53 protein-coding genes and 2 tRNA genes (1 of these 55 running past the window's edge) are annotated in these 57,671 nt (G+C 53.3%); 28 read left to right on the top strand and 27 right to left on the bottom strand.

Features of this window, described 5'->3' with window-relative positions:
- The coding region (locus RDY34_RS07795; protein WP_308184528.1) for a hypothetical protein at positions 1–190 on the top strand (190 nt) is incomplete at its 5' end.
- A gap of 76 nt (positions 191–266) precedes the next feature.
- Here RDY34_RS07795 and RDY34_RS07800 read toward each other — a convergent pair.
- On the bottom strand, positions 267–896 hold the full coding sequence (locus tag RDY34_RS07800) for a biliverdin-producing heme oxygenase (RefSeq protein ID WP_002257975.1): 630 nt from the start codon (positions 894–896) through the stop codon (positions 267–269).
- A 299-nt stretch (positions 897–1,195) separates the two neighbouring features.
- Here RDY34_RS07800 and RDY34_RS07805 point away from each other — a divergent pair, with 299 nt between their 5' ends.
- From RDY34_RS07805 to gcvP, 6 genes are all read left to right on the top strand, one after another.
- Positions 1,196–2,530, top strand: coding sequence for a paraquat-inducible protein A (locus tag RDY34_RS07805; protein WP_308184516.1), 1,335 nt, complete (start codon positions 1,196–1,198; stop codon positions 2,528–2,530).
- The gene (gene pqiB, locus RDY34_RS07810; RefSeq protein WP_002240694.1) at positions 2,523–4,184 is read left to right on the top strand and encodes an intermembrane transport protein PqiB; all 1,662 of its coding nucleotides are present in this window, start codon (positions 2,523–2,525) and stop codon (positions 4,182–4,184) included. The genes RDY34_RS07805 and pqiB overlap by 8 nt, the downstream gene beginning before the upstream one ends.
- The gene (locus RDY34_RS07815; protein ID WP_002212651.1) at positions 4,184–4,702 is read left to right on the top strand and encodes a PqiC family protein; all 519 of its coding nucleotides are present in this window, start codon (positions 4,184–4,186) and stop codon (positions 4,700–4,702) included. Before pqiB ends, RDY34_RS07815 begins: the two co-directional genes overlap by 1 nt.
- Before the next feature lie 3 nt (positions 4,703–4,705).
- On the top strand, positions 4,706–5,257 hold the full coding sequence (locus RDY34_RS07820; protein WP_003714345.1) for a DNA-3-methyladenine glycosylase I: 552 nt from the start codon (positions 4,706–4,708) through the stop codon (positions 5,255–5,257).
- The gene (locus RDY34_RS07825) at positions 5,247–5,888 is read left to right on the top strand and encodes an arylesterase (RefSeq protein WP_118784539.1); all 642 of its coding nucleotides are present in this window, start codon (positions 5,247–5,249) and stop codon (positions 5,886–5,888) included. The genes RDY34_RS07820 and RDY34_RS07825 overlap by 11 nt, the downstream gene beginning before the upstream one ends.
- A gap of 192 nt (positions 5,889–6,080) precedes the next feature.
- Entirely contained in the window at positions 6,081–8,933 is a 2,853-nt protein-coding gene (gene gcvP / locus RDY34_RS07830) for an aminomethyl-transferring glycine dehydrogenase (RefSeq protein WP_308184517.1), read from the top strand.
- Positions 8,934–9,346: 413 nt separating this feature from the next.
- Here gcvP and RDY34_RS07840 read toward each other — a convergent pair whose 3' ends face one another.
- Complete coding sequence (locus RDY34_RS07840; RefSeq protein ID WP_101135048.1) at positions 9,347–10,186, bottom strand: c-type cytochrome; 840 nt, start codon at positions 10,184–10,186, stop codon at positions 9,347–9,349.
- 284 nt (positions 10,187–10,470) lie between these two features.
- Here RDY34_RS07840 and RDY34_RS07845 point away from each other — a divergent pair.
- A tRNA-Arg gene (locus RDY34_RS07845) sits at positions 10,471–10,546 on the top strand.
- Positions 10,547–10,610: 64 nt separating this feature from the next.
- On the opposite strand, the gene RDY34_RS07850 is transcribed toward RDY34_RS07845, so the two are convergent.
- Positions 10,611–11,804, bottom strand: a complete 1,194-nt coding sequence (locus RDY34_RS07850) for an amino acid aminotransferase (RefSeq protein WP_308074056.1) — start codon at positions 11,802–11,804, stop codon at positions 10,611–10,613.
- Between the two features lie 5 nt (positions 11,805–11,809).
- Complete coding sequence (gene trmA / locus RDY34_RS07855) at positions 11,810–12,913, bottom strand: tRNA (uridine(54)-C5)-methyltransferase TrmA (RefSeq protein ID WP_308074058.1); 1,104 nt, start codon at positions 12,911–12,913, stop codon at positions 11,810–11,812.
- A 142-nt stretch (positions 12,914–13,055) separates the two neighbouring features.
- On the opposite strand from trmA, the gene aroC reads away from it, so the two are divergent.
- On the top strand, positions 13,056–14,156 hold the full coding sequence (aroC, locus tag RDY34_RS07860) for a chorismate synthase (RefSeq protein ID WP_308074059.1): 1,101 nt from the start codon (positions 13,056–13,058) through the stop codon (positions 14,154–14,156).
- A gap of 91 nt (positions 14,157–14,247) precedes the next feature.
- Entirely contained in the window at positions 14,248–14,673 is a 426-nt protein-coding gene (locus tag RDY34_RS07865; protein WP_308074061.1) for a ProQ/FINO family protein, read from the top strand.
- 73 nt (positions 14,674–14,746) lie between these two features.
- Here the strand turns inward: RDY34_RS07865 and RDY34_RS07870 are convergent, their stop codons facing one another.
- The 4 genes from RDY34_RS07870 to RDY34_RS07885 form a co-directional block, all read right to left on the bottom strand.
- Complete coding sequence (locus RDY34_RS07870; RefSeq protein ID WP_308074062.1) at positions 14,747–16,732, bottom strand: DNA topoisomerase IV subunit B; 1,986 nt, start codon at positions 16,730–16,732, stop codon at positions 14,747–14,749.
- Between the two features lie 125 nt (positions 16,733–16,857).
- A complete protein-coding gene (locus tag RDY34_RS07875) occupies positions 16,858–17,478 on the bottom strand; it encodes a retron system putative HNH endonuclease (RefSeq protein ID WP_025456615.1) in 621 nt (206 codons plus the stop codon).
- Positions 17,456–19,000 (bottom strand): AAA family ATPase, encoded by a 1,545-nt coding sequence (locus RDY34_RS07880; RefSeq protein ID WP_115437539.1) that lies wholly within the window; start codon positions 18,998–19,000, stop codon positions 17,456–17,458. The genes RDY34_RS07875 and RDY34_RS07880 overlap by 23 nt, the downstream gene beginning before the upstream one ends.
- A gap of 133 nt (positions 19,001–19,133) precedes the next feature.
- The gene (locus RDY34_RS07885; protein ID WP_188210613.1) at positions 19,134–19,682 is read right to left on the bottom strand and encodes an RNA pyrophosphohydrolase; all 549 of its coding nucleotides are present in this window, start codon (positions 19,680–19,682) and stop codon (positions 19,134–19,136) included.
- A gap of 141 nt (positions 19,683–19,823) precedes the next feature.
- Between RDY34_RS07885 and serS the strand changes: the two genes are divergently transcribed.
- Positions 19,824–21,119, top strand: coding sequence for a serine--tRNA ligase (serS, locus tag RDY34_RS07890; protein ID WP_308074063.1), 1,296 nt, complete (start codon positions 19,824–19,826; stop codon positions 21,117–21,119).
- Between the two features lie 73 nt (positions 21,120–21,192).
- On the opposite strand, the gene RDY34_RS07895 is transcribed toward serS, so the two are convergent.
- The 7 genes from RDY34_RS07895 to folP form a co-directional block, all read right to left on the bottom strand.
- Entirely contained in the window at positions 21,193–22,191 is a 999-nt protein-coding gene (locus tag RDY34_RS07895) for a 2-hydroxyacid dehydrogenase (protein WP_308074065.1), read from the bottom strand.
- A gap of 163 nt (positions 22,192–22,354) precedes the next feature.
- A complete protein-coding gene (prfA, locus tag RDY34_RS07900; RefSeq protein ID WP_308074134.1) occupies positions 22,355–23,431 on the bottom strand; it encodes a peptide chain release factor 1 in 1,077 nt (358 codons plus the stop codon).
- 90 nt (positions 23,432–23,521) lie between these two features.
- Entirely contained in the window at positions 23,522–24,301 is a 780-nt protein-coding gene (locus tag RDY34_RS07905) for a TatD family hydrolase (RefSeq protein ID WP_308074066.1), read from the bottom strand.
- Positions 24,302–24,308: 7 nt separating this feature from the next.
- A complete protein-coding gene (locus RDY34_RS07910) occupies positions 24,309–25,301 on the bottom strand; it encodes an asparaginase (protein ID WP_308074067.1) in 993 nt (330 codons plus the stop codon).
- A 447-nt stretch (positions 25,302–25,748) separates the two neighbouring features.
- The gene (locus tag RDY34_RS07915) at positions 25,749–26,432 is read right to left on the bottom strand and encodes a DedA family protein (RefSeq protein WP_002257267.1); all 684 of its coding nucleotides are present in this window, start codon (positions 26,430–26,432) and stop codon (positions 25,749–25,751) included.
- Between the two features lie 188 nt (positions 26,433–26,620).
- Complete coding sequence (glmM, locus tag RDY34_RS07920; protein WP_308184518.1) at positions 26,621–27,955, bottom strand: phosphoglucosamine mutase; 1,335 nt, start codon at positions 27,953–27,955, stop codon at positions 26,621–26,623.
- A 129-nt stretch (positions 27,956–28,084) separates the two neighbouring features.
- Entirely contained in the window at positions 28,085–28,942 is an 858-nt protein-coding gene (folP, locus tag RDY34_RS07925; RefSeq protein WP_308184519.1) for a dihydropteroate synthase, read from the bottom strand.
- Between the two features lie 274 nt (positions 28,943–29,216).
- On the opposite strand from folP, the gene RDY34_RS07930 reads away from it, so the two are divergent.
- Positions 29,217–31,337: an AsmA family protein gene (locus tag RDY34_RS07930; RefSeq protein ID WP_308184520.1), complete on the top strand. Its 2,121-nt coding sequence runs from the start codon at positions 29,217–29,219 to the stop codon at positions 31,335–31,337.
- A gap of 64 nt (positions 31,338–31,401) precedes the next feature.
- On the opposite strand, the gene ubiD is transcribed toward RDY34_RS07930, so the two are convergent.
- The 7 genes from ubiD to RDY34_RS07965 form a co-directional block, all read right to left on the bottom strand.
- Positions 31,402–32,880 carry a 4-hydroxy-3-polyprenylbenzoate decarboxylase gene (gene ubiD / locus RDY34_RS07935; protein ID WP_308074069.1) on the bottom strand — a complete coding sequence of 493 codons (1,479 nt, stop codon included), beginning with the start codon at positions 32,878–32,880 and terminating at the stop codon, positions 31,402–31,404.
- A gap of 19 nt (positions 32,881–32,899) precedes the next feature.
- On the bottom strand, positions 32,900–33,415 hold the full coding sequence (locus RDY34_RS07940; protein WP_308184521.1) for a DUF2199 domain-containing protein: 516 nt from the start codon (positions 33,413–33,415) through the stop codon (positions 32,900–32,902).
- 6 nt (positions 33,416–33,421) lie between these two features.
- Positions 33,422–33,967, bottom strand: coding sequence for a COG4648 family protein (locus tag RDY34_RS07945; protein ID WP_308184522.1), 546 nt, complete (start codon positions 33,965–33,967; stop codon positions 33,422–33,424).
- 74 nt (positions 33,968–34,041) lie between these two features.
- The gene (locus RDY34_RS07950; protein ID WP_308184523.1) at positions 34,042–34,287 is read right to left on the bottom strand and encodes an acyl carrier protein; all 246 of its coding nucleotides are present in this window, start codon (positions 34,285–34,287) and stop codon (positions 34,042–34,044) included.
- 11 nt (positions 34,288–34,298) lie between these two features.
- Positions 34,299–34,559, bottom strand: coding sequence for a phosphopantetheine-binding protein (locus tag RDY34_RS07955; protein WP_002222118.1), 261 nt, complete (start codon positions 34,557–34,559; stop codon positions 34,299–34,301).
- Positions 34,556–35,314 carry a lysophospholipid acyltransferase family protein gene (locus RDY34_RS07960; protein ID WP_308184524.1) on the bottom strand — a complete coding sequence of 253 codons (759 nt, stop codon included), beginning with the start codon at positions 35,312–35,314 and terminating at the stop codon, positions 34,556–34,558. Before RDY34_RS07960 ends, RDY34_RS07955 begins: the two co-directional genes overlap by 4 nt.
- Positions 35,307–36,062: a beta-ketoacyl synthase chain length factor gene (locus RDY34_RS07965; RefSeq protein WP_308184525.1), complete on the bottom strand. Its 756-nt coding sequence runs from the start codon at positions 36,060–36,062 to the stop codon at positions 35,307–35,309. Before RDY34_RS07965 ends, RDY34_RS07960 begins: the two co-directional genes overlap by 8 nt.
- A 154-nt stretch (positions 36,063–36,216) precedes the next feature.
- On the opposite strand from RDY34_RS07965, the gene RDY34_RS07970 reads away from it, so the two are divergent.
- Genes RDY34_RS07970 through RDY34_RS07980 form a run of 3 tightly spaced genes read left to right on the top strand, consistent with a single transcriptional unit; the run spans position 36,217 to position 38,739 of the window.
- Positions 36,217–36,741, top strand: a complete 525-nt coding sequence (locus RDY34_RS07970) for a hotdog family protein (protein ID WP_003706924.1) — start codon at positions 36,217–36,219, stop codon at positions 36,739–36,741.
- A gap of 37 nt (positions 36,742–36,778) precedes the next feature.
- On the top strand, positions 36,779–37,507 hold the full coding sequence (fabG, locus tag RDY34_RS07975) for a 3-oxoacyl-ACP reductase FabG (protein WP_107819535.1): 729 nt from the start codon (positions 36,779–36,781) through the stop codon (positions 37,505–37,507).
- Positions 37,501–38,739, top strand: a complete 1,239-nt coding sequence (locus tag RDY34_RS07980; protein WP_308074072.1) for a beta-ketoacyl-ACP synthase — start codon at positions 37,501–37,503, stop codon at positions 38,737–38,739. The genes fabG and RDY34_RS07980 overlap by 7 nt, the downstream gene beginning before the upstream one ends.
- Before the next feature lie 61 nt (positions 38,740–38,800).
- Here RDY34_RS07980 and RDY34_RS07985 read toward each other — a convergent pair whose 3' ends face one another.
- Positions 38,801–39,433 carry a 4'-phosphopantetheinyl transferase family protein gene (locus tag RDY34_RS07985; RefSeq protein ID WP_308073010.1) on the bottom strand — a complete coding sequence of 211 codons (633 nt, stop codon included), beginning with the start codon at positions 39,431–39,433 and terminating at the stop codon, positions 38,801–38,803.
- Between the two features lie 29 nt (positions 39,434–39,462).
- Here RDY34_RS07985 and RDY34_RS07990 point away from each other — a divergent pair, with 29 nt between their 5' ends.
- From RDY34_RS07990 to RDY34_RS08040, 11 genes are all read left to right on the top strand, one after another.
- Positions 39,463–41,178, top strand: coding sequence for an ApeI family dehydratase (locus tag RDY34_RS07990; RefSeq protein WP_308074073.1), 1,716 nt, complete (start codon positions 39,463–39,465; stop codon positions 41,176–41,178).
- 45 nt (positions 41,179–41,223) lie between these two features.
- The gene (locus tag RDY34_RS07995) at positions 41,224–41,949 is read left to right on the top strand and encodes a glycosyltransferase family 2 protein (RefSeq protein ID WP_308074074.1); all 726 of its coding nucleotides are present in this window, start codon (positions 41,224–41,226) and stop codon (positions 41,947–41,949) included.
- On the top strand, positions 41,946–42,878 hold the full coding sequence (locus RDY34_RS08000) for a lysophospholipid acyltransferase family protein (RefSeq protein ID WP_308074075.1): 933 nt from the start codon (positions 41,946–41,948) through the stop codon (positions 42,876–42,878). The genes RDY34_RS07995 and RDY34_RS08000 overlap by 4 nt, the downstream gene beginning before the upstream one ends.
- Positions 42,875–43,315 carry an acyl-CoA thioesterase gene (locus RDY34_RS08005; RefSeq protein WP_308074076.1) on the top strand — a complete coding sequence of 147 codons (441 nt, stop codon included), beginning with the start codon at positions 42,875–42,877 and terminating at the stop codon, positions 43,313–43,315. The genes RDY34_RS08000 and RDY34_RS08005 overlap by 4 nt, the downstream gene beginning before the upstream one ends.
- Positions 43,316–43,377: 62 nt before the next feature.
- Positions 43,378–43,971, top strand: a complete 594-nt coding sequence (locus RDY34_RS08010) for an outer membrane lipoprotein carrier protein LolA (RefSeq protein ID WP_308074078.1) — start codon at positions 43,378–43,380, stop codon at positions 43,969–43,971.
- A 16-nt stretch (positions 43,972–43,987) separates the two neighbouring features.
- Positions 43,988–46,333, top strand: coding sequence for an MMPL family transporter (locus RDY34_RS08015; RefSeq protein WP_308074079.1), 2,346 nt, complete (start codon positions 43,988–43,990; stop codon positions 46,331–46,333).
- 9 nt (positions 46,334–46,342) lie between these two features.
- Positions 46,343–46,867: a hypothetical protein gene (locus RDY34_RS08020; protein ID WP_308074080.1), complete on the top strand. Its 525-nt coding sequence runs from the start codon at positions 46,343–46,345 to the stop codon at positions 46,865–46,867.
- Positions 46,864–48,066, top strand: coding sequence for a beta-ketoacyl-ACP synthase (locus RDY34_RS08025; RefSeq protein WP_308074081.1), 1,203 nt, complete (start codon positions 46,864–46,866; stop codon positions 48,064–48,066). Before RDY34_RS08020 ends, RDY34_RS08025 begins: the two co-directional genes overlap by 4 nt.
- A 53-nt stretch (positions 48,067–48,119) precedes the next feature.
- Positions 48,120–48,195, top strand: a tRNA-Ile gene (locus RDY34_RS08030).
- Positions 48,196–48,305: 110 nt separating this feature from the next.
- On the top strand, positions 48,306–49,859 hold the full coding sequence (locus tag RDY34_RS08035) for a glycosyltransferase family 2 protein (RefSeq protein ID WP_304670011.1): 1,554 nt from the start codon (positions 48,306–48,308) through the stop codon (positions 49,857–49,859).
- Positions 49,860–50,416: 557 nt separating this feature from the next.
- Positions 50,417–51,754 (top strand): sodium-dependent transporter, encoded by a 1,338-nt coding sequence (locus RDY34_RS08040; protein ID WP_304670010.1) that lies wholly within the window; start codon positions 50,417–50,419, stop codon positions 51,752–51,754.
- Between the two features lie 81 nt (positions 51,755–51,835).
- Here RDY34_RS08040 and RDY34_RS08045 read toward each other — a convergent pair whose 3' ends face one another.
- Genes RDY34_RS08045 through RDY34_RS08055 form a run of 3 tightly spaced genes read right to left on the bottom strand, consistent with a single transcriptional unit; the run spans position 51,836 to position 53,922 of the window.
- On the bottom strand, positions 51,836–52,078 hold the full coding sequence (locus RDY34_RS08045; RefSeq protein WP_304670009.1) for a peptide ABC transporter permease: 243 nt from the start codon (positions 52,076–52,078) through the stop codon (positions 51,836–51,838).
- A gap of 15 nt (positions 52,079–52,093) precedes the next feature.
- Positions 52,094–53,119: an FAD:protein FMN transferase gene (locus RDY34_RS08050; protein ID WP_308072999.1), complete on the bottom strand. Its 1,026-nt coding sequence runs from the start codon at positions 53,117–53,119 to the stop codon at positions 52,094–52,096.
- Positions 53,120–53,127: 8 nt separating this feature from the next.
- The gene (locus tag RDY34_RS08055) at positions 53,128–53,922 is read right to left on the bottom strand and encodes a thymidylate synthase (RefSeq protein ID WP_036469060.1); all 795 of its coding nucleotides are present in this window, start codon (positions 53,920–53,922) and stop codon (positions 53,128–53,130) included.
- A 382-nt stretch (positions 53,923–54,304) separates the two neighbouring features.
- Between RDY34_RS08055 and gdhA the strand changes: the two genes are divergently transcribed.
- A complete protein-coding gene (gene gdhA, locus RDY34_RS08060) occupies positions 54,305–55,639 on the top strand; it encodes an NADP-specific glutamate dehydrogenase (RefSeq protein ID WP_003752328.1) in 1,335 nt (444 codons plus the stop codon).
- Positions 55,640–55,773: 134 nt separating this feature from the next.
- Here gdhA and RDY34_RS08065 read toward each other — a convergent pair whose 3' ends face one another.
- Positions 55,774–56,553, bottom strand: coding sequence for a FadR/GntR family transcriptional regulator (locus tag RDY34_RS08065; protein ID WP_115119474.1), 780 nt, complete (start codon positions 56,551–56,553; stop codon positions 55,774–55,776).
- Between the two features lie 350 nt (positions 56,554–56,903).
- Between RDY34_RS08065 and RDY34_RS08070 the strand changes: the two genes are divergently transcribed.
- Positions 56,904–57,671 carry the beginning of a lactate permease LctP family transporter gene (locus RDY34_RS08070; RefSeq protein WP_308075209.1) on the top strand. Its footprint extends 876 nt past the window's final position, so only the first 768 of its 1,644 coding nucleotides appear in the window; its start codon is at positions 56,904–56,906; its stop codon lies off the right edge, out of view.

Here is a 57,671-nt window from a genome sequence, read left to right on the forward strand (position 1 = left end):
GGGGGGGGTGGCAACTTTATTTGACGGTGTTTCCGAGGATTTGACCGCAGGCGCATCCCCTCCTCCTGAAATACAGGCGGAAAGGGCAAGGACGGATGCCATTGCAAGCAGGCTTGGTTTGAAAGGAATCGTCATAATTATCTCCTATGGCATATTTTTAATAAAAAATATGATAATTATTTATATCTGATGGTTTGAAAAATGCCGTCATACGCGGCAGAAAATACGGTTCCGCTTCACGAGCCGAGGCGAAACCGTAAAATATATCAATGCCTGTGCGGCATCATACCCTCGGGGGCTTCGGCATCGGCTGCCAAGCCGAAGGTTTCGCGCAACACGACTTTGTAGAATGCAAAGGCTTCACGTGCGCCTTGGATGGCTTCCGCTTCGGCTTCGGGAGTCAGGTTCAAAGCGTTCAGATGCTCGACAAAGGCGCGCCAGTGTTTGCCGCGCCCGTCGGGATGCGGTGCGAGGTGGCGTGCGCCGTGTTCGCCGTTGTAATCGAGTTTTTGCGCGTGCTTGAACAAAAACGCCGCGCCCAAATTAGAACCTTCGGCGCAATAAAGCCAGCCGATTGCTTTGTTGCCGGTTTCGTGTGGCAATTCTTTGTCGAATTTGTAAGGCTCTTCGCCCAAGTCTTTCAAGTCTTGCGTTACGGCATCGTATCGCGCCATATATTCCAGCTCGGGAATGGCTTTGTTTAATTCGGCATCTTTATAAATATGATCGACGGCCTTGTGGAAAACGGATTGGAGTTTCAAAAATTTAATATAGTTTTCTTTGCTGACAAACGGTTGGACAGACATAACGAGATTGTCCACGCTGTCGTGAACCGCCGTGGTATCCGCCTTCAGGCGTTTGGCAAACGTCAGGGCTTGATTTTCGGTTTCGCTCATAGCTTTTCCTTTGTCGGTAAGGGGTAAGGATGCGGGGCGGGCAAAATCCGTACCTGACCGCATACAAAAATAATAAACGAGATTTATTATCACATATTTTTGGAAAAAATATCATTTGCGTGATGTTTTTAAGCAGGTATTTTACTATTCTTTACAGAATCGGGATTTTATCAAATGGGTTCGGCAGTCGGCGGACAGACGCTCAAAAAATATTTTTGCCGGACGACAAGGGTTTGTTCATACTGCCGAACCTGCCGGTTTTGCATCCTGATTGGGTGTATCGCCTTTTTTCCTTTATAATGCCGCCACTTATATTTGCCACTTTCCCGATGAAGCCGTTTGCCGAAAATATCCCCCACAGCCTTCGCGGCAACTGCTGCGACGAAGCCCTGCCGCCGCATACGGTAGATTGTCCGGAATGCGGCTGCCGCGCAGATGTGCCGCAATTGGACAGGGGAGAGGCGGCGTTCTGTCCCCGTTGCGGACACAAACTCTTCAGGGTGGGCAGGCATCCTTTTTCCGCCCCGCCCGCCTATGCGGCGGCTTCGCTGATTTTAATGGCGTTTGCTTACGGTATGACGTATATCGAGGTCGGGATACCGGGTGCGGCATCCGTCCTTTCGCTGCCCGAGATGATGCGCCTGATGGTGTTTCAGGATTATGGTTTTTTAGCCGAAGTGATGTTTGTGCTGACCTTCGGCGCGCCGGTTCTGTTTCTGCTGCTGTGCCTGTATGTCTATGCCGCGCTGATACGGAAACAGGCGTATCCTGCGCTGCGTTTGGCAACGCGTGTGATGGTGCGCTTGAGGCAGGCGATGATGGTGGATGTGTTTTTTGTTTCCACTCTGGTGGCGTATATCAAGCTCTCGTCTGTGGCAGAGGTTCGCTTCGGGTCGGCGTTTTATCTGATGTTCGCGCTGTCGGTTATGCTGATTCGGACTTCGGTATCCGTTCCCCAGCATTGGGTGTATTTTCAAATCGGGCAGCTGACGGGGGATAATGCGGTTCAGACGGCATCAGAAGGCAAAACCTGTTGCAGCCGCTGCCTGTATTTCCGCGACGGTGCCGAATCCCCCTGCGGGGTGTGCGGCGCGGAACTGTACCGCCGACGGCCGAAAAGTCTGAGTATTTCGTCGGCGTTTCTGACGGCGGCGGTTATTTTGTATTTCCCTGCCAATATCCTGCCGATTATGATTTCATCCAATCCTGCCGCCACGGAGGCCAACACCATCCTTAGCGGCATCGCTTATATGTGGGACGAGGGCGACAGGCTGATTGCGGCGGTTATTTTCAGTGCGAGTATTTTGGTGCCGGTACTGAAGATTGCGGCAATGTCGGTTTTGATTGCGTCCGCCCGCTTCGCTTTGCCGACAGGCGCAAAGAAATTGTCGCACCTCTACCGCATTACCGAAGCGGTCGGCCGCTGGTCGATGATTGATATTTTTGTGATTATTATTTTGATGTGTTCGTTCCACACTTATGCCGCGCGCGTCATTCCGGGCAGTGCGGCAGTCTATTTCTGCCTGGTCGTGATTCTGACGATGCTGTCCGCCTATTATTTCGACCCGCGCCTGCTTTGGGACAAACGCGCTTCAGACGGCATTGCTTTCAACGAAACGGAAAAATATGACTGACAACAGCCCTCCTCCAAACGGACACGCCCAAGCACGCGTCCGCAAAAACAACACCTTGCTCTCCGCCGTCTGGCTGGTTCCGCTGATCGCGCTGATTGCCGGCGGCTGGCTTTGGGTTAAGGAAATCCGCAACAGGGGGCCTGTGGTTACGCTCTTGATGGACAGCGCGGAAGGCATTGAGGTCAACAATACGGTCATCAAAGTATTGAGCATCGATGTCGGACGCGTTACCCGAATCAAACTGCGCGACGACCAAAAAGGCGTGGAAGTAACCGCCCAACTCAATGCGGACGTATCCGGCCTCATCCGCAGCGATACCCAGTTTTGGGTGGTCAAGCCGCGTATCGACCAAAGCGGCGTAACCGGTTTGGGTACGCTGCTTTCGGGTTCGTACATCGCCTTTACACCCGGCAAAAGCGACGAGGCAAAAGACGTGTTCCAAGTGCAGGACATTCCGCCCGTTACCGCCATCGGGCAAAGCGGGCTGCGCTTGAATTTGATTGGTAAAAACGACCGCATCCTCAACGTCAACAGCCCTGTTTTGTATGAAAACTTTATGGTCGGGCAAGTCGAAAGCGCGCATTTCGACCCGTCCGACCAAAGCGTGCATTACACCATCTTCATCCAAAGCCCCAACGACAAACTGATTCATTCCGCCAGCCGTTTTTGGCTGGAAAGCGGCATCAATATCGAAACCACAGGCAGCGGCATCAAACTCAATTCCGCCCCTCTGCCTGCCCTGCTGTCGGGCGCGATTTCATTTGATTCGCCGAAAACCAAAAACAGTAAAAACGTCAAAAGCGAAGACAGCTTCACGCTTTACGACAGCCGCAGCGAAGTCGCCAACCTGCCTGACGACCGCTCGCTGTATTACACCGCGTTTTTCAAACAATCCGTGCGCGGACTGACCGTCGGTTCGCCCGTCGAGTACAAAGGGCTGAATGTCGGCGTGGTTTCCGATGTCCCTTATTTCGACCGCAACGACAGCCTGCATCTGTTTGAAAACGGTTGGATTCCCGTACGCATCCGCATCGAGCCTTCCCGTTTGGAAATCAATGCCGACGAGCAAAGCAAAGAACATTGGAAACAACAATTTCAGACGGCCTTAAACAAAGGCCTGACCGCCACCATCTCCAGCAACAACCTGCTGACCGGCAGCAAAATGATTGAGTTGAACGATCAGCCTTCGTCTTCGCCCAAGCTGCGACCGCATACCGTTTATGCAGGCGATACCGTTATCGCGACCCAGGGCGGCGGTTTGGACGATTTGCAGGTCAAATTGGCGGATTTGCTGGACAAGTTCGACAAACTGCCTTTAGATAAGACGGTTGCCGAATTGAACGGTTCGCTTGCCGAGCTCAAATCCACACTCAAATCTGCCAATGCCGCCCTAAGCTCCATCGACAAACTGGTCGGCAAACCGCAGACACAAAACATTCCGAACGAACTGAACCAAACCCTGAAAGAGTTGCGCACAACCCTGCAAGGCGTATCGCCTCAATCGCCTATCTACGGCGACGTACAAAATACGCTGCAAAGTTTGGACAAAACCTTAAAAGACGTTCAACCCGTCATTAACACTTTGAAAGAAAAACCCAACGCGCTGATTTTCAACAGCAGCAGCAAAGACCCTATCCCGAAAGGAAGCCGATAATGCGCCTCTTCCCCATCGCCGCCGCCCTGACGCTTGCCGCCTGCGGTACTGTGCAAAGCACACAATATTTCGTGTTGCCCGACAGCCGCTACATCCGCCCTGCAACACAAGGCGGCGAAACCGCCGTCGAAGTCCGTCTTGCCGAACCGCTCAAACGCGGCGGACTGGTCTATCAAACCGACCCCTACCGCCTCAACACCGCACAAAACCACGTTTGGGCAGACACCTTGGACGATATGCTCGAAGCGGCGTTGAGCAATGCATTCAACCGTTTGGACAACACACGCATCTTTGTTCCTGCCTCACGCAGCGGCAGTACCGAAAAATGGACGGTCTATATCGACGCATTCCAAGGCAGCTACACGGGCAAAACCCTCATCAGCGGCTACGCCGTCCTACCCGACGGTACGAACAGACCCTTCCATATCGAAACCGAACAGCAGGGTGACGGCTACGCCGCCATGACCGCCGCACTCGAACAGGGACTGAAACAGGCGGCGCAACAGATGGTCGAGTAAAACGTGAACTATTGCGAATTTGCCGCCTCACTTCCCGAAAACACCGACAACCCGAACAAACATTACCACGACACGCAATACGGTTTTCCGATTGAGGACGACAATGAATTGTTTGAGCGGCTGGTGTTGGAAATCAATCAGGCAGGATTAAGCTGGACACTGATGCTGAAGAAGCGGCAGGCATTTCAGACGGCATTTAAAGGTTTCGACATCGATACGGTCGCCGCATTTGGCGAAGCCGATATTGAACGGCTGCTTACCGATGCGGGCATCGTCCGCAACCGTCTGAAAATCGATGCCGCCATTTTCAATGCACGGCAAATCCAAGCATTGCAACAAGAATACGGCTCGTTCAAGAACTGGCTCGACGCGCACCATCCGCGAAGCAAAGACGAATGGGTCAAACTCTTTAAAAAACATTTCAAATTTGTCGGCGGCGAAATCGTCGGCGAATTTCTGATGAGTACCGGCTACCTCAAAGGCGCGCACGCCGAAAGCTGTCCGGTTTACCGCGAAACCCTGAAATACCACCCGAAATGGCTCGATGCCGTCTGAAAAACCAATGAACAGAAGAACCTTCCTCCTCGGCGCAGGCGCGTTGATTCTTACAGCCTGCGGCAGAAAATCCGCCCGAACCCACGCCAAAATTCCCGAAGGAAGCACCGTGCTTGCCTTGGGCGATTCGCTCACCTTCGGCTATGGCGCAAACCCCGGCGAATCTTATCCCGAGCAGTTGCACAAGCTGACAGGGTGGAATATTGTCAACGGCGGCGTATCGGGCGATACGTCCGCCCAAGCCCTCGCGCGGCTGCCCGAACTCCTGCAAAACCGCCCCAAACTCGTGATTATCGGCATAGGCGGCAACGACTTTCTGCGCAAAGTTCCCGAGGAGCAGACCCGCGCCAATATCGCGAAAATCATCGAAACCGTGCAAAAGGAAAACATCCCCGCCGTCCTCGTCGGCGTGCCGCACATCACACTGGGCGCGTTGTTCGGGCATTTGAGCGACCATCCGCTGTATGAGGATTTGTCCGAGGAATACGGCACTCCGCTGTTCGGTGGCGCGTGGGCGGAAATTTTGGGCGACAACGATTTAAAGTCCGACCAAATCCACGCCAACGGCAAAGGCTACCGCCGGTTTGCCGAAAAATTATCCGATTTCCTGCACACGCAGGGATTCCGATAAACGCGCGCCACTTCCGTTGAAACACATTATGATGAAACAAGGCAAACGCACAGACACTTCCCCGACAACCCGTCTGAAATGCACCGACTACGCCATACGCCCTCGGGAAATATCGGCCCTCCGGCTTTGGATACGCAAGTCGTTCCGCCGCTTCAGACGGCATATCCACGCAACACTATCTAAGGAGTAGGAATGAAACTATCTGAATTGTTCAACCCCAACGAATTTGCCGCGCGGCATTTGAGTTTCGGCGACGAAGCGGCGTTGCTTGCCGCTGTCGACGAGAAGAGCATGGACGAATTTGTCGGCAATACCGTGCCGCAAAGCATCCGTATGCCGTCCGAACTCGATTTGCCCGAGGCCTTGACCGAGGCGGACGCATTGGCGAAATTGAAAGGCATTGCGTCGAAAAACGTGATCAACAAGTCCTATATCGGCTTGGGTTATTATCCGACCCGCGTGCCGAACGTGATTTTGCGCAACGTATTGGAAAACCCGGGTTGGTACACCGCCTACACCCCGTATCAGGCGGAAATCGCACAGGGGCGTTTGGAAGCGTTGTTGAACTTCCAACAAGTGTGTATCGATTTGACCGGTTTCCCTGTGGCGGGCGCGTCTTTGTTGGACGAAGCGACCGCCGCCGCCGAAGCAATGGCGATGGCACACCGCGTAGGCAAGGTGAAATCCGAGCGTTTCTTTGTGGACGAGCGCGTGTATCCGCAAACTTTGGACGTAATGAAAACCCGCGCCAAATATTTCGGCTTTGAACTGGTGGTCGGCGATTTTGCCAAAGCGGATGAAGGCGAATACTTCGGCGCGCTGTTCCAATACGTCGGCAAAGACGGCGACGTGCAAGACTTGCAAAGCGTCATAGGTCGTCTGAAAGCCAAAGGCACGATTGTCGCCGTTGCCGCCGACATTATGAGCTTGGTTTTGCTGAAGTCTCCGGCTGAATTGGGTGCAGATATTGCTTTGGGCAACACCCAACGCTTCGGTGTACCGATGGGCTTCGGCGGGCCGCACGCCGCTTATTTCGCGTTTAAAGACGAGTTCAAACGTTCCGCTCCAGGCCGCATCATCGGCGTATCCAAAGACGCATCGGGCAAACCTGCCTTGCGCATGGCGTTGTCCACCCGCGAGCAACACATCCGCCGCGAAAAAGCGACATCCAATATTTGTACGGCACAAGCATTGCTGGCGAACTTGGCCGGTATGTATGCCGTTTACCACGGCCCTGAAGGCGTGAAACGCATCGCCAACCGCATTCACGCGCTGGCTTCTGCCTTTGCCGATGCGCTGGTTTCAGACGGCCTGAATGTGGTTCATAAGGTCTTCTTCGATACCGTTACCGTCGATTTCGGCAACAAAGAGAAAGCAGACCAAATGTTTGCCGCTGCTTTGGAGTCGGGTTACAACCTGCGCCGCGTCAACGATACTCAAGTCGCAGCAGCCTTCCATGAAACTTCGACACGCGAAGATTTGGTCGATTTGTACCGCGCGTTTACCGGCAAGGATGCGTTCGCATTTGCCGATGATGTCAAAGGCCGTCTGAACGCCGAATTGCTGCGTCAGGACGACATTCTGCAACATCCTGTGTTCAACCGTTACCACACCGAACACGAAATGCTGCGCTACCTGAAAAAACTCGAAGACCGCGATTTGGCGATGAACCACAGCATGATTTCATTGGGCAGCTGCACCATGAAACTCAACGCGACTGCGGAAATGTTGCCGATTACTTGGGCTGAGTTCTCCGACATCCATCCCTACGCTCCCGAAGCGCAAACCGCGGGCTACCGCGAATTGCTCGCCGATATGGAAAACAGCTTGAAAGCCATCACCGGCTTTGACGCGATTTCCTTCCAGCCCAACTCAGGCGCGCAGGGCGAATACAGCGGCATGCTCTCCATCCGCCGCTACCAAGAAGCCAACGGCGAGGGACACCGCAACATCTGCCTGATTCCCAAATCCGCCCACGGCACCAACCCTGCGACTGCGGCCATGCTGGGCTTGAAAGTCGTCGTTGTCGACACCGACGAACACGGCAACGTCAACATCGACGATTTGAAAGTCAAAGCCGAGCAACACCGCGACGCTTTGTCTGCCATCATGATTACCTATCCGTCCACCCACGGCGTGTACGAGGAAGGCATCCGCGACATCTGCCGCATCATCCATGAAAACGGCGGACAGGTTTATATGGACGGCGCCAACCTCAACGCCCAAATCGGCATCATGCAGCCCGCCGAAGTCGGCGCGGACGTGTTGCACATGAACCTGCACAAAACCTTCTGCATCCCGCACGGAGGCGGCGGCCCGGGTGTCGGCCCTATCGGTTTGAAAGCCCACCTTGCCCCGTTTGCACCGGGACACGCTTTAACCGACACCCACAGCGCAAGTGCCGGACAAACCGCCGTTGCTGCTGCGGCCTTCGGTTCTGCGTCCATCCTGCCGATTACTTGGATGTATATCGCCATGATGGGCAAACAAGGTATGGAACAGGCAACGCGCCGCGCATTGCTCAACGCCAACTACATCGCCAAAGCCTTGGGCGAGGATTATCCGATTCTCTACACAGGTAAAAACGGCCGCGTCGCGCACGAATGCATCGTCGATTTGCGTCCGCTCAAAGCCGAAAGCGGCATCACCGAAACCGACATCGCCAAACGCCTGATGGACTACGGCTTCCACGCCCCGACCGTCTCCTTCCCTGTTGCCGGTACGCTGATGATCGAGCCGACCGAGAGCGAAAGCAAAGCCGAACTCGACCGCTTCATCGCCGCCCTGAAATCCATTCGCCGCGAAGTGCAGAAAGTCATCGACGGCGAATGGCCGAAAGACGACAACCCACTGGTCAACGCGCCGCACACCGCCGCAGATATAACCGGCGAATGGGCGCATCCGTACTCTCGCGAAGAAGCCGTCTTTCCGTTGCCCTTCGTGCGCGAACACAAATTCTGGCCGAGCGTCAAACGGGTAGATGAAGTGTATGGCGACCGCAATCTGGTTTGCTCCTGCCTGCCGACAGAAAATTATGAAGACTGACTGTTGATATCTTAAAAAATGCCGTCTGAAACATTTTCAGACGGCATTTTCATCAACGGCAAACCGGTTGCACCAATACACGTATCTCGACTATAACTTTATAGTGGATTAAATTTAAATCAGGACAAGGCGACGAAGCCGCAGACAGTACAGATAGTACGGAAAGGCGAGGCAACGCTGTACTGGTTTAAATTTAATCCACTATAAAACAAATGGGTTAAACCAGTATCCATACACCAGCTTTTTTATCATCCTACTTTTTATTCATCCGATCGGGCAGACAGATTTTGAAGATAAAAAATCTATTCACACCCTTTAATGTCATTCCCACACGGGCAAACAAATAAATTCCCATAAAAAAACGGAGCAGATACCTGCCCCGTTTTTATTTAATCCGAAATTTTAATCCGAATCTAGAATTTCGCACCGGATTGGTTGGCCATATAGTCAACAGCCGCTTTGACTTCGTCATCACTCAAGCCAGCGTTGCCGCCTTTTGCAGGCATCGCGTTAAAGCCTTCAAGGGCATGTTTATGCAAGGTTTCTTTGCCTTTTTTAATGCGGGGAGCCCAATCATCTTTTTTACCTATGCCGGGGATACCTGGAATCGCTCCGCCATGGCATGCCTGACAGGTTGCTTCGAAAACTTTCTTGCCGTCTGCACCGGCTGCAGGTGCGGCAGCACCTTTGTCTTCTGCCTTCGCTTCTGCTGGGGCTGCATTATCGGCAGGAGCAGAAGCTGTTCCTGAAGCGGCACTGTCGACGGGCGCAGCTTCATCCGGATTCGGGAAAGAACCCCCGCTTTTATTTGCCATGTAGGTAATCGCCCGTTTGAGTTCCTGATCGGTCAGGTCTGCCGCACCGCCTTTGGCAGGCATGGCGTTAAAGCCGTTCAGCGCGTGTTGGAACAAAGTATCGAAGCCTTGCGCGATACGCGGTGCCCAGTCGCCGTTGTGTTCCAGTTTCGGAGCGTTCGGCACATTGCTGTCCGCCGCGTGGCATTGGATACAGATTTTATTGAAAATCTGTTCGCCCTGGCGTTCGCCAACAGGAATACCGTCGCCCATCGTCAATTGTCCGACGGGCTGGATACGGGTCTGCGTCGCCGCCTCCGTAGTGGCATCGACATCGCCGAACGAGCCGCTGCCCGCCAGCTTAATCAGGAAATAAAGAACTGCAATAACAATAACGATACCGCTCACAAGGGTAAACAGTGCAGAGCCTTGGGCTTTATTGTCGCGGAGTTGTTTCATTTGGTAGGCCTCGCCGTCAGGTTAGGTTGTGCTGTAAATTATAGTTTGGTATGTTAAACGCAATTAACAATATTTTGCTGGATTATACTGAATTCACAGGGTCTTTCCAATCACTATCATTGAAAATATGTAAAAAATCACAGGCAGCGTCTCTTTTAAGCAAATAATCCATTGAAAATACTTGCTTATCCCCAAACAAATATCCCTCATACCCCGCGCATCAGCCTGACGTCTCAAGATAAACTTTGCCAATTTGCAGAATTTACGTTAATCTTACGTTTTCCGCACCCATAGCTCAGTTGGAAGAGTGTCAGTTTCCGAAGCTGGAGGTCACAGGTTCGATCCCTGTTGGGTGCGCCAATTATAAAGAGGCCGTCTGAAAGATAAATATTTTTCAGACGGCCTTTTGATTTACTTCAAATTCTTATTTCAATACTTCGGCAAACGCATCGGCAACATAGGCGATATTCGAAGCATTCAGTCCGGCAACGCACATCCTGCCCGAATCCAGCAGGTAAACGGCAAATTCGTCGCGCAACCTGCGGACTTGTTCCACGCTCAACCCCGTGTAGCTGAACATGCCGCGCTGTTTGATGAAATAAGTGAAATCGCGATCGGGGATTTGCGCAGTTAAGACATCGTAAAGTTTCTGTCGCATGGCGCGGATGCGGTTGCGCATGACATAGACTTCGTTTTGCCACAAAGCGTAAAGTTCGGAGCTGTTCATCACATTGGCAGTGAGATACGCGCCGTGTGCGGGCGGGCTGGAGTAGATGCGGCGGACGATGAATTTGAGTTGTCCAAACACCAATTCCGCTTCCTCTTTATTCGGGCAAACCACGCTCAGGCCGCCAACGCGCTCGCCGTAGAGCGACAGGTTTTTTGAAAACGAATTGCTGACGAACAAGGGCAATTCCATTTCCACCGCTTTGCGGATGGCGTAGGCATCGCTGTCCAAATCGCCGCCGAATCCTTGGTAGGCAATGTCCATAAACGGAATCAGTTTGCGCCTTTTGATGATGTGCAACACTTCGTCCCATTGCTGTTCCGACATATCCACGCCGGTCGGGTTGTGGCAGCAGGGGTGTAGGATTAAGACGCTGTTTTCAGGCAGGGTGTTGAAAAACGCGGTCATTTCGTCGAATTTCACGCCGACGGTGGCAGGGTCGTAATAAGGATAAGTGCCGACCTCGAAACCTGCGCCTTCAAAAATGCCGCGATGGTTGTCCCAAGTCGGGTCGCTGACGTAGGCGCGCGCTTCGGGAAACCAGCGGTGCAGGAAATCCGCCCCGACTTTGAGCGCGCCTGAGCCGCCCAAGGTTTGTACGGTAACAATACGTCCTTGCGCGAGCGCGGGGTTGTCTTTGCCGAACAACAAATGCTGCACCGCGCTGCGGTAAGTGTCTAAGCCTTCCATCGGCAGGTAGGGCGACGGCGCAGGCGCGGCGGCACGGGCAGTTTCGGCGCGGCTCACGGATTCCAACACGGGCATTTTGCCTTCGTCGTCGAAATAAATGCCTATGCTCAAATTGACTTTTTCAGGTCGCGGGTCGTTTTTGAAGGTTTCGACCAAACTCAAAATCGGGTCGCCGGGGTAGTATTCGATGTGTCGGTACATAGTTCTTACCTTTTGCTTTTTCCAAGGATTTTCTTTTTCAACAGCACACCGCTTTCGATATGGTGCGTAAACGGGAATTGGTCGAACAAGGCGGCACGTTCGACCGTATGGGTTTCCGCCAAGGTGTCCAAATTGGCACGCAGCGTTTCAGGATTACAGGAAATGTAGATGATATTGTCAAACTGCGACACCAGCTTCAAAGTTTCCTCATCGATACCGGCACGCGGTGGATCAACGAAAATAGTGGAAAATGCATAATCCGTCAAAGCAATACCGCCCTCCTTAAGGCGTGCAAACTCACGTTTGCCGGTATAGGCTTCGGTAAATTCTTCGGCAGACAGGCGGGCGATTTTGATGTTGCCTATCCCGTTTGCCTCAATATTCCATTGCGCTGCGCCTACTGAAGTTTTGGAAATCTCGGTTGCCAAAACGCGTTCAAACTTTTCAGATAAGGGCAGCGTAAAATTGCCGTTTCCACAATATAGTTCGAGCAGGTCGCCGCCCAAGCCTTCCGCCGCGCGGCACGCCCATTCAAGCATTTTTTGACACACGGCAGCATTGGGTTGGGTAAAACCGCCTTCAATTTGCCGATAATGGAAATCCCGGTTGCCGACCTTCAAAGTTTCCGTTACATAGTCCTGTTTTAAGACTATTTTCTGCCCCCTGCTCCGCCCAATAACGGAAATATCCAACTGTTGCTGTAACGCTTGCGCCGCCTGCATCCACTCATCATCAAGCCTTTTGTGGTAAATCATAGTAACCAGCATTTCCCCGCTGAGCGTGGACAGAAATTCGACGGCATACCAACGGTTTCTCAGTTCGGCAGATTGGGCGGCAACGGCAATCAATTCGGGCATCAGGCAGTTGACTGCCTCTGAAGCAGCATCGAAGCGGTCGCAACGGATCAGGCTTGCCCCGCTAGCCTTTTGTCCTTTTTCAAACATGGCATAAAACATTTCCCCGCCTTCGTGCCAAATACGAAACTCGGCACGCATACGGTAATGTTTGTCCGGGGATTCATACACTTCCCACTCGGGAACATCCAAACCTGCAAAAAGGGTTTTAAGGCGGTCTTTTTTATCTTGAAGCTGCTGCGTGTAGTCGCTCATATCGCTATCCTGAAAAATCAGACCGGATTATAAGCCGATTCACTGCAAAACACGCAACTCCTTTACCGGCATATAACCCGTTTTCCTCCGGCTTTTATGCTAAAATCCGCTGTCTCCAACATACCGCCTACAGAGGGAAAATATGGCAGGCAACACTTTCGGACAACTCTTCACCGTGACCACCTTCGGCGAAAGCCACGGCGCGGGTTTGGGCTGCATCATCGACGGCTGCCCGCCCGGACTGGCATTGACCGAATCAGACATCCAAGCCGACCTCGACCGGCGCAAACCCGGCACCAGCCGCCACGTTACCCAACGCCGCGAAGCCGACCAAGTCGAAATCCTCTCCGGCGTCTTCGAAGGCAAAACCACCGGCACGCCCATCGCCCTCTTAATCCGCAACACCGACCAGCGCAGCAAAGACTACGGCAACATCGCCCAAAGTTTCCGCCCCGGCCACGCCGACTATACCTATTGGCACAAATACGGCACGCGCGACTACCGCGGCGGCGGCAGAAGCTCCGCCCGCGAAACCGCCGCCCGCGTTGCCGCAGGAGCCGTCGCAAAAAAATGGCTGAAAGAAAAATTCGGCACGGAAATCACCGCCTACGTTACCCAAGTCGGCGAAAAAGAAATCCGGTTTGAAGGCTGCGAGCACATTTCCCAAAATCCTTTTTTCGCCGCCAACCATAGCCAAATCGCCGAACTGGAACACTATATGGACGGCGTGCGCAAATCCTTGGATTCCGTCGGCGCGAAGCTGCATATCGAAGCCGCCAACGTCCCCGTCGGTTTGGGTGAACCCGTTTTCGACCGCCTCGATGCCGAAATTGCCTACGCGATGATGGGCATCAACGCCGTCAAAGGCGTAGAAATCGGCGCAGGCTTCGGCAGCGTTGTCCAACGCGGCAGCGAACACGGCGACGAACTCACCCCGCAAGGCTTCCTGTCCAACCACTCAGGCGGCATCCTCGGTGGCATCAGCACGGGGCAAGACATCCACGTCAATATCGCCATCAAACCCACCAGCTCCATTGCCACACCGCGCCGCAGTATCGACATCAACGGCGACCCCGTCGAACTCGCCACCCACGGCAGACACGACCCCTGCGTCGGACTGCGCGCCGCGCCGATTGCAGAAGCCATGCTCGCATTAGTCCTCATCGACCACGCCCTGCGCCATCGCGCGCAAAATGCCGACGTTCAGGTTAATACGCCCGACATTACCCTTTCAAACAAATAAAAATTTAGCCAAAACACAGACTTTATAATAGAATATCGAGCATTGCCGTGCAGCCTTGACGCACGGGTTTGTTTAGAGGAATGCAACTGAAATGATACAAGAAACCGCTTTGGGCGCAGCACTGAAATCTGCGGTCCAAACCATGAGCAAAAAGAAACAGACAGAAATGATTGCCGACCATATCTACGGCAAATACGATGTATTCAAACGATTTAAACCGTTGGCACTCGGTATCGACCAAGACTTGATTACCGCGCTGCCCCAATACGATCCTACACTTATTGCACGCGTCCTCGCCAACCACTGCCGCCGTCCGCGTTATCTGAAAGCCTTGGCGCGCGGCGGCAAACGTTTCGATTTGAACAACCGTTTCAAAGGCGAAGTTACCCCCGAAGAACAGGCGATCGCGCAAAACCATCCTTTCGTGCAGCAGGCTTTGCAACAACAGTCCGCCCAAGCTGCCGCCGAAACGCCGTCTGTTGAAGCCGAAGTAGCCGAATCTTCCGCAGCAGAATAAATCCCCAAACGAAATGCCGTCTGAAAGCCGATTTGGTTTCAGACGGCATTTTTTCGTATGCGGCAATCACGGTTCAAATATCGAGTTCCGCTGTATCGCCTTCGCGTTCCATCCAAGCGCGGCGGGCGGCGGCTTCGCCTTTGCCCATCAGTTTGACGAAGATGTCGCGTGTTTCGTCATCCGCTCCTTCGGGGATTTGCACCTGCAACAGGCGGCGGGTGTCGGGGTGCATGGTGGTGTCTTTGAGCTGGTCGGGATTCATCTCGCCCAAGCCTTTGAAACGGCTGATGGAATAGGCGGTTTCTCTAACGCCTTCTTTTTGCAGTCGCTCCAAAATGCTGTCGAGTTCGTTTTGGTCGAGAGCGTAGAATTTGCGGGCGGGTTTGCTTTTGCCTTGTGCGTTGACATCGACGCGGAACAGCGGCGGCTGGGCGACGTAGATGTGTCCGTCGGCAACCAGTTTGGGGAAGTGGCGGTAGAACAGGGTCAACAGCAAAACCTGAATATGCGAGCCGTCCACGTCGGCATCGGATAGGATGGCGATTTTGCCGTAGCGCAGGCCGCTTAAATCGGGATGGTCATTGATTCCATGTGGATCAACGCCGATGGCGACGGAAATATCATGGATTTCGGCGTTGCCGAAGAGTTGGTCGGGGTAGACTTCAAAGCTGTTGAGCACCTTACCGCGCAGAGGCAGGATGGCTTGGGTGGCTTTGTCGCGGGCGAGTTTGGCGGAGCCGCCAGCGGAATCGCCTTCGACGAGGAAGAGTTCGTTTTCGCGGATGTCTTCGCTTTCGCAGTCGGTCAGTTTACCGGGCAGGACGGCGACGCCGCTGCCTTTTTTCTTTTCAATCTTTTTAACCGAACGCATCCGTGCTTGTGCCTGACGGATAGCGAGTTCGGCGATTTTTTTGCCGAAATCCACGTTTTGGTTCAGCCACAATTCCAAAGGGTCGCCCGATACGGCGGCAACGAGTTTCAGCGCATCGCGGTTAGTCAGTTTGTCTTTGGTCTGACCTTGGAACTGCGGGTCGAGGACACGGGCAGAGAGGACAAAGGCAGTTTTGCCGAACACGTCGTCACTTTGTACTTTCACGCCGCGCGGCAAGAGGTTGTGCAGATTGATAAAGTTGTTGACGGCGTTGAACACGGCTTGTTTCAAACCTGCTTCGTGCGTGCCGCCCAGCGGGGTGGGGATGAGGTTGACATAGCTTTCGTTGGCGCACGAGCCTTCTTCCAGCCAAGTCAGGGCAAAGGCGGCGCCTTCGCCGATGCTGAAATCGCCGTTGTGATCGTCTGAAATATAGTTTTCGCAGGAGAAGATAGGCACGGCTTCCTGCGCGTCGGCAATCAGGTCGGTCAGATAGCTTTTCAGACCGTCGGGGTAATGCCAGGTTTGAGTGCGCGCTTCGTCTTCGCCTTTGACCGGACGGGTCAGGGAAACGCGCACGCCCGGCAGCAGCACGGCTTTGGCGCGCAGCAGGCGTTCGAGTTCGGGAATGCTGTAATTCGGGCTTTCAAAATATTTGCCGTCCGGCCAGACGCGCACTTCGGTGCCACTGTCTTTGACGGCGCATTTGCCCACTTCAGTCAATGGCTCAATGACATCGCCACCGGCAAACACGATGCGGTGGACTTTGCCTTCGCGTTTGACGGTGACCTCAAGGCGGGTGGAGAGGGCGTTGGTGACGGACACGCCCACGCCGTGCAGACCGCCAGAAAAGGCATACGCGCTGCCGCCGTCTTTTTTGTTGAACTTGCCGCCCGCGTGCAGACGGGTAAACACAAGTTCGACCACGGGTACGCCTTCGACAGGGTGCAGCCCGACGGGAATGCCGCGTCCGTTGTCGTGTACGGAAAGCGAACCGTCGTCGTGGATGCGCACGTCGATTTCAGTGGCGAAACCGCCCAACGCCTCGTCCGCCGCGTTGTCGATGACTTCTTGGCAGATGTGGGTCGGGCTGTCGGTGCGGGTGTACATGCCGGGTCGTTCTTTGACCGGCTCCAAGCCTTTGAGGACGGTGATGCTGGATTCGCTGTATTGTGTCTTTTTTGTCATAATTATGTTGTTTGCCAAATGGAATTTGAAGATTTGATTAATTAGTAAAATATTCCTTGTGACATACCATATTTCTTATTAGTAAAAAGCTTTAATATAATAAAAATCGAGTTTTGGCTATTTTCTTATGAGTTAGTCCAATTTTTAATTGCATTGACAATAGCTGGCGTAAAAGCAATAAGTTTTCCGTTTTCAGGTTGCATAATATCATCACAAACGGATTGTAATAACTCATCATCTTCCACTTCAATTGGATTTCCAAGTCCATGATTTATAAGCATGGAATTAATAGCTTGCTTTCTTGATTCGCATAATTTTTTATGATTTAATTGCAAAATATCAATTGCACTTCTTGCCCTTTCTGTTTTACCACTTACAGCACCATTTATTCTAAATTCAAATTCAGTTTCACATTCGTCCATCAAAGGCGTAAGTGGAAGGATTTTCGAATCTTTTGAATTGTCACAATGCCCTGTTTGATTGCAACTTGCTACAATATTATTAAAATCCATAGACAAATTGGGGTAATGATGGCGTGGCTGAATATGCTCATTCATGGTATCCACATTTGTTCCTGAAATTGCTTTGCAGCAATAAGCACATAAATAATATTGTTCTTCTGTGCATTTTTGCCGAATATCTTGGCGGACAATCTCATCATTTAAATCTTTGTATTGATGAGCAGGGTTGTCTTGTTTGTACCTGGCAAAACTGACAGGCTCATCAGCTTTTTGAATTTTTCTCATAACGGATTTCCTGTTTTTTGAGTAAAAGTTGAGCCTTGGCTAATTCTAAATTATTTTCAGGCAGATCTTGGCGTAATGTAGTTAACTTAATTTTTGCCTCATCCAATTGATTATCCTGAATTAAATCCAATAAATGATTCAATTTTTGGGTAACTTCTTCATTGCGAATAGCTGTTTCCATTACATTCAATAAAACCGTGTTTGCATCTTGCCCATATTGTGATGATACTTGTTGTATTTCTCCATTTTCTAATGAATAAACAATAATATCCTTACTATCGCTAATTACAAGCGGCGAATGTGTGCTTAATACAAATTGACAATTTGGAAAGGTTTTGGTCAATCGTTCAATTAATTGACGTTGCCATTGTGGATGTAGATGTAAATCGGCTTCATCGATAATTACAATACCATGTCCATTCAAGGGATTCTCCAAACTTGGGTTAAGCATTGCCAAACGACGAGCAATGTCGCCTATCAATGCCATTAGGGATTTTTCGCCTTGGGAGAGTTGGGAAACTTCAAATTCTAGATTATTTTTTTTTACAATCATGCGTAATTTAGGTTTTCTTTGAACCCTAATATTTTCAAAATTAGTAAAATTCTGTACTGCATCTTTAACTGTTTTTAATTGGATATCCAAATAATTTATTTTTTTTCTTAAAGCATCTTTTCCTATCGATGGCACAGCGTTTGTAAAAAATAAATCAGTCTGTGATTTTGTTTCAATAAATTTATTCATCAATTCAATTAACTGCTCAGAGAAATCAGCTATTTTTTCTAATTCATTATCATTTTTAGCTTTAACAAGCGCGTTCTCTTTTTTTTCAATATCTTTTCGTAAAGAAGCCATCTTATCAAAAGCATTAAACAAGCTGTCCATGTTTGAATCCAGCTCACCTAGCCCATTGATTATTTGACCTATTTCTGAAAATGCATTTTCTTCATTTTCAATATCCTCCCTTTCACGAAACCACTCAAAAAATCGTCTAAAATCAACGCCCATTTCCAACGCATTATCATAACCGTTAAGTTGTTCAAAAGAATGTTTTTCTCTAATTTTTAACGGAATATCTAATACGCTGCGTTCAACAGGATAAAAAGCTAATATCGGCAAATCAGCTTGTTCATTTTCGGTTAAATTAGTGCGATGAATATCTGCTAATTCATTAATATCTTTCAAATCAGTAGAAAACTGATTTTTCCTGCCCTTTTGAGCTTTGCTAAGCTGCCATGTAAATGATTTTTTGGTATTTTCAATACTCAGCACCACCATTCCTGAAGACCGTCCATTCATAATCACTTCTTCGGGAATATCCAAACCTCGCCCACGTTCGCTACGAATACGCGCAGGCAGCCAACTCAACGCCGTAACCAACGATTTCAAAACTGTTGTTTTTCCTGAGCCGTTATTCCCAATAAAAACAGCAACCTTAGGTGCATTTTCAGTTAAAGGCGCGAGTGGAATGGTTAATTCTTTGAATTGTCCAATATTATGTAGAGTTATTGATTTTACTTGCATTTTATTACTTTCTGCTTCATGGGAGCATTTGCTGGTGTCAGAAAAATATGATTTTACAGTCTGTATAATTTGAATGCCATGCCGTCTGAAAGGATGAAAAACAACGCTTTCAGACGGCCTGAAAGCGTTTGGATTATAGGTTTTCTATTGGATTGCGACGGATAAAGTCTTCGTAGCTTTCCATGCCGCGCAGGAAGCGGGAAGAGAGTTCTTCCAATGCCCCCAAGTAAACGTCTCGTTTGAAATCAATTACTTCGTCAACGGGTGCCCAATATTGGTGCCAACGCCAGCCGTCAAATTCGGGATGGTGGCAGGCGCGGAGGTTGACATCGCTGTCACGGCCGACCAAACGCAAAAGATACCAAATCTGTTTTTGTCCGCGATAGGATCCGCGCCATTCGCGGCGCACCCAGTTGTTCGGCACGTCGTAACGCAGCCAGTCGCGCGTCCGCCCGACGATTTTGACGTGTTGCGGCAGAAGTCCGACTTCTTCGTAAAGCTCGCGGTACATCGCGGTTTCGGGGCTTTCGCCCGGCTTGATGCCGCCTTGCGGAAACTGCCAAGAATGTTCGCGCACACGCTTGCCCCAAAAGACCTCGTTGCGGTTGTTGATTAAGATGATACCGACATTGGGGCGATAGCCTTCTCTGTCCAACACGGTGTCGCCCTCCGTTAAATTCAATCTTGAGATTTTCCCACAAATCGAACGGTTTTGACAAATCGGACGATAGGGTTCAAGCATGTCGAAACACAGACGGATTCGGGAAAATATCTTAAATTTGGTTTACAATAATACGTTTCAAATTAATTCGGGAATCAGACCATGTTAGACATCCAATTGCTCCGCAGCAACACCGCCGCTGTGGCAGAACGCTTGGCGGCGCGCGGTTACGAGTTTGATGCCGCGCGTTTCAATGCGCTGGAAGAGCAGCGAAAAGCCGTTCAGGTGAAAACCGAAGAACTACAAGCCTCGCGCAACAGCATTTCCAAACAAATCGGCGCACTGAAAGGTCAGGGCAAACATGAAGAGGCGCAGGCGGCCATGGATCAAGTCGCTCAAATCAAAACCGATTTGGAACAGGCTGCCGCCGATTTGGATGCCGTACAAAAAGAATTGGACGCATGGTTGTTGAGCATACCCAACCTGCCGCACGAAAGCGTACCCACCGGTAAAGACGAAACCGAAAACGTCGAAGTCCGCAAAGTCGGTACGCCGCGCGAATTTGACTTTGAAATCAAAGACCATGTCGATTTGGGCGAGCCTTTGGGCTTGGATTTTGAAGGCGGCGCGAAGCTGTCCGGCGCACGCTTTACCGTGATGCGCGGACAAATCGCCCGTCTGCACCGCGCGCTGGCACAATTCATGCTCGATACGCACACGCTGAAACACGGCTATACCGAGCATTACACGCCCTATATCGTGGACGACACCACCCTGCAAGGCACGGGCCAGCTGCCGAAGTTTGCGGAAGATCTGTTCCACGTTACCCGTGGCGGCGACGAAACCAAAACCACGCAATATCTGATTCCGACAGCCGAAGTTACCCTGACCAATACCGTTGCCGACAGCATTTTGGACGAAGGCGGACTGCCGCTGAAACTGACCGCGCATTCGCCCTGCTTCCGCAGCGAGGCGGGTTCATACGGCAAAGACACGCGCGGCCTGATCCGCCAGCACCAGTTCGACAAAGTGGAAATGGTACAAATCGTTCATCCCGAAAAATCATACGACGCACTGGAAGAAATGGTCGGTCATGCCGAAAACATCCTGAAAGCCTTGGAACTGCCCTACCGCGTGATTACCCTGTGTACCGGCGATATGGGTTTCGGCGCGGCAAAAACGTATGACTTGGAAGTTTGGGTGCCGGCGCAAAACACCTACCGCGAAATCTCAAGCTGTTCCAACTGCGAAGATTTCCAAGCACGCCGCATGAAGGCGCGTTTCAAAGACGAAAACGGCAAAAACCGCTTGGTACATACCTTGAACGGCTCCGGTTTGGCAGTCGGCAGAACGCTGGTCGCCGTATTGGAAAACCATCAAAACGCCGACGGCAGCATCAATATCCCTGCCGCTTTGCAGCCTTATATGGGCGGTGTTGCCAAGTTGGAAGTGAAATAAGCCTTAACCCTGAACGTCAAATGCCGTCTGAAACCTGTTTCAGACGGCATTTCCTTTAAACTTTTAAAACACGTCAACCGTCGGCACAAACCGCATTGCCGCAATCGCCGGTCTGTCCGACCTCGCGGATATTGGACAGCGTAACTTCCGAAATATTACCCAACGCCTCTTCCGTCAAAAATGCCTGATGTCCGGTAAACAGCACGTTATGGCAGGACGACAGGCGGCGGAACACGTCGTCGGTAATCACATCGTTGGATTTGTCTTCAAAAAACAGCTCGCGCTCGTTCTCGTACACATCCATACCCAATGCGCCGATTTTCCGGCGTTTCAACGCCTCAATGGCGGCAGAACTGTCAATCAGGCCGCCACGGCTGGTGTTGATAATCATCACACCGTCTTTCATTTTGTCGAACGCCGCTTCGTTCAGCATATAGTGGTTCTCCGGAGTGGCGGGGCAATGCAGCGTGATGATGTCCGACCGGGCATACAGCTCGTCCAACTCCACATATCTTCCGCCGAGTTTTTCCACTTCGGGGTTGCAAAACGGATCGTAAGCCAGCAGGTTCATACCGAAACCCTTTAAAATCCGCATCGTTGCGATACCGATTTTCCCCATGCCGATAACACCCGCCGTTTTGCCGTACATATTGAAACCGGTCAGACCTTCCAGCGAAAAATTCGCATCGCGGGTACGCTGATAAGCTTTGTGGATACGGCGGTTCAAAGTCAGCATCAGACCGACCGTATGTTCCGCAACCGATTCGGGCGAATAGGCGGGCACGCGCACGACTTTCAAGCCCAACTCTTCAGCCGCCTTCAAATCCACATTATTAAAGCCGGCACAACGCAACGCCACAGTTTTCACGCCAATTTGCGCCAATTTTTCCAACACGGGCCGGCTGCCGTCGTCGTTTACAAAAATACAGACCGCTTCCGCGCCTTCCGCCATTTTCGCCGTTTTCGCATCCAGCATGAAATCAAAAAACTCCAGCTCGAAGCCGAAATGCCGGTTGGCGCGGGTAAAATGTTCGCGGTCATAGCTTTTCGTACCGTAAATCGCAATCTTCATCAATATGTCCAGTTGTCGCCTATGGTTGAGAAACGGCATAATACACTGAATTCAAACAAATCAGTAGAATATGGCGGATTAAAATTGATTGCATGCACGGCAGACGCAAAATGCCGTCTGAAACTTGGATTTCAGACGGCATTTCCATTTCAAAACACAAAACTCAATCGCCCATCGCCGCCAGAAGCTCCGCCTGATGCTCAGCAATCAGGGCATCGGTGATTTCTTCCAAATCGCCGTCCATCACGAAATCCAGCTTGTGCAGGGTAAGGTTGATGCGGTGGTCTGTTACCCTGCCTTGGGGATAGTTGTAGGTGCGGATGCGTTCGCTGCGGTCGCCGCTGCCGATGAGGGATTTGCGCTCGGCGGCTTCTTTGGCTTGGGCTTCGCGTTTTTGCGCGTCGTTCAGGCGGGCGGCGAGGACTTTCATTGCCTGCGCTTTGTTGGCGTGTTGGCTGCGTCCGTCTTGGCATTCGACCACCATGCCGGTGGGCAGGTGGGTAATGCGGACGGCGGAGTCGGTTTTGTTGATGTGCTGACCGCCCGCACCGGATGCACGGAAGGTGTCGATACGAAGGTCGACGGGATTCAACTCGATATCTTCGAGTTCGTCCGCTTCGGGCATGACGGCGACGGTACAGGCTGAAGTGTGGATACGGCCTTGGCTTTCGGTTGCAGGGACGCGTTGCACACGGTGACCGCCCGATTCGAATTTCAGACGGCTGTACGCGCCCAAACCGACAATACGGGCGATGACTTCTTTATAGCCGCCCAATTCGCTTTCGTTGGCGGACACGATTTCAACCTGCCAGCGGTTGCGTTCGGCGTAGCGGCTGTACATACGCAGCAAATCACCTGCAAACAGCGCGGCTTCGTCGCCACCGGTACCGGCGCGTACTTCGATAAAGATGTTTTTGTCGTCGTCGGCATCTTTGGGCAGCAGCAGTTTTTGCAGTTCGGTATCGAGCGTGTTGATTTTGGCTTTTGCCGCTTCGATTTCTTCGGCGGCAAAGTCTTTCATTTCGGGGTCGGACAGCATTTCTTCGGCATCCGCCAAGTCGCTTTGCGCCAGTTGATAGTTTTGAAATACTTCGACCACGGGCGTCAATTCGGCGTGTTCACGCGTGAGCTTGCGGTAGTTGTCCATGTCTGCCGTGGCTTCGGGTTGCCCTAAAAGGTGGGTAACTTCTTCCAACCGGTCGCCGAGTTGTTGCAGTTTTTCTAAAATAGACGGCTTCATAATTCTTCCATAACAAACGCCGCCTGAATGTTCAGACGGCATCAAAACGCGGTCATTATAATATATTTTCTGAATATTCAAAAAGATAATCTAGGGACGGAGCAGGCTGTCGGCATTGCGTTCCGTTATCGCGGCGATGTCCGCCGCGCCGACACCGCGTATCTGCGCGGCAATTTCGGCAATCCGAAGAATATTGGCAGGCGTATTGACGGTGTTTTTCAACATGAACGGGCTATCCGTTTCCAATACGAAATCCCCGTCGTTCAAGGCTTTAAGCGTATCGCGCACTTTACGCGCGTTCGGGTTGAGCAACAACGAACCGATGCCGATTTTGAAACCCAGTTTCGTCAACACGCGCGCTTCTTCCGCGCTGCCTGAGAAGGCGTGAACGATGCCGCCTTGGGCAAAGCCTGTCTGTTTGACGGCGGCGGCGATGTCGGCGGTGGCTTTGAGATTATGGATAATCACGCGGCGGCGCAGGGTTTGCGCGATGGCAAGCTGGCGGCTGAAGACTTGAATTTGCCGTTCGCGCTGTGGCGGCGTTTGGGTTTTGTCGTAAAAATCCAAGCCGATTTCGCCGACCCATGCCGTCGAACGCGCCTGCAATGCTTGTTCCAAACGCTGGAAATCCGGTTCGGAAACGTCGTCTGAAAACCAAGGATGGATGCCGAGCGCGATATGGATATTACCCCAAAGCGGATTTTCAGACGCCCTTTCCGCCAAATCCGCCACGTCCTGCCAATCCTGCGGCCGAGTCGCGGGAACGATAAACCGCCCTACTCCAGCCTCCCGCGCTGCGGTCAAAACATGCGTCAGGTTTTCACGTAAGGCGGGATCGGCGAGGTGGCAATGGGTGTCGGTAAGGTTCATTTCGATTTCACACTAACTTTAGTCTTACCAATTCTTTTTCTACATCTTCCACACCCCAGCCTTGCGATACGGCGAGGGTCATGAGCGCGGTGGCGGTTTCGAGGTTGCATTTACCGCCGTTGATGATGCCCGAGTTGCGGAACACATTGCCTTGCGCGTAAACGGCGGCAGTTCTGCCTTGTCGGACTTGGCTGATGTTGAGCAACAATTTGCCTTGCTGTGTAAAGTCTTGCACGGCGCGGATGAAACCTTCGTCTGCGGGGGTGTTGCCGTGTCCGTAGCTTTGCAGGATAAGGGCGTGGGCGGGAAGCTGTCCGAGTCCGTCCGCAAGTTCTTGGACAGCAAAGCCGGGGATAAGCGTGCGGACGGCGATTTTTGCCTGAGGATCGGGATAGCGGATTTTGAGGCCGTCTGAAACGGCTGCTGCGTCTTGGGACGGGAGGCGAAGATTGTGCCAACCCCGGGTTTCGTCCCATTCGGCAAGCGTGCCGAAATGCGGATTGTCGAAGCCTGCAGCAGTTTCGGTGCTGACTTTGCTGCTGCCGACGGCGGGATACAGTTTGCCGTCAAACGCGATGACGGTTTGTTTGAGCTTGAGGCTGAGGGCGGCAACGGCGGTGGAGAGGTTGCGCGGGGCATCGCTGTTTTCGGCGGCGTAAGGCCATTGGGAACCAGTCAGGACAATCGGTTTGCCCAAACCTTGCAGGGCGAGCGCGAGGAGATTGGCGGTGTACGCCATGCTGTCCGTGCCGTGCAGTATCAGGATGCCGTCGCATGAAGGGAGTTTGTCGGCAATGATGTCCAGCCAATCGCGCCAGTGTTGCAGCGTAACGGAGGAGGAATCAATCAAGGGATTGCAGACGTGCCACTCGAAATCGAGGCCGTCTGAAAAGGGGGAAAGGGCTTGGCTGACCAGTGCGGTATCGGGGCGCAGGCCTTCGCTGCTTTGGGTCATGCCTATGGTGCCGCCTGTGTAGAGAACGAAGATTTTTTGTTTCATGGACATCATCGGGTCGTCTGAAAATAATAATACGGCTTATTTAACTATATTTCGGACAGGCTGGCAATTTGGCAGCGCGGACGGTTTTCAGACGGCCTTCAAATGAAAAAGCACCCAAGGGCTGTCGATATTTGATTTTCCAAGTGGATTTTTATAGTGGATTAACAAAAACCAGTACAGCGTTGCCTCGCCTTAGCTCAAAGAGAACGATTCTCTAAGGTGCTGAAGCACCAAGTGAATCGGTTCCGTACTATTTGTACTGTCTGCGGCTTCGTCGCCTTGTCCTGATTTTTGTTAATCCACTATATTCACAAAGCGTGAGACTCAGAACGGAAACCGCAACAAGGTCAGAGACCTTGCGAGAATTTCCAACGCATGAGATACCGCTTTGTGGATGAAAAAACACGGAAACTATTGAATATCGGCAACCTATTTAGGTGCTTGATTTTATTGTTTGCTTTGCGCGGCTTTTTTGGCTGCCTTGGCGGCTTTGCGTTGCGCCCGCTTTTCTTTCAATTTGCTGCGGTAAAACTGGATACGTTGGCGTTTTTTCCACCAGATCCAAGCAACGACGGCCGCACCTATACCCAAGATAACAAAAATACCCGATTGCAGGCTGTGCATTTTCGCCATCAGCCAATCGATGTTGTGCGCACCGTATTCGCCCAGATAAATCCAAATAGGGACGGAAATCAGTGCGGCCAGTCCATCCATAATGATAAAACGCAGGTATGAAACCTTGCGGCTGATACCGGCTGTAACAAATACGGCCGTTCTCAAACCGGGCAGGAAACGGGCGACAAATAAGACCCAGTTACCGTATTTGTCGAATTTTTCCTGAACCTGCTCATAACGTTTCGGCGTCATGATACGCGCAATAGGTTTGAACCTTAGGATTTTCTGCCCCCAAATTCGTCCGGCGGCAAACATGATGCCGTCCCCAACCAATACGCCGAGCATACCGACTGCAAACATAATATGCGGATTGGTATAACCCATACCCGAAATCACGCCGCCTGTTACCAAGGTCAAATCCTCGGGAATCGGCACGCCGAAACCGCAAATGACCAATACAAAAAAAACAGCCGCATAACCGTATTCGACAAAAAAGGCTTCTAAAAAAGCAAACATGGCGGATATTCCATTGTCGGAGATAAAAAGTCAGAACAAACCGAAACATTTTCTACATGAAGCAGGCATTCTATCAAAGATTATGCCGTCTGAAAGCGATTGCACGGAAACACTCACGCCCGTATCGTGTTCAGACGGCATTTAAACAGGAAAACCGCCGCTGTTGAAACGGTTTTTCCTGATTTTGCCTAAAGGCTGCCGATGGCGGAAGCAATACGTTCCGCCCCTTCGCGCGCCCAATCGGCCTGTCGTGCCTCAACCATCACTCGCACGACGGGTTCGGTTCCCGAAGCGCGCAACACAACCCTTCCTTTGCCTTCGAGTTCTTTTTCCACTTCGGCCAACACGTCTTTCGAAGCTTCCTGCCATTTCTGACCTTTTTGGATGCGTACGTTAATCATAGTTTGCGGATACGGCTGCCAGTCGGCGCAAACGGTGGCGAGGTCTTGGTTCAGGATTTGCAGCGCCGCCAAAACTTGCAGCGCGGAAATAATGCCGTCGCCGGTGTTGTGTTTGTCCATGCACAAAATATGGCCGCTGGCTTCGCCACCGATGAGCCAGCCGCGTTGGTTCAGCTGTTCCAACACATAGCGGTCGCCGACTTTGGCGCGGCAGAAATCGACGCCCTGCTCTTTCAGGGCGATTTCCATCGCCATATTGGTCATGACCGTGCCGACCACGCCGCCGATGTTGATACCTTCTCGGGCTCGGGCTTTGGCGATGACGTAAATCAGGCTGTCGCCGTCGTAAACCTTACCGTTTTTATCGACCATCATCAGGCGGTCGCCGTCGCCGTCTAAGGCGATGCCGTAGTCGGCTTCATACTGTAAAACGGCTGCCTGGAGTGTCTTGGTATAAGTCGCACCGCATTTTTCGTTGATGTTGTAGCCGTTGGGTTCGTCGCCGATACTGACGACCTGTGCGCCCAGTTCGTGAAACACCTTGGGTGCGACACCGTACCCCGCGCCGTTGGCGGTATCGATAACCAACTTCAAACCCCGAAGGTCGGAATGGCTGGGAAAGGTGGATTTGCAAAATTCGATATAGCGGTCGTCCGCACCGCTGATGCGGCGTGCGCGCCCGAGGCGTGCAGAAGGCTGGGTTTTCATTTCTTCGTCGATTTTGGCTTCGATTTCCAACTCGATTTCATCGGAAAGCTTCACGCCGCCTTCGGCAAAGAATTTGATGCCGTTGTCGGAATAGGCATTGTGCGACGCGGAAATCATCACACCAGCGGACAAACGCAGCGCACGGGTCAGATAAGCCACGCCGGGCGTAGGCAGCGGTCCGGTTTGAATAACGTTGACACCTGCGGCGGTAAAACCTGCCACCAAAGCGGCTTCCAGCATATAACCGGAAATACGCGTATCCTTGCCGATTAAAACGGTCGGTTTCTGGTCGGTGTCGTGCTGAACCAAAACCTGACCCGCCGCATAGCCGAGTTTCAATACAAAATCGGGCGTAATCGGAAACTGCCCGACTTCGCCGCGTACGCCGTCCGTGCCGAAATATTTTTTTGCCATGTGTTGCTCCGAGAATGTGAACCGTTGTCCGAGATTATACAGTCAGTTTATGCCTTGCTGTCTGCACCGTTAATGCCGTCTGAAGCCGCACCGTCCTTTTCAGACGGCATGAAGTATGTGAACCACTGTTTACAGATTGATGCCCAACGCTTCCCACGCCTTCAAAGCATCCGCCGTCGCCTTCACATCATGCACCCGCACGATTTGCGCGCCGCGCGCCACGGAAGCCAGCGCCGCCGCCACGCTGCCGTGTACGCGCGCCGCCGCGTCTGCCTCGCCGGTCAGCTCGCCTATCGTGCTCTTGCGCGATATGCCGATCAGCAGCGGAAAGCCTGTTTCCGCCATCAATTCGGGTAAATGCCGCATCAGTGCGATATTGTGTTGCAAGGTTTTGCCGAAGCCGGAGCCGAAACCGGGGTCGAGTGTGATGCGTTGCGGTGCGATGCCTGCCGCGACACATTCCGCCGCCCGCGCCTTCAAATACCTTGCCACTTCGCCGACAACATCCTGATATTTCGGATTAATCTGCATGTTTTCCGGCAAACCCTGCATGTGCATCAGGCAAATGCCCGTATCCGCCTGACTCGCCAGCAATTCGAGCGCGCCTTCGTCGGTCAACGCCGCCACATCATTAATAATATCGATGCCGCCGAGTGCCAACGCTTTTTCCATAACCACCGTGCGGCGCGTGTCCAAACTGACGGGAACGCCCCACCCCGCCACTTCCGCCAAAACAGGCGCAACCCGCGCCCATTCTTCTTCAGGCGAAACATAATCCGCACCCAGCCGCGTCGATTCGCCGCCGATGTCGAGAATGTCCGCACCCTCTTTCAAAAGCCGTTCGGCATGCGCCAAAGCTGTTTGGGCGTTTTGCGAATACGCGCCGCCGTCGGAAAAAGAATCGGGCGTGAGATTCACGATGCCCATGATTTTCGGTTTGTCCAAACCGATTTCAAACCGTCCTGCCTGCCAAACGCATCCGACCATATCCGTGCCTCCGGAATAAAAAGCAAATTATATACCGTCTGAACAAAACTTGTCCGTTTCAGACGGCATCGGTATTTCAAAAAAGCATCTTGCAGAATCCGCCGCCGTATGAAACATACACTGCCCCTGCAAACGCGGCAACACCCTCGATACCTGATCCGGCGGTATGCCTGCTTATGGGCATTACCCCTTTATACAAGATAATCTGCCCGCACAAAATAGGATTTCTACAAGCCGTGTTATACTGTGGCGTGTTTTACAGACTTTTCAGGCTATGGATTTATTATCGGTCTTCCACAAATACCGTCTGAAATATGCGGTAGCCGTGCTGACGATACTGCTTTTGGCAGCAATCGGGCTGCACGCTTCCGTATATCGCATCTTCACACCCGAAAACATCCGAAGCCGCCTCCAACAAAGCATTGCCCATACGCACCGGAAAATCTCGTTTGATGCGGATATACAGCGCAGGCTTCTGCCCCGGCCGACCGTCATCCTGAAAAACCTGACCATTACCGAACCCGGCGGCGACCGGACTGCCATTTCCATCAAAGAAACCAAAATCGGATTGAGCTGGAAAAATCTGTGGTCGGATCAGATACAGGTTGAAAAATGGGTGGTTTCGGGTGCGGAACTTGCCCTGACGCGCGACGGGAAAGGCGTTTGGAACATCCAAGACCTTATCGACAACCCAAAACGCAAAGCCTCGATAAACCGCATCATCATCGAAAACAGTACCGTCCGCCTCGACTTGCCGCAAGACCGGCTTACCCTGAAGGAAGTCAGCCTCAACCTGCAATCCCCCGATTCGGCGGGGCAGCCGTTTGAAAGTTCGGGCATACTGGTTTGGGGGAAGCTGTCCGTCCCGTGGAAAAGCAGGGGGCTGTTCCTTTCAGACGGCATCGGCACGCCCGAAATCTCACCGTTCCATTTCGAAGCCGAGACCGCCCTAAACGGGCACGGCATTACCGTTTCCACCACCGGCAACCCCACTATCCGTTTTAACGCCGACGGACCGGATGCGGCCAACCTCAGCCTGCGTGCCGACACCGCCTTCCACAACCTCCACCTAACCGCCCAAATCCCTACGCTGGCACTCAGGAACAACAGCATCAAAATTGAAACCGTCAACGGGACATTTACCGCTACCGCCGACGGCGGGAATTCCCAATGGGGCGGATCGTTCAAACTCGATAAGGCCAAACTTCACCCCGGTATCGGCAACATCGGCAACGCCGAAATCTCCGGCAACGTCAAAACACCCCGCCTTCAAACCAACTTTTCCCTCGGCTCGCCATTGGTTTGGAACCGGAACAACGGTCTGGAGGCACCGCGCCTGCATGTATCAACCCTTCAGGATACCGTCAACCGCCTGCCGCAACCCCGTTTCATCAGCCAGCTCGACGGTTCGATGTCCATAAAAAACCTTCATCAGTGGCATGCCGAACTCAACGGTTCGTTCGATCGCCAAACCGTTGCCGCGAAATTCAGATACACACATGAAGACGCACCGCACCTGGAAGCCGCCGTCGCACTGCAAAAATTGAACCTGACCCCCTATCTTGACGACGTGCGGCAACAAAACGGCAAAATATTTCCCGACACCCTCGGCAGGCTGTCCGGAGATATCGAGACCCACCTTAAAATCGGCAATGTCCAACTTCCCGGCCTGCAACTGGACGATATGGAAACCTACCTCCACGCCGACAAAGGCCATATCGCGCTCAGCCGTTTCAAGTCAGGGCTTTACGGCGGCCATACCGAAGGCGGCATCAGCATCGCCAACACCCGTCCCGCCACTTACCGCCTGCAACAAAATGCAAGCAACATCCAAATCCAACCGCTGCTGCAAGACCTGTTCGGCTTCCACAGCTTCAGCGGCAACGGCGATGCGGTCATCGACCTGACCGCGAGCGGCGAAACCCGAAAAGAGCTTATCCGCTCGCTTCAAGGCAGCCTGTCGCTGAATATTTCCAACGGCGCATGGCACGGTATCGACATGGACAATATCCTGAAAAACGGCATTTCGGGCAAAACTGCCGACAATGCCGTACCCAGCACACCCTTCCACCGATTCACGCTCAACAGCGAAATTTCAGACGGCATCAGCCGCCACATCGATACCGAACTCTTCTCAGACAGCCTCTATGTTACCAGCAACGGCTATACCAATCTGGATACGCAGGAATTGTCTGAAGATGTCCTTATCCGCAACGCCGTCCATCCGAAAAACAAACCGATTCCCCTGAAAATCACCGGTACGGTGGACAAACCATCCATTACCGTCGATTACGGCAGGCTGACCGGCGGCATCAATTCGCGCAAAGAGAAACAGAAAATCCTCGAAGACACCCTGCTGGAACAATGGCAGTGGCTCAAACCTAAAGAACCGTAAATACCCTGCGTACAAAAATGCCGTCTGAAACGCCCCCGCGCTTCAGACGGCATTACCGTAAAACCTACAACCCCAATTCCCCCCAAATCTCATCAATCTTAGCCGTAACCGCAGGGTCTTTTTTGATTACTCGTCCCCATTCGCGGTCGGTTTCGCCCGGCCACTTGTTGGTTGCATCCAAACCCATTTTGCCGCCGAGTCCGCTGACGGGGCTGGCGAAGTCGAGGTAGTCGATGGGCGTGTTTTCCACCAAAACGGTATCGCGTACAGGGTCCATGCGCGTGGTTACTGCCCAGATGACTTCTTTCCAGTCGCGTACGTTCACATCGTCATCCACCACGATGATGAATTTGGTGTACATAAACTGGCGCAGGAACGACCAGCAGCCCATCATCACGCGCTTGGCGTGGCCGGCGTACTGTTTTTTCATACTGACCACCGCCATGCGGTAGGAGCAGCCTTCGGGCGGCAGGTAAAAATCGGTGATTTCTGGGAACTGCTTTTGCAAGAGCGGTACGAACACTTCGTTCAATGCCACGCCCAAAACGGCGGGTTCATCAGGCGGTTTGCCTGTGTAGGTGGAATGGTAAATCGGGTTTTCACGCATGGTGATGCGTTCAACCGTAAACACAGGGAAATGATCCTGCTCGTTGTAATAGCCCGTGTGGTCGCCGTATGGACCTTCCAACGCGGTTTCGTTCGGATGGATGACGCCTTCCAACACGATTTCTGCGCGGGCAGGCACTTGCAAATCGTTGCCGATACATTTCACCAGCTCCGTCCGCGAACCGCGCAGCAGTCCGGCAAACTGGTATTCGCTCAAGGTATCGGGAACAGGCGTTACCGCGCCCAAAATGGTGGCGGGGTCGCAGCCGAGTACGACGGCGACGGGATACGGAGTATCGGGATTGAGTTTGCGGAATTCCTGATAATCCAACGCGCCACCACGATGCGACAACCAGCGCATAATCAGCTTGTTTTTGCCGATTAATTGTTGGCGGTAAATGCCGAGATTTTGGCGTTTTTTGTACGGGCCGCGCGTGACGGTCAAGCCCCATGTAACCAGCGGCGCAACGTCTTCCGGCCAGCAATGCTGAATCGGAAGTTTATATAAATCAACGTCTTCGCCTTCCCATACGATTTCCTGACACGGCGCGTTTTTCACCACGTTCGGCGCCATGCTCCAAATATCTTTCAGCAACGGCAGTTTGGAAAACGCGTCTTTAATGCCTTTGGGCGGTTCCGGTTCTTTCAGATACGCCAGCGTCTGCCCGATTTCGCGCAGCTTGGACACGCTATCCGCGCCCATGCCCATCGCCACACGTTCGGGCGTGCCGAACAGGTTTGCCAACACGGGATAATCGTAGCGCGTGCCGTCGGGCTTAACTGGGTTTTCAAACAACAATGCCGACCCTTCGGCGCGCAGCACGCGGTCGGCGATTTCGGTCATTTCCAAATGCGGGGAAACAGGATGCGCGACGCGCTTGAGTTTGCCCTGTTGCTCGAGCATAGCGATGAAGTCGCGCAGGTCTTTGTATTTCATATTTATCCTTTTTGTCCTTTTATCCTGAACAATCCGATTCGGATACCGCTCCTATCCTTGCCTGTGCCTCGGCATATTCTATGCCGTGATAAAAGTCGCGTACCAGCGGATGTCCGCCGCTTTGATGAAGTTGCAGCAAAGGACGTTGGCCATCGGGTTGGGTAACAACATTGCAGTGCAGACCGAAAGTGTCGGATTTGTAAGGGGGCAGCCAGTTGCAGATCATGCCGAAATAAACGACGTTTTCCGGATTGTCGTAAAAGCGGCTTTGATAGTCGTTAAAACTCTTTTCGCTGACGGACACCCACACGCCGTATTCCAGCGTTTCCTGATGCCCGATAATCGGAATAGGCAGCACCGCGCGGATAAAGCGGTCGGTTTGGTCGGGATAGCGGATGATGCAGAAATCAGAATCGCATTCCGCTTGATAAGCAATGCGTTCTTCTTCACTGAGTTGATTATAGGGATAGGGGGCGGTAAAGCCGATTGCGGGCATTTCTTCGTGGTTTTCGCCGCAGGAAGTGCAAGTGTGCATAAGGTTTCAGACTTTCAAAACGAGTTTGCGGTAAAGCCATTCGCCGGCAAACAGCATCCCCATCAATACATAGGCAATCACGCCGGTATAAACCGCCCACCAATCATATCGCCCCAACCGTGCCAACAAAGCGGCAAGCGTCCCGTTGATTATAAAAAATACGCACCAAACCTGCGTTACCCGGCGGGTATAGCGCACGGCTTTTTCAGGCAGGTCGGGCTGTTGCAGCCGCGCAAGTTTTTCAATCACCGTCTGCCCGGCAAACAGGCTTCCCCCGAACACCGCCAACATCATCAGATTGACGAGGACGGGATACCAATACATCGAATCATGCCGCCCGAACACCAATACTGCGGCAAAAAACAGCGTGGCGGCTAAAGCCGTATAACGCTGTTGGGGCAATTTGGCAGTCAGGGCGCGCAGCAGCCACAACCCGCACATCGCCGCCGCCAGCCAGACAAACCACCCCGCCTCCCTGCCGTAATACCACAAAGCCGGATAGGCAATGCTTAATATGGTCAGAAAAATATGTCCGAAAAAACCGGGTTTCATTTTGAATCCGCACAAATGTTTTCAGACGGCATCCGATAACAATATGCCGTCTGAAAAATAATCAGAGATGCCGCCTACCCCGCCTGAATTTTCAATACCGCCTGTACCACGTCGTTGACGGTGCGGACATTGCGGAAATCTTCAGCCTGCAGCTTGTGGCCGGTTTCACGTTTGATGCGGTCGATCAGGTCGATGGCATCGATGCTGTCGATTTCCAAATCTTCGTAAAGGTTGGTATCGGGCGTAACCCGTTCTGGTTCGATTTCAAACAACTCGGTCAGGGTATCGCGCAACAACCGGTAGATTTCTTGTTCGGTCATATGTTTCATCCTTATGCTTGGCGGCTTTTGACAAAGGCGGCGAGTGTTTTGACATTGGCAAAATGTTCGCGCAAGTTCTCCTGCTCGCCGTCCAATCGGAAACCGAAATGTTTTTGCACCGCCAAGCCCAATTCCAGCGCATCGACGGAATCCAGCCCCAGCCCTCCGTCGCCGAACAGCGCGTCTTCGCTGCCGATGTCGGCGGCGGTTATATCCTCCAAAGCCAAACTGTCGATAATCAGTTGCTTGATTTGGTTTTCCAAGTCGTTCATATGGTTTTCCTTGTAAAATAGTCCTGCAGATATTCATTCAGCCGCCGCGCCGCAATCGGCAACGGTTTCTCGGCGAGCCAGTCTTGGGGGAGGATGTCGTCTCCGACCGTAATTTCATACCGTATCCTTTTCGGGGGGATGCGGTACCACGGCTGCCCCTTTTTAAAATTGGGCGGATTCATTTTGATACATACGGGCGTAATCACTTCGGCATAGCGCAGTCCCAAAGAAACCGCGCCCCGGTGCATTTTTACCCGTCCGTCCCAGCCCGTCCTCGTTCCTTCGGGGAACACCAGCAGGCTCTGCCCGCTGTCAAAAACCGCCTTTACCGTTTCCAGCATTGCTTCCGACTCTTCGTTCGGAATATAGCCCGCACCTTTAATCTGGCTGCTCATTGCCGGATTGTGCTGCAAATCTTTTTTCACAATGCAGTTCATTTCGGGCACATGACCGACAAGCAGCACCACATCCAGCAAAGACGGATGGTTTGCCAAAATCAACTGTCCCGGGCGGTTGAGTTTTTCAACACCCTTGAACGATACCTCCAACACGCCCGACCATTTCAGATAAGCAACGAACAAACGCCAAGATGTTCCGATAATCCGGCGCGCCGCCAATTGGCGGGCGACAGACCTTGAAGTGCCGTTTAAAGTGTAAGGCAGCAAAACCAATTTCATCATAATGCCGCCGACACCGAAAATCACAAATCCTAACCAAGTCGCCAAAAAACGGCGGCAATAATCCAATTTACCCATTCCGCTGCCACAGCCATTCACGATTGCGATATACCCGGCGGCATTCCCGACTGCCGTTCAACAGAAAACGCACCCATTCCAAACCGCTCCAATATGCCTCGGACAGCATACCGGTTTCAGACGGCATATCGTCCGAAGCAGATAAAGTCAGGCTGTAACGCGTCCCTTTGGTCAGAACCATCGCCAAAGCATAAGCAAACGGCGCGCGCGTTGCCGATACGGCATATCCTTCCGGCAGCGGATCGTCCGCCACCAAAACCAAAACCGACCCGCATCCCTCTTTCAACAGTGATGCCGCTTCCGCCAAAGCCGTCTCCACACCGTCGGCACACACGGCCAATGCCGTCTGCTCGCCCATATCCTGACGCAATATCGACCACTGCCCCGCCGTTGCATTGTGCACCGACAAACCGAACGAAGTCGGCGACACGGTATGCGATTTCAACAGTTCCAACCACAAATCGAAACTGCGCGCCATTTCCCCGTCGTGCGAGGCATAAACTACCGGACTGCCGGGATGGGCGGAGGCAATGTCCCAAGCCGCGTCGCATACCAAACGCGCCGCCTTACTCAAACGGCGGCGCTGCATAGCGGGCAGGAACGGCAATTCCGGCCTGACATCGGGCAAACCGTCGGCAAAATCCGGACATTCCGCCCATTTTGCCCACTGCGCCATATCGCGCATTTTGCTGCCCGAAACCCGCCAGTCGGCGATGTCGAAGTGGAACCGGCAAATAATCGGCGGCATAGTTTCTTTCAAAAATTTACACTGTGCCGCATTCTAACCAAAGCCTATCCCCCTGACAATGCCGAAATTCAAACGCATTTCTGCCCCCTTTCTCCGACAACGCCGCCCCTCGGCAAACCGCCAGAATTAGCCTGAATTTACATTTATCATTATAATGCCCGTATTTGTCAGCCTGCCGCCGCAATATATGGACACACTGCCAGAATGCCCGATTACCGACACCGCCTCCCTGCTGCCGCACAGCGGGCGTATGGTTCTGATAGACCGCATTACCCGATACGGCGATGATTTTGTCGAAGCAGGGGCGCAGATAAAACCCGACCACATCCTGCTGGTCGGCGGCATACTGCCCTACACGGCATTTATCGAACTGATGGCGCAGGCTGTCGGCGCATATGCCGGCCTCCAAGCCCGAAAAAACGCACGGCCGGTCCGGCTCGGCTTCCTGCTCGGCACGCGCAAACTTGAAATCTTCGCCCAATCCGTCCCTGTCGGCACGCATCTGCTGGCAACGGCGCATATGTCTATTCAAGATGCCGGGGGAATGGGCGTGTTCGACTGCGAACTGCGTTGGACAGACGCGCCGGAAACTTCGTCCAGAACACTCCCTTCAGACGGCATTTTGGCGCGCGCCTCACTCAACGTGTACAGCCCCGAACACCCTGTCGAAACAACTTAATGCCGTCTGAACAGGCACACACATACGGAGAACAACGATGACCGAAACCGTCCTGATTACCGGCTCCAACAGGGGCATAGGCAAAGCCGCCGCACTCGGTTTGGCGGAAGACGGCTTTGATATCGCCGTCCACTGCCGCAGCCGCCGCGACGAAGCCGAAGCCGTGGCGGAAGAAATCCGCGCTTTGGGCAGAAATGCGCGCGTGTTGCAGTTTGACGTGTCCGACCGCGAAGCCTGCCGCGAGATTCTGACCGCCGACATCGAAGCGAACGGCGCGTATTACGGCGTGGTGTTGAACGCCGGACTGACGCGCGACAACGCCTTCCCCGCGTTTTCAGACAACGATTGGGATGTGGTGCTGCGGACTAATTTGGACGGTTTTTACAATGTATTGCATCCGCTGGTTATGCCGATGATACGCCGCCGCAAAGCCGGACGGATTGTGTGCATGGCATCGGTATCCGGCCTGACGGGCAACCGCGGGCAGGTCAATTACAGCGCGTCAAAAGCGGGCATTATCGGCGCGGCAAAAGCTTTGGCGGTTGAGTTGGCAAAACGCAAAATTACCGTCAACTGCGTGGCACCAGGTTTAATCGATACAGAGATTGTCGATGAAAATGTACCCGTCGAAGAAATCTTAAAGGCTGTCCCCGCCGCGCGTATGGGGCTGCCGGAAGAAGTGGCGCACGCGGTGCGTTTCCTGATGGATGAAAAAGCGGCGTACATCACGCGCCAGGTGATTGCGGTGAACGGAGGTTTGTGTTGAATACCAGAAGGGTCGCAGTAACGGGCATAGGCGGCATTACCGCCTTCGGCCGGGATTGGCAAAGCATACAGGCAGCATTCAAAGCCGAAAAAAACGCCGTCAAATATATGGATTGGCACGAACGTTTCCCCGAATTGGAAGCGCAACTGGGTGCGCCGATTGAAAATTACGCGCCGCCGAAACATTGGACGCGCAAGCAGCTCAGAAGTATGGGGCGCGTGTCGTACCTGTGCGTCGATGCGGCGGAGCAGGCTTTGACAGATGCCGGTTTGCTCGGGGACGAAAGCATTACCGACGGACGGATGGGCGTTGCCTGCGGCTCTTCCAGCGGCAGCACCAAAGACATCGGCGATGTTGGCGAATTGTTGCTGACCGGCACGTCGCGCAACTTCAGTGCCAACACCTATGTGCGTATGATGCCGCACACCACCGCCGCCAATATCGGCATCTTTTTCGGGCTGAAAGGGCGCATCATCCCGACATCGAGCGCGTGTTCGTCCGGCAGCCAAGGCATAGGTTATGCCTACGAAGCCATCAAATACGGGCTGACCGATATGATGCTGGCGGGCGGAGGCGAAGAATTTTGCCCGTCCGAAGTGTATGTTTTCGACTCGCTTTATGCCGCCAGCCGCCGCAACGGCGAACCGGAAAAAACCCCGCGCCCATACGACGTGAACCGCGACGGGCTGGTCATTGGAGAAGGCGCGGGGATTTTCGTGTTGGAAGAATTGGAACACGCCAAACGGCGCGATGCGAAAATTTACGCCGAACTCGTCGGCTACGGCGCCAACAGCGACGGCAGCCACGTTACCCAGCCGCAAAAAGACACGATGCAGAAATGTATGGAACTCGCGCTGCAAGACGCGGGCATCACGCCCGACAAAATCGGCTATGTGAACGGGCACGGCACGGCAACCGAAAAAGGCGACATCGCCGAAACGCTGGCGACTGAAGCTGTATTCGGATTTGTGCCGATGAGTTCGCAAAAAAGCTATTTGGGACACACGCTTGGCGCGTGCGGCGCGCTGGAAGCGTGGTTCTCGATTGAAATGATGAACGGCGGCTGGTTCGCCCCGACCCTGAACTTGAACGACATCGATCCGCGCTGCGGCAAGGCGGACTATATTTTAAGCGGCGGACGTGAAATCCAAACCGATTACGTGATGAGCAACAATTTCGCCTTCGGCGGCGTGAACACTTCGCTGGTGTTCAAACGTTGGAAGGACGGATAAAGCCGCATAATCCGATTACATCATATTGATTTAAAACGGAATAAAACAACAAACTGCCCTTTCAGACTTCCTTGCCGCCTATCCGCTCGATATGGCAAACCGTCCGGACGGCATCCGTTCCGCAATATTGCCACGCCAATTCGGCAGCTCCGCGCCACACGCAGGCGACAACCGCGTCGCCGCACCAGATTGCGCTGACGGCGTGCCAACCGGTCCCGCCATCCGCACGTAAACCGTAAACCGCCGAACCGTCGGTCAGATAACCGACTTTCGCCATATCTTGCGGAAAACCCAAACCGCAGGCTTTAAGCAGTGCTTCCTTGATGCACCACAGGCGGTAAAAAGCCTCTGCCTGCCAACCGGAACGTGCCAAAAAAACCCGTTCTTCAGGGGAACAAACCCATTCGGCAAGTGCCTGAAAATTGCGCGGACGGATCGTTTCAATATCGACACCGCAAACCGTGCCGCCGCCGCAGACCAAAACCGCCGCCCGCCCTTTGCTGTGCGAAAGCGACCGTACCTTGCCTCCTTGTTGCTTTAAAAACCGGCTGACCCGCCAATCCGTCCGCCCTGCCAATTCCGGCGCGCGCAGCAGGCGCGCCCTGTCCGCATCGTCCAGACAGGATTCCCGATAAGCAGCGGCGGCCGACGCATCGGCAAGGCGGCACTGCAATACTGTTTTTTTATCCGGCACGACACCCTCCGTTCTGCCATTTGGAATATATGACCCGAATGTTTGACATCAACTTCTCCGACAATACGCCGATTGCCCTCGACCCGCTGTGGACCCGCGCCGATTTTATACGCACGGTACACGCCCTGTCGTTAAAATTAACGCAAAACAACATCCGTTCGGCGGCATTGTGGTTTGACGATGCCGCGCTGTTCGCAGCCGCATTGCTTGCCGTTTGGAATAGCGGCGGCAAAGCCCTGCTGCTGCCGAATACCGCACCCGGAAACCTGACTTGGGCGAAATCCGCACAAATCCTGCTGAGCGACACCGATATTGTTTCAGACGGCATCAGCGTTTGGCAAATACCAACCCCTTGCGGCGGTATGCCGTCTGAAAGCCGCATACCGCAAGCATTGGACATCCCGCCCGAATCAGAAGTGCATTTGCGTACATCAGGCTCCGGCGGGGAAGCCAAAACAATCGTCAAAACCGCCGCACAAATCGAATCGGAAGCCCGCACGCTGGCTTCGGCAATCCCGTTCGGACGCGGCAAAACCGCCGTCCTCGGCAGCGTATCGCCGCAACATATGTACGGACTGACCTTCCGCTTCGCGCTTCCGCTGCTGATGGGGTGGACGATGATCCGCAGGCAAAATGCCTATCCCGAACTGCTGCTGTCGGCAAGCCTGAACGTGCCGTCCGATTATCAAAATGTCTGGATTGCCAGCCCCGCCCTGCTCAACCGTTTCGGCGAAAATCGGGATTGGGCGGCGTTAAACGGAAGGATAGCCGGCATCGTTTCCGCAGGCGGGGAACTCCCACCGGAAACCGCCGCCCTGTTGGAACAATATACAGTCCGCCCTTATGAAGTTTACGGCAGTACGGAAACCGGCATCATCGCCTCCCGCCAAAAACAGACCTTGTGGCAACCGTTCCCCAACGTCTCCGTCCGCAATACTGGCAAATCGGCGGAAATCTCTTCGCCGTGGACAAACGGCGTGCAATACATTGCCGATTGCATCGAAACCCACGAAGACGGTTTTGCCCTGCTGGGCAGGCAGGATAGGATAATCAAACTGGCAGACAAACGCATTTCGCTCAACCAAATCGAACACGAATTGCTGAAACACCCTTGGATTGCCGACGCACATTGCGCCCTGCATCCGGAACACGGACGCATTGCCGTTTGGGCGGCACTCGATACGGAAGGCATTACGGCGTGGCTGGAACAGGGGCGCACCGCCGTTATCGCCGCACTCAAGCAACACCTTGCCCAAACGCAAGACACGGCTGCCCTGCCGCGCTACTGGCGTTTTACAGACCGTCTGCCGCGCAACGGACAAGGGAAAATTACCGCAGCGGACTTTCAGACGGCATTGGCAGAACCCGCCGCGCCGCAATGGCACACCTTGCCGCCCGAAGGAAACCGGTTGCGCTATCAAACCCGCGTACCGCTGGATTTACCCTATTTCGGCGGACATTTTTCCACCTTCCCACTCGTCCCCGGCGCAGTCGAATTGGAATGGGTACGCCGGCTTGCCGCACGGCACCCCTTCGGCAGGCAAAACGTCATCCGTATCGAAAACCTGAAATACCAACAGTTTATCCGCCCGTATGACGACATTTCCGTAGAACTCGGATACGATGCCGATAAAAACAAACTGTCGTTTAAAATCCAAAAACAGGATGCCGCCTGCGCCTCGGGGAGGCTGGTATTCGACACGCCGCAGGACAGCCCCAACCCAACCGCAAGAGAAGAACGATGAACCGCCTTCGCACAGGCAAATAAGATTACAGCCTTACCTTTAAATATGAACATCCTCGCCCTCATCCCCCATTACAACCACCCGGCAACCGTCGGCACGGTCGCGCACGGCCTGCGCGCCTGCGGTTTGGACGTGTTGGTCGTGGACGACTGCTCGCGTCCCGACTGCATACCCGTTTTAGAAAATCTGGCTTCAGACGGCATCCGCGTCATCCGCCGCACAAGCAACGGCGGCAAAGGCGCGGCAGTGCGCACGGGTTTCGAGGCGGCGGCGGAGCTGGGATACAGCCACGTCCTGCAAATCGACGCCGACGGCCAACACTGTTTGGACGATGTGCCGAAGTTCGTCCGTGCCGCGCAACTCAATCCCGAAGCCCTCGTCTGCGGTCAGCCGCAATACGGCGGCGACGCGCCCAAATCCCGATTGTACGGGCGCAAGATTACCGACTTTTGGAATATGGTTCACACCTGGTCGTCCGATATTAAAGACGGTATGTGCGGCTTCCGCCTTTATCCGTTGCCGCCTGCGTTGGCGGTCATACGCGGAGAATACATCGGCAACCGTATGGACTTCGACATCGAAATCCTAATCCGGCTATATTGGCGCGGCATCAAAACCGTGTGGATACCCACGCCCGTCCGTTACGCCGCAGACGGCATTTCCCACTTCCGCGCCCTTGCCGACAACATCCTTATCAGCCAGATGCACACACGGCTGTTTTTCGGTATGCTCAAATGGCGTTGGCGCATCTTGAAAGGCATATTCCGATGAACGGCGCATCCCGACACTGGGCGGAACAAAACGAACGCGGCAACCGCCTATTCCTCAAGCTGACGGCGGTAATTGTCCGTTATCTGCCCCCTTTTTTAATGAAACCGTGTATTTGGTTTGTCGTCCTATATTTTTACCTGACCTCGCCTCGGGCGCGGAAAAACCTCCATACCTACCAAAACCGCCTGCGGCATACCTTTCCCGACGCTATGCCGTCTGAAAACCGCATATTCGCGCAGTTTTTGGCATTCGGCGAAGCCGTTTGCGACCGGTTTGCCGTATGGCAGCGCAAAATACGTTACGAAGACCTGATTATCGAAGACCCCGACAACCTGACCGCCGCTATGTATCAAAACGGGCGCGGACAGATTTTTGCCTGTTCGCACCTGGGCAATACGGAAATCTGCCGCGCACTGGTTTCCCACCACCGGAATTTCAAACTCAACGTCCTCGTACACAGCCGCCACGCGCAAATGTTCAACGAAGCCCTGCAACAGGCGGGCGCGGACAAAATCCAACTGATACAGGTAAGCGACTTGGACGCATCGCTGATGATGACGCTTAACCGGCGCATTGAAGCAGGGGAATGGTTGGCAATCGCCGCCGACCGCATTCCCGTCCGGGGCGAAAAAACCGTAACCGTCGATTTTTTGCAACACCGTACCGAAATACCCCAAGGGGCGTGGATTCTGGCATCGCTGCTGAAAACCAAGGTCAACGCGCTGTTTTGCATCAAACAGGACGGACGCTACCGCCTGAAACTTCGCCCTATGACCGACACATCGGATTGGACGCGGGCGGAGCGCACGCAAAAAATCAAAGAATCCGCGCAACATTTCGCCCGCATTTTAGAAGAAGAATGCCGTCTGAATCCGCTGCAATGGTTCAATTTTTACGACTTTTGGCACACGGAGCACCATCCCAGATGAACAAAAAACACATTTTCTGCCGCCACAGCCACACCGTCCGAGTCCCGTTTTTCGATGTCGATCCGATGCAGATCGTCTGGCACGGCAACTACGTCAAATACCTCGAAGTCGCACGCTGCGCCTTCCTTGAAAGCATAGGCTACGGCTACGGTGAAATGGGCAGGCGGGGCTTCGGCTGGCCCATCGTCAAAATGGACTTGAAATACATACGCCCCGCACGGTTCGGACAAACCATACGCATCGATATGGCAATCGTCGAAATCGACACTTGCCTGCGTATCGACTACACTTTGTCCGATGAGCAAACCGGCGAAAAACTGACCCGCGCATCGACCACGCAGGCGGCAGTATCCCTAAAAACCGGAGAAACACAGTTCCAAACGCCGGAAAGCTGGCTCGAAGCCGTACGGAGTCATCCGACTTTTCAAGCCGCATAAGCCCTGCCGTCCGCTTTCAGACGGCATTTTCCGCCCCATTATTACCACACCGACAGACAACTATGAAAAAATACCTGCTTGCCGCGCTCCTTGCCGCAAACGCCCTTTCCGCCTCGGCATTTTCCACTGCCGAACTGACCCGGATACTGCAAAAACCCGACAACATCCAAGGCAGCTTTATCCAATACCGCCATCTGAAATCCCTATCCAAACCGATGGCTGCAACCGGAAAATTCGTACTGATGCCCAAACGCGGACTGCTCTGGCAGATGCAAAAACCGTTTGCCGCCACCCTGCGCGTCCGTTCAGACGGCATCAGCCAATGGAACGGCAAAGGCTGGATAATGCCCGATACCGGAAAAATGCCCGGACAAAGCAGGCAAATCAAACTCTTTCTCGACCTGATCGGCGGCGATACGCAAGGGCTGGAAAAACAGTTCGATCTGAAACTCGAAGGCTCGGCGCAAAAATGGACGCTGCAACTCACACCGAAAACACTGGTGATGAAACAAATCTTCAACCATATCGACATCAGCGGGGACAGCGTCGTGCGCCGCATCGAACTGCACGAAAAACAAGGGGACAAAACCGATATGCGGTTTGACGGCATCAGCGTCGGCAACCCGCCGGACAAGTTTGCCGAACAATCACTCTGACACCGTCCGAACCGCTATGACCCGCCTGATTTACACCCTGCTGATGTCGGCACTTGCCGCCTTTGCCTGTTACAACATCACAACGCGCGATTGGCTGCAAACCGATTTGACCGAGCTGCTGCCCAAGAGCAGCCAAGATGCCGTTTTGCAGGCGGCGGAACGCGCCGGCGACGCGCAAATCAACAGTCAAATCATCCTGCTGGCGGGCAGCCCCCGACCCGAAACCGCATTTCAGACGGCATCGGAAATCGCCGGCTTGTGGCGGCAAAGCGGGATATTTTCCGAAGTAAACAGCCAAATCAGCCCCGACCTTGCACAAATCCGCCAAGACATCGGCAGAATCAGCTTGGCCGTCTTACCCGAAGCCCAACGGCGTTTGCTGACCGAAAAACCCGCCGACTATTTCCGCCAACGCGCCGAAGATGCCGCCAACCCGTTTGCCGTACCCCCCCTGCCCTTAGACGAGGACTGGCTGGGTTTCGGGCGTTTCGTTGCCGGCAAAATCAATCCCCAAACCCGTCTGCAATGGCACCCCGAAAACGGTATGCTGTTCAACGAAGACAACGGGAAAACCTGGGTTTGGATACGCGCCAAGCTGCCCGATAACGCCCTTCCTCAAGATGCCTTGGCAAACCTGCTCCAAAAAACACAGACATTGGCATCCGGCAGGCACGCCGAAATCCTGACCGGGGGCGGCGCACTTTTTGCAGCAGCCGCCAAAGCCGATGCAGAAAAAGAAAGCCGGATAATGGGTTTTGCCGGCACCGTCCTGACCGTCGCCCTCATCTTGTGGGTTTTCCGCAGCGCGCGCACTTTCTGGCTGCTGCTGCCGTCTGCCGCAGGCATGCTGGCGGGCTTGGCGGCGGCTCTGGCGGTATTCGGACATATTCACGCCCTGACGCTGGTTATCGGTACGAGCCTGATCGGGATGCTGGTCGATTTCCCGCTGCACTGGCTGACCCCGTCGGTATTCTCATCATGGCAGGCGAAACCGGCGATGGAACAGGTATTGCCCACCTTTGCAGTCAGTCTGCTGATTACCGTTTCGGGATACGCGCTGCTCTGGTTCACACCTTTACCGGTTTTACAACAAACTGCCGTTTTCTCCGGATTCTCGCTACTTGGCGCATTCGGCGCGACTATCTGCTGGCTACCGCCCCTGTTTGCCCGTTATCAAGCAAAACCCGTACCTTTTGCCGCCTTAAGTACCATACTGGGCAGACATATCAAGAAACAGCTCCCCCCGTCCTTCCGTTATCCCGCAGCAGTTTTCCTGATGGTTTTCGCCGCCGTCGGACTGTGGCGCAGCAACTGGCGCGACGACATTCGCCAATGGGTGAATATGCCGCCCGGACTGTTGTCGCAAATACAAAAAATCGGCACATTGGGCGGAACCGATTTCAGCGGTCAATATCTGGTTGCCGAAGCCGCAAGCGAAGACGCGCTGCTGTTAAAAAATGCCGAACTGCGCCGCACCCTCGCCCCTCTGATTCGACAAGGCAAACTGAAAGGCATCCAATCGCTGGATCAATTCATTCTGCCAGCCGCCGAACAAAACCGCCTGAAACAATATTTGCGCGCGATTGCAGACAAACCTGGCAACTACCGCGCCCTGCACGAACTGGGCATTCCCGAAGACACGCTGAAATCCGCCCTGCTGCAAGCGGCCGGCACGCCCGCCATCACGCTTTCAGACGGCATCGTCCTGCCTCTGGCGCAGGCTTGGAAACCCCTGTATCTCGGCGAAGTCGAACCGCATCGTTATGCCTCGGTTATCCGCCTGAACGGTATGACCGAACCGGAAACCGTCCGCAAAACGGCGGAAACCGTCCCGGGAATCAAATGGGCGGACAAGCGCGGCAGGCTCAACGAACTGTTCCGCCATACACGCAATCAGGCGGCTTGGCTGAAATTGTCGTCTTACCTGCTGGCCTGGCTGCTGCTGTGGCGGCTGTTTGGCGCGCGGCAGGGTGGGAAAATCCTCGCCGTCCCCATTGTTGCCGCCATCGGCACTGTTGCCGTATTGGGTTGGCTGGGCATACCCGTCAGCCTGTTTGCCATGTTCGGATTGCTGTTGGTTTCCGCCATTGGCATTGACTATGCCGTTTACGTACTCAATGCCGGACACAGTACCGATGCGCGGCTGGGCGGTATGCTGCTTGCCGCGCTCACGACCGGTATCTCCTTCGCCATACTTGCCTTCAGCGGCACACCGGCCGTCGCCGCATTCGGCATTACCGTCGGCATCGGGGTCATATTGAACCTGTGGCTGGCGGCACGGCTGATGTACTCCGCCCCCGATACGCAGCATCCCGACCGTCAGCCGCCCTGCCGCCGTTTCCGCTTCAGACGGCATTTTTGAAAGGAACTTATGCGCCTGACCACAACCCTGCTTGCCCTATTAACCGCAAAGCTGCTTGCCGCCTGCTCCTCATACACCCTACCCATCCCCCAAACCCGGCCGCGCCTTGCCCAAGACGTACAATGGTTCAAATGGGAACGCTACAATAAGGGGCAAGAACCCGTACAAACCGGCATACTGGCGGCCGAACAGCTTGAGGACGGCATCCGGTTTGTACAAACCGACATATTGGGCGCACCGGTTTCACGCCAGACCATCAGCGGCGGCGGCTGGAAAAACGACGGGTTCGTGATGCCCAATATGCCGTCCCGCCGCCTGTTTGCCGCACTGCTCCCGCTGATAACCGCCGAGAATGCCGCACCCCTCTATCCCGAATCCAAACGGACAAACGCCGACACATCCTTCTGCAGCAAGGGGGCATTGTTCCGTTACCGCAATCGGGACATATGGTGCGTCAACCATACCGGCGGGCAATTTTTGATTACCCTACCCGACCAAACCCGCTGGTCGGTTACACCGATTGAACCATTATGAACATACCTGTTTACCTCGGAAGCCCTGCACTCACCAGCGCATTGGGCAGCGGACTGCACACCCACATCGATGCCCTGCTGTCCCCTTCTTCCAAACCGGCACTGACATTTTCATCCGACTGGGTTGACGGCAAAAATCTTGCCTTCGGTATGGTAAAAGAAACCCTGCGCCCCTTTTCAGACGGCACGCCCGCACACTGCCGCAGCCGCACCAACCGGCTGCTTTGGCACACGCTCGAACAAATCGAACCGCAAATCCGCGCCGCCATACGGCGATACGGCGCAAACCGGATTGCCGTCGTTATCGGCACATCCACCGGCGGCGCGGACGAAAACATCCCGATGTTCGAACAGGCAGTACAGGGAAAAGCCTGGCAAGACCTCACGTTCAACCAATGCCAACACCTTATGAACGCGCCTGCCGATTTCATTGCCGATGCTTACGGGCTGAACGGCCTGCGTTACGTCGTTTCCACCGCCTGCACTTCCGGCGCGCGCACATTAATCAGTGCCGCCCGCCTGCTTCGCGCCGGTATGTGCGATGCCGTCATCTGCGGCGGCGCGGACACACTCTCGCCGCTGACCGTCAACGGATTCGCCTCATTGGAAGTCTTGTCCCCGAACATTGCCAACCCCTTCTCCGCCAACCGCGACGGCATCAATATCGGCGAAGGCGCAGCCGTATTCATCATGACGCGCGATGCGGATTTTTCCGGCGGTATGCGGCTTCTGGGTTATGGCGCAAGCAGCGATGCCTACCATATTTCCACGCCGCGCCCCGACGCTCAAGGCGCAATCCTCGCCTTTCAGACGGCATTGCGGCACGCCGGACTTGCGCCCGAAGACATCGGCTGGATCAATCTGCACGGCACCGGGACGCACCACAACGACAGTATGGAAAGCCGCGCCGTTGCAGAAGTATTCGGCAACAACACGCCCTGCACGTCCACCAAGCCGCAAACCGGGCATACTTTAGGCGCGGCGGGTGCAATCGAAGCCGCGTTCGCGTGGGGCATTGCCGACCGGCAAAGCAATCCCGAAGGGAAACTTCCTCCCCAGCTTTGGGACGGACAGAACGACCCCGACCTGCCCGCCATCAACCTGACCGGCAGCGGCAGCCGCTGGGAAACCGAAAAACGCATTGCCGCCAGCTCATCGTTTGCCTTCGGGGGAAGCAACTGCGTTTTACTCATCGGATGAAATAAGTTTGTCAATCCCACCGCTATGCTATACAATACGCGCCTACTCTTGACGGGTCTGTAGCTCAGGGGTTAGAGCAGGGGACTCATAATCCCTTGGTCGTGGGTTCGAACCCCACCGGACCCACCAATTCCCAAGCCCGGACATATGTTTGGGCTTTTTTGCCATTTATTGCGGCATATTCAGACCAGGGCAATACAGCTTTTCCACACACCTACCTTTTGTCGGACGACCTCATTATGAACCCGAAAATTCCCGCCACCGCAGCCATATTGGTTAAAAACTCAGAACGCTATTTAAATGAAGTTTTAACCGCGCTTCAAGACTTCGACGAAGTTTTGCTGCTCGACAACGGCTCGACCGACCGCACCTTTGAAATCGCCGGACGCTTTGCCAACATCAGTTATCACAAACACAATTTCATCGGCTTCGGCCCGATGAAAAACCTTGCTGCAAAACTTGCGCGAAATGATTGGATATTCAGCATAGACAGCGACGAAGTGGCAGATGATGAACTGATTGCCGCCATCCGCAAAGCCGTGGTGGAAAACAAAGAACAAAACATCTTCTCCCTCTCGCGCCTGAACCATTACAACGCCCGCCTGATCAAAGCCTGCGGCTGGTATCCCGACATTATTCCACGCCTTTACCACCGACGCTTTACCCGTTTTTCCGACCGTCAGGTGCATGAATCACTGATTTTGCCGCCCGATGCAAACGTCCGTCCGCTCGAAGGCCGTCTGAAACACTATTCCTTTGAAAACGCCGAAGGGCTGATTCAGAAAATGCAGCAATACAGCTCGCTCTACGCCGAAGAAAACCGCTACAAAAAAGACAGTTCCCCCTTCAAAGCCCTGTTGCACGGCAGCGTATCGTTTGTCAAAAACTACCTGCTCAAACGCGGTTTCGCCTACGGCGCGGACGGTTTGACCATTTCCATTGCCAATGCCCAGGGTTCATACTACAAATACGTCAAACTTTACGAACGAAACCGCAACATCAGCGTCGCCCTTATTGTGACCACCTACAACCGACCCGACGCGCTGGAGCTGGTTTTGAAATCCGCGCTCGCGCAAACCCGCCTGCCCGACGAAATCATTGTCGCCGACGACGGTTCACGCCAAGACACCGCCTCAGTCGTCGAGTCCATCCGCAGCCGCACCGACATCCCCGTCAAACATTCTTGGCGGACGGACGACGGCTTCCGCGCCGCCGAATCGCGCAACCGCGCGCTGGCGCAGGCAAAAAGCGACTACATCATCCTCATCGACGGCGATATGATACTCGACCCGTCCTTCATCGCCGACCACCTCAAACTTGCACGCAAAGGCAGGCTGATACAAGGTTCGCGCGTCATCCTAACCCAAGAACGCACCCAAGAAATTTTAGATTCCGGCGAATTGCCCGATTTGTCCGCATTCAGCCAAGGCATAGAAAAACGCCTATCCGCCCTGCGCTGCCGCACCCTGTCCGACCTGATTGGCAGACAAAGCAGCCGCAAACACAAAGGCATCAAAACCTGCAATATGGGCTTTTTCCGCAGCGATGCGCTTGCCGTCAACGGTTTCGATAACCGCTTTGTCGGCTGGGGGCGCGAAGACAGTGAGTTCGTCGCCCGCCTCTTCCATAAGGGCATAAAACGCCACAACCTCAAATTTGCCGGCATCGCCTACCATCTTTGGCACAATGAAGCCGAACGCAATACCTTACCGCAAAACGACGCATTGCTTCGAGCCACACTATCCGAACGAAAAATCCGATGTGAAGACGGTTTGGACCGCTTCTTGCCATAAATTCAAATAAAAGCACCTATTTCCTTATTTCTGCCATCACCCCCGCGCAGGCAGAAATCCGGTTTTTTGAATTTCGGTTATTTTAAATAAATTCTGAAACTTTAATCTCGTCATTCTCGCGAAAGCGGGAATCCAGTCCGTTCGGTTTCAGTTTTTTTGTGTTTCGGATAACTTCCTATGATTTTTCGTTACTGGATTCCCACCTGCGTGGGAATGACGACGAAAAGACGGTTGTTGTTTCGGATAAATACCGTAGCATTAAAAATCCCGTATTCCCACTCTCGCGAAAATGACGATATGCGTATTCTCTATTTAATCCACAATAAAAACTTCAGACGGCATATGCCGTCTGAAAGCCCTTAATGCAACAAACCGCCAAATTATATTCGTTCATTGGAAAGAAACACCCCGAACTCATCCTTCAAAATAAGAAAATCCCAATATCCCCCGATATTACGCAGCCTATTGGCAAAGTTTTGCAGCGTCTTCCCCGGTTTGTGCCGCCGCACCAAGTGCTTTGTTACAATGCACTGTCTTCACATTTCTTAATAAATTTTATGAGCAACCATACTTCTTGGTCGTCCAAAATCGGTTTCGTCCTTGCTGCGGCAGGTTCGGCCATCGGTTTGGGCGCGATTTGGAAATTTCCTTATACGGCGGGCACCAACGGCGGCGCGGTGTTTTTCCTGCTGTTTTTGATATTCACCATTTTGGTTGCCCTGCCCGTCCAGCTTGCCGAGTTTTATATCGGGCGAACGGGCGGACAAAACGCCGTCGGTTCCTTCAAAACCCTGCGTCCGGGTACGCGGTGGTTTTGGATCGGACGGATGGGCGTTGCCGCCTGCTTTGTTTTGCTGTCTTTTTACAGCGTGGTCGGCGGATGGGTATTGAATTATGTCGTCCACAGTTTCACGGGGGCGGTTCATACCGGCGCGGACTTTGAAGCCTTGTTCGGCGCGACGATTTCCAATCCGGCAGGTTCGCTGTTTTATCAGGCGCTGTTTATGCTGATTACGGTTTGGGTGGTCAAAGGCGGGATTTCAGACGGCATCGAAAAGGCAAACCGTTATCTGATGCCGGGGCTGTTTATCCTCTTTATTGCGCTGGCTATCCGTTCGCTGACGCTGCCGGGTGCGATGGAGGGCGTGTCTTTCCTGCTCAAACCGAATTGGTCGTACTTTAAAGCCGATACGATGATTACGGCTTTGGGACAGGCGTTTTTTGCCTTGAGCATCGGCGTTTCCGCTATGATTACCTATGCTTCGTATTTGGGAAAAGATCAGGATATGTTCCGCTCGGGACATACGATTATGTGGATGAACCTCTTGGTTTCGCTGCTTGCCGGCCTGGTGATTTTCCCGGCGGTGTTCGCCTTCGGTTTTGAACCCAGCCAGGGGCCGGGATTGATTTTTATCGTATTGCCGGCGGTGTTTATGAAAATGCCGTTCGGTACGGTTTTGTTTGCGGTATTTATGCTCTTGGTTGTTTTCGCCACGCTGACTTCGGCGTTTTCGATGTTGGAAACGGTCATTGCCGCAACCATCCGCCAAGACGAGCGCAAACGCAAAAAACATACTTGGCTTATCGGCACGGCCATTTTTATTGTCGGCATCCCGTCCGCGCTGTCTTTCGGCGTATGGGGCGAGTTTAAGGTTTTCGGCAAAACCATTTTTGATTTGTGGGATTACCTGATTTCTGCGGTCATTATGCCTGTCGGCGCGTTGGGCGTTGCCGTATTTACCGCCTGGATTCAGGACAAACAGTCTGTGTTAAAAGATGCCGGCTCGGGCAGCACCGTGCCCCGGGCAGTGCTGCTGCTGTGGCTGAATACCTTGCGCTACCTCGCCCCGATTGCCATTATTATTGTTTTCGTCAATTCTTTAGGCATCCTTTAAAAAGTCCTCCAAACGGCGAAAATGCCGTCTGAAAGCCTTTCAGACGGCATTTTACTTTTAATGGACAATCAAGGGACGCGTTTACCAATTCTTGTCCCTGTAATGCTCGGACAGGGCAATCAGCATTATCCACAGCAAGCTGACAAATCCGCTGACCCCGGCTGCCATAAACAGGATTCTTTCCCAAGCGTTCATAGGGGGCATGGGCGTTCGGCTGCCATCTGTGGTCGGTCCGTCAAGCAAAATATAGATGATGACGGTAACAACATTCAAAAGTATTGGTTTGCGATACAGCATCCAAATATGTTTCAGCCTGTCCGACATACCCCCTCCTATGGTTCAGCCGATTTCGTTCAAAGTATTGTCCGGCATCAGCAGCCAAACCTTAAGCCGCCTGCTTTCGGCAACCGACCGTATCAGCGGCAAATCCATCACGGAAAACGCCGTCGACAAGGCATCGGCAACCGCCGCATCATCCGCCATCACGCTGATGCTTTTATAACGCGGCGTACCCGCGCCGGTCCGCGGATCGAACAAATGGGTAAACCTGCCCGCCTTGTCCATCACCGTCCCATAGCCGCCCGAAGTGGCAAACGCCTTGTCTTTCATGACAACCGTCGCCAACACGCCTTCTTCGTCATCCGGGTTGCGGATACCGACATTCCAAGTCCGTTTACCGTTTGTATCAAACCCGCGGATTTCACCCATATCGGCTAAAGCGGCAGGCACGCCGTTTGCCTTCAGCAACGCGACGACCTTATCCGTGATATAGCCTTGCGCGATGCCGTTCAAGGACAAACCCATACCCTTTTCGGCAAAACGGATTTCACGGTCATCAAACACCAATTTGTCAAAGCCGACCCGCTTCAAGGCTTCCTTCACGCTATTTTCCGATGGCGGTGTTTCCGCATCGGGATGAGCGGCAAAATAATCGGCATACAGTTTCCACAAAACCTGAACTGTCGGATCAAATGCCCCGCCGGTCAAAGTATGCATATCCCGGCAAATGCTCAACAGTTCCAAGAAATCCGCCGGAGGCGAAGTCAGGTAACCGTCCCTGTTCAGACGGCTGATCAGACTGTCTTCACGGTAAAGGCTGAACATTTTTTCCAAACGCGCCACTTCCGCCAAAACCTTGTTGACCAAATCCGCCGCACGTCTGTCGTCCACACCGAACAGACGGAGCTCCGCACCGGAACCCAGTGCGACACCATTCCAGAAAAACACATTTTCATTGCGTTTTTCATCCCCGTTGCGTTTTTCATCATCGGCGGCAAAAGGATTCGGCAGGAAAGAAACCGCCACGCCCGCCGCCGCAACGGCGGCAACCGTCAAAAAACGCCTGCGCCCGAAATGCCTGCCCATACCGCCTCCTAAACCGACACTGCCGCCTTGATATGCGGATGCGGATCGTAGCCTTCCAACTCGAAATCTTCAAATTTGAAGGCAAACAAATCTTTGACTTCAGGATTGATTTTCATCACAGGCAAGGCGCGCGGTTCGCGTTCCAACTGCAATGCGGCCTGCTCGAAATGGTTGCGGTACAAATGCGCGTCGCCAAACGTATGGACAAACTCGCCTACTTCCAGTCCGCACACTTGCGCCATCATCATCGTCAAAAGCGCGTAGCTGGCAATATTAAACGGCACACCAAGGAAAATATCCGCGCTGCGCTGGTAAAGCTGGCAGGACAGTTTGCCGTCGGCAACGTAAAACTGAAACAGCGCGTGGCAGGGCGGCAAGGCCATTTCATCGACCAAAGCCGGATTCCACGCCGACACAATCAGGCGGCGCGAGTCTGGATTCTTCTTGATTTGTTCCACCACATTGGCGATTTGGTCGATATGGCGGCCATCGGGCGCGGGCCAGCTGCGCCATTGATAGCCGTAAACCGGGCCCAAGTCGCCGTTCTCGTCCGCCCACTCGTCCCAAATGGAAACATTGTTGTCCTTCAGGTATTTGATATTGGTATCGCCTTTGAGAAACCAAAGCAGCTCGTGGATTATCGAGCGCAAATGCAGCTTTTTGGTCGTCAGCAGCGGAAAACCTTTGCCCAAGTCAAAACGCATCTGATAACCGAATACGGAGCGCGTACCCGTACCGGTGCGGTCTGATTTGTCCGTACCGTTGTCGAGGACGTGGCGCATCAAGTCCAAATAGGCCTTCATCATCATCTTTCATCAAATTAAACGGCGCATATTGTAACATTTCCGGATAATGCCCAAAACACGGATACAGGCAGGCAGGATTGTTGACAATTTCGATTCTTTTCCACGGGAAATCGGGCTTAAAAACAAAATTACCTTGATTGTAATCAAAAAATCTAGTTTAATTACTTAGAATAAAATTCCAATAATATTTTTATTTGCGAAATTAATTTATGATTATTGATTGATTATCGGCAACAAACATCAACAATTGAAAATATGGAAAAAATAATGTCAACAATTTGTGCCAAATCGGGCTTGGCATCAGAAAAAAATAGGTTTATATTGCTACCTACAAATTTGTTTTCCCATTAGTACAATATCAACCAAAAGGAGTATCCGAATGACTGACCTGAACACCCTGTTTGCCAACCTCAAACAACGCAACCCCAATCAGGAACCGTTCCATCAGGCGGTTGAAGAAGTCTTCATGAGCCTCGATCCGTTTTTGGCAAAAAATCCGAAATACACCCAGCAAAGCCTGCTGGAACGCATCGTCGAACCCGAACGCGTCGTCATGTTCCGCGTAACCTGGCAGGACGATAAAGGACAAGTCCGAGTCAACCGGGGCTACCGCATTCAAATGAGCTCCGCCATCGGTCCTTACAAAGGCGGTCTGCGCTTCCACCCGACCGTCGATTTGGGCGTGTTGAAATTCCTCGCTTTTGAACAAGTGTTCAAAAACGCCTTAACCACCCTGCCTATGGGCGGCGGCAAAGGCGGTTCCGACTTCGACCCCAAAGGCAAATCCGATGCCGAAGTAATGCGCTTCTGCCAAGCCTTTATGACCGAACTCTACCGCCACATCGGCGCGGACACCGATGTTCCGGCCGGCGATATCGGCGTAGGCGGACGCGAAATCGGCTACCTGTTCGGACAATACAAAAAAATCCGCAACGAGTTTTCTTCCGTCCTGACCGGCAAAGGTTTGGAATGGGGCGGCAGCCTCATCCGTCCCGAAGCGACCGGCTACGGCTGCGTCTATTTCGCCCAAGCGATGCTGCAAACCCGCAACGATAGTTTTGAAGGCAAACGCGTCTTGATTTCAGGCTCCGGCAACGTGGCGCAATACGCCGCCGAAAAAGCCATCCAACTGGGCGCGAAAGTATTGACCGTTTCCGACTCCAACGGCTTCGTCCTCTTCTCCGACAGCGGTATGACCGAAGCGCAACTCGCCGCCTTGATCGAATTGAAAGAAGTCCGCCGCGAACGCGTTTCCACCTACGCCAAAGAGCAAGGCTTGCAATACTTTGAAAACCAAAAACCGTGGGGCGTTGCCGCCGAAATCGCCCTGCCCTGCGCGACCCAAAACGAATTGGACGAAGAAGCCGCCAAAGCCCTGTTGGCAAACGGCTGCTACGTTGTTGCGGAAGGTGCGAACATGCCGTCAACTTTGGGCGCGGTCGAGCAATTTATCAAAGCCGGCATCCTCTACGCCCCGGGCAAAGCCTCCAACGCCGGCGGCGTGGCAACTTCGGGCTTGGAAATGAGCCAAAACGCCATCCGCCTGTCTTGGACGCGTGAAGAAGTCGACCAACGCCTGTTCGGCATTATGCAAAGCATCCACGAGTCCTGCCTGAAATACGGCAAAGTCGGCGACAAAGTGAACTACGTCAACGGTGCGAACATCGCCGGCTTCGTCAAAGTTGCCGATGCGATGCTGGCGCAAGGCTTCTAAGCAAACGCAACCAACCCGCAAACAAAATGCCGTCTGAACCGCAAATGCTGTTCAGACGGCATTTCCTTATCCGCCCGTTCAAATCGGGTGAGACTACCGATACATCTGAATATGCTATGCCGTCTGAACGGCATTCACACCGCCCAATCCTGCACGCGCTTCAAATCGTTTTGCGCCAAAGTATCCGCGTGGCGGTTACGGCTCTGATATTCCCTGTCTTTCAAGATGCTGCTCGCCACATAATTCAAATGGGACTTTGCCGCCTCCGAAGCCTCGACCGGCCGGCGGTTCGATATCGCCTCATACAGCACGCGGTGCTGCGCCATCAGTTTCGGACGCGGATCTTCTTCCTGATTCAGGTAAATAAGGCTGCTGCGCGTCTGCCGGTACAGCATTTTCAACAAACCGCCCGACAAATGGCTGAACAACAAATTGTGCGCCGCATCCGCAATCGTCTGATGAAAGCTGACATCGGCTTCGCCCTGATGTTCCAAATTGCCGCTTCCGCACGCCTCCTCAAACTTTTCAAGCCAAAACCGAATCCGCTTCAAATCGGCATCCGTGCGGCGTTCTGCCGCCAATGCCGCCATACAGCCCTCAATATGGCAACTGAAATCAAAAACATCCTGCTCCCAATTGGAATGCTTGCCCAAAAGCTCCTGCCAACTTTTCAGGAAATCCTGCTGCGGTTTGACGGAAACATAATAACCGTCTCCCTGCCTCGCTTCCAAAACCTGACGGGCGACCAAAATATTCAATGCCGACCTGACCGACGGACGCGAAACGCCGAACTCTTCCGCCAAAACACGCTCCGGGGGGATCTTGCCCCCTTCCGCGTAAATGCCTTCCGCAATGCGCTCCTCCAGCACCGACAACACCTGATCGCTGATTTTCTGCGGCCTTATCAGTTTCATCACCCCCTCCTTTAAAAGATTCTTTGCCGAACCCTTCCAAAATACATCAAACATCAAATTGGACTGACCAATCAGGGCGGATTCTAATGACCCGCCGTTCCCACCGTCAACGGCATTTACCTCGCACCGCCCCTGAAATACAGGAAAAAACTACATCAAACTACATTTTTTATTCGTATAAATTATTGTTTTAATTATATTTAAACAAAAACCTCCGTTTCAAACCTGCCGCACCGCCCAAAAATATATTGACCTGAATATTAAAGTTTCGTAAAGTAATGCAACGTTGCTTTAATTGGTTTGACCACTATTGCCGACGATTAGAAAAATATTTTCGGAGATGTTCAATTATGGAAACTTGGGTTCAAAACTACACGGCAATCGGCGGCAGCCTGTATCTGACTGCCGCCGCCGCACTCTTACCCATCGTCTTTTTCTTTGCCGCGCTGACCGTCCTGAAGCTCAAAGGCTATCAGGCGGGGCTTTATACGCTGCTGATTGCGCTTGCCGTTGCCGTATTCGGCTTCGGGATGCCTGCGGGTATGGCGGTTTCTTCCGCGCTGTACGGCTTCGCTTACGGATTGTGGCCGATTGCCTGGATTATCGTTACCGCCGTGTTCCTGTATAAAATTACCGTAAAAACAGGGCAGTTCGACATCATCCGCGCTTCCGTGATTTCGATTACCGAAGACCAACGCCTGCAAATGCTGCTGGTCGGCTTCTCCTTCGGCGCATTCCTCGAAGGCGCGGCAGGCTTCGGCGCGCCGGTGGCGATTACCGCCGCTTTGCTGGTGGGCTTGGGCTTCAATCCGCTCTACGCCGCCGGTTTGTGTCTGATTGCCAACACCGCGCCCGTGGCTTTCGGCGCGATGGGCATCCCGGTTCTGGTTGCCGGACAAGTGTCCAACCTCGATCCTTACCACATCGGCCAGGTAGCAGGCCGCCAACTGCCGATTCTGTCGATTATCGTTCCCTTCTGGCTGGTCGCTATGATGGACGGTATGCGCGGCATACGCCAAACTTGGCCTGCCGTATTGGTGGCGGGCGTATCTTTCGCCGTTACCCAATTCATTACCGCCAACTTCATCGGCCCGGAATTGCCCGACGTAACCTCCGCA

This window comes from Neisseria polysaccharea (genome assembly GCF_963392925.1).
Taxonomy (GTDB): domain Bacteria; phylum Pseudomonadota; class Gammaproteobacteria; order Burkholderiales; family Neisseriaceae; genus Neisseria; species Neisseria polysaccharea.

What these genes read in the sequence shown, in the direction of transcription:
- RDY34_RS07800 (WP_002257975.1), bottom strand. Translation starts at nt 896, where the DNA reads ATGAGCGAAACCGAAAATCAAGCCCTGACGTTTGCCAAACGCCTGAAG.
- RDY34_RS07805 (WP_308184516.1), top strand. Translation starts at nt 1,196, where the DNA reads ATGCCGCCACTTATATTTGCCACTTTCCCGATGAAGCCGTTTGCCGAA.
- pqiB (WP_002240694.1), top strand. Translation starts at nt 2,523, where the DNA reads ATGACTGACAACAGCCCTCCTCCAAACGGACACGCCCAAGCACGCGTC.
- RDY34_RS07815 (WP_002212651.1), top strand. Translation starts at nt 4,184, where the DNA reads ATGCGCCTCTTCCCCATCGCCGCCGCCCTGACGCTTGCCGCCTGCGGT.
- RDY34_RS07825 (WP_118784539.1), top strand. Translation starts at nt 5,247, where the DNA reads ATGCCGTCTGAAAAACCAATGAACAGAAGAACCTTCCTCCTCGGCGCA.
- gcvP (WP_308184517.1), top strand. Translation starts at nt 6,081, where the DNA reads ATGAAACTATCTGAATTGTTCAACCCCAACGAATTTGCCGCGCGGCAT.
- RDY34_RS07840 (WP_101135048.1), bottom strand. Translation starts at nt 10,186, where the DNA reads ATGAAACAACTCCGCGACAATAAAGCCCAAGGCTCTGCACTGTTTACC.
- RDY34_RS07850 (WP_308074056.1), bottom strand. Translation starts at nt 11,804, where the DNA reads ATGTACCGACACATCGAATACTACCCCGGCGACCCGATTTTGAGTTTG.
- trmA (WP_308074058.1), bottom strand. Translation starts at nt 12,913, where the DNA reads ATGAGCGACTACACGCAGCAGCTTCAAGATAAAAAAGACCGCCTTAAA.
- aroC (WP_308074059.1), top strand. Translation starts at nt 13,056, where the DNA reads ATGGCAGGCAACACTTTCGGACAACTCTTCACCGTGACCACCTTCGGC.
- RDY34_RS07865 (WP_308074061.1), top strand. Translation starts at nt 14,248, where the DNA reads ATGATACAAGAAACCGCTTTGGGCGCAGCACTGAAATCTGCGGTCCAA.
- RDY34_RS07870 (WP_308074062.1), bottom strand. Translation starts at nt 16,732, where the DNA reads ATGACAAAAAAGACACAATACAGCGAATCCAGCATCACCGTCCTCAAA.
- RDY34_RS07875 (WP_025456615.1), bottom strand. Translation starts at nt 17,478, where the DNA reads ATGAGAAAAATTCAAAAAGCTGATGAGCCTGTCAGTTTTGCCAGGTAC.
- RDY34_RS07880 (WP_115437539.1), bottom strand. Translation starts at nt 19,000, where the DNA reads ATGCAAGTAAAATCAATAACTCTACATAATATTGGACAATTCAAAGAA.
- serS (WP_308074063.1), top strand. Translation starts at nt 19,824, where the DNA reads ATGTTAGACATCCAATTGCTCCGCAGCAACACCGCCGCTGTGGCAGAA.
- RDY34_RS07895 (WP_308074065.1), bottom strand. Translation starts at nt 22,191, where the DNA reads ATGAAGATTGCGATTTACGGTACGAAAAGCTATGACCGCGAACATTTT.
- prfA (WP_308074134.1), bottom strand. Translation starts at nt 23,431, where the DNA reads ATGAAGCCGTCTATTTTAGAAAAACTGCAACAACTCGGCGACCGGTTG.
- RDY34_RS07905 (WP_308074066.1), bottom strand. Translation starts at nt 24,301, where the DNA reads ATGAACCTTACCGACACCCATTGCCACCTCGCCGATCCCGCCTTACGT.
- RDY34_RS07910 (WP_308074067.1), bottom strand. Translation starts at nt 25,301, where the DNA reads ATGAAACAAAAAATCTTCGTTCTCTACACAGGCGGCACCATAGGCATG.
- RDY34_RS07915 (WP_002257267.1), bottom strand. Translation starts at nt 26,432, where the DNA reads ATGTTTGCTTTTTTAGAAGCCTTTTTTGTCGAATACGGTTATGCGGCT.
- glmM (WP_308184518.1), bottom strand. Translation starts at nt 27,955, where the DNA reads ATGGCAAAAAAATATTTCGGCACGGACGGCGTACGCGGCGAAGTCGGG.
- folP (WP_308184519.1), bottom strand. Translation starts at nt 28,942, where the DNA reads ATGGTCGGATGCGTTTGGCAGGCAGGACGGTTTGAAATCGGTTTGGAC.
- RDY34_RS07930 (WP_308184520.1), top strand. Translation starts at nt 29,217, where the DNA reads ATGGATTTATTATCGGTCTTCCACAAATACCGTCTGAAATATGCGGTA.
- ubiD (WP_308074069.1), bottom strand. Translation starts at nt 32,880, where the DNA reads ATGAAATACAAAGACCTGCGCGACTTCATCGCTATGCTCGAGCAACAG.
- RDY34_RS07940 (WP_308184521.1), bottom strand. Translation starts at nt 33,415, where the DNA reads ATGCACACTTGCACTTCCTGCGGCGAAAACCACGAAGAAATGCCCGCA.
- RDY34_RS07945 (WP_308184522.1), bottom strand. Translation starts at nt 33,967, where the DNA reads ATGAAACCCGGTTTTTTCGGACATATTTTTCTGACCATATTAAGCATT.
- RDY34_RS07950 (WP_308184523.1), bottom strand. Translation starts at nt 34,287, where the DNA reads ATGACCGAACAAGAAATCTACCGGTTGTTGCGCGATACCCTGACCGAG.
- RDY34_RS07955 (WP_002222118.1), bottom strand. Translation starts at nt 34,559, where the DNA reads ATGAACGACTTGGAAAACCAAATCAAGCAACTGATTATCGACAGTTTG.
- RDY34_RS07960 (WP_308184524.1), bottom strand. Translation starts at nt 35,314, where the DNA reads ATGGGTAAATTGGATTATTGCCGCCGTTTTTTGGCGACTTGGTTAGGA.
- RDY34_RS07965 (WP_308184525.1), bottom strand. Translation starts at nt 36,062, where the DNA reads ATGCCGCCGATTATTTGCCGGTTCCACTTCGACATCGCCGACTGGCGG.
- RDY34_RS07970 (WP_003706924.1), top strand. Translation starts at nt 36,217, where the DNA reads ATGCCCGTATTTGTCAGCCTGCCGCCGCAATATATGGACACACTGCCA.
- fabG (WP_107819535.1), top strand. Translation starts at nt 36,779, where the DNA reads ATGACCGAAACCGTCCTGATTACCGGCTCCAACAGGGGCATAGGCAAA.
- RDY34_RS07990 (WP_308074073.1), top strand. Translation starts at nt 39,463, where the DNA reads ATGACCCGAATGTTTGACATCAACTTCTCCGACAATACGCCGATTGCC.
- RDY34_RS07995 (WP_308074074.1), top strand. Translation starts at nt 41,224, where the DNA reads ATGAACATCCTCGCCCTCATCCCCCATTACAACCACCCGGCAACCGTC.
- RDY34_RS08000 (WP_308074075.1), top strand. Translation starts at nt 41,946, where the DNA reads ATGAACGGCGCATCCCGACACTGGGCGGAACAAAACGAACGCGGCAAC.
- RDY34_RS08005 (WP_308074076.1), top strand. Translation starts at nt 42,875, where the DNA reads ATGAACAAAAAACACATTTTCTGCCGCCACAGCCACACCGTCCGAGTC.
- RDY34_RS08010 (WP_308074078.1), top strand. Translation starts at nt 43,378, where the DNA reads ATGAAAAAATACCTGCTTGCCGCGCTCCTTGCCGCAAACGCCCTTTCC.
- RDY34_RS08015 (WP_308074079.1), top strand. Translation starts at nt 43,988, where the DNA reads ATGACCCGCCTGATTTACACCCTGCTGATGTCGGCACTTGCCGCCTTT.
- RDY34_RS08020 (WP_308074080.1), top strand. Translation starts at nt 46,343, where the DNA reads ATGCGCCTGACCACAACCCTGCTTGCCCTATTAACCGCAAAGCTGCTT.
- RDY34_RS08025 (WP_308074081.1), top strand. Translation starts at nt 46,864, where the DNA reads ATGAACATACCTGTTTACCTCGGAAGCCCTGCACTCACCAGCGCATTG.
- RDY34_RS08035 (WP_304670011.1), top strand. Translation starts at nt 48,306, where the DNA reads ATGAACCCGAAAATTCCCGCCACCGCAGCCATATTGGTTAAAAACTCA.
- RDY34_RS08040 (WP_304670010.1), top strand. Translation starts at nt 50,417, where the DNA reads ATGAGCAACCATACTTCTTGGTCGTCCAAAATCGGTTTCGTCCTTGCT.
- RDY34_RS08045 (WP_304670009.1), bottom strand. Translation starts at nt 52,078, where the DNA reads ATGTCGGACAGGCTGAAACATATTTGGATGCTGTATCGCAAACCAATA.
- RDY34_RS08050 (WP_308072999.1), bottom strand. Translation starts at nt 53,119, where the DNA reads ATGGGCAGGCATTTCGGGCGCAGGCGTTTTTTGACGGTTGCCGCCGTT.
- RDY34_RS08055 (WP_036469060.1), bottom strand. Translation starts at nt 53,922, where the DNA reads ATGAAGGCCTATTTGGACTTGATGCGCCACGTCCTCGACAACGGTACG.
- gdhA (WP_003752328.1), top strand. Translation starts at nt 54,305, where the DNA reads ATGACTGACCTGAACACCCTGTTTGCCAACCTCAAACAACGCAACCCC.
- RDY34_RS08065 (WP_115119474.1), bottom strand. Translation starts at nt 56,553, where the DNA reads ATGAAACTGATAAGGCCGCAGAAAATCAGCGATCAGGTGTTGTCGGTG.